Source organism: Brevibacterium sp. FME17 (assembly GCF_014897515.1).
Taxonomy (GTDB): domain Bacteria; phylum Actinomycetota; class Actinomycetes; order Actinomycetales; family Brevibacteriaceae; genus Brevibacterium.
Genome location: NZ_JABUYD010000016.1, coordinates 57,394 through 101,984, shown reverse-complemented (window position 1 = coordinate 101,984; position 44,591 = coordinate 57,394). Strand labels below are relative to the sequence as shown.

42 protein-coding genes, 3 tRNA genes and 1 pseudogene (1 of these 46 running past the window's edge) are annotated in these 44,591 nt (G+C 63.6%); 30 read left to right on the top strand and 16 right to left on the bottom strand.

All coding sequences use genetic code 11. The annotated features are described in order from the left end of the window. Positions 1 to 204: hypothetical protein (locus INT40_RS14540; RefSeq protein ID WP_193096375.1), on the top strand; the 204-nt coding region annotated here is incomplete at its 5' end. Positions 205 to 750: 546 nt separating this feature from the next. Here INT40_RS14540 and INT40_RS20680 read toward each other — a convergent pair. The 5 genes from INT40_RS20680 to INT40_RS14515 all read right to left on the bottom strand — a co-directional run bounded on the left by INT40_RS20680 (position 751) and on the right by INT40_RS14515 (position 5,017). Next, complete coding sequence (locus tag INT40_RS20680; protein WP_319020883.1) at positions 751 to 2,130, bottom strand: signal peptidase I; 1,380 nt, start codon at positions 2,128 to 2,130, stop codon at positions 751 to 753. Further along, positions 2,127 to 2,795, bottom strand: a complete 669-nt coding sequence (locus tag INT40_RS14530; RefSeq protein ID WP_193096374.1) for a SipW-dependent-type signal peptide-containing protein — start codon at positions 2,793 to 2,795, stop codon at positions 2,127 to 2,129. The genes INT40_RS20680 and INT40_RS14530 overlap by 4 nt, the downstream gene beginning before the upstream one ends. A 65-nt stretch (positions 2,796 to 2,860) precedes the next feature. After that, entirely contained in the window at positions 2,861 to 3,466 is a 606-nt protein-coding gene (locus tag INT40_RS14525) for a SipW-dependent-type signal peptide-containing protein (protein ID WP_101571940.1), read from the bottom strand. Positions 3,467 to 3,740: 274 nt separating this feature from the next. After that, positions 3,741 to 3,965 carry a sulfurtransferase TusA family protein gene (locus tag INT40_RS14520; protein ID WP_101598479.1) on the bottom strand — a complete coding sequence of 75 codons (225 nt, stop codon included), beginning with the start codon at positions 3,963 to 3,965 and terminating at the stop codon, positions 3,741 to 3,743. Beyond that, positions 3,962 to 5,017, bottom strand: coding sequence for a YeeE/YedE family protein (locus INT40_RS14515; protein WP_193071653.1), 1,056 nt, complete (start codon positions 5,015 to 5,017; stop codon positions 3,962 to 3,964). The genes INT40_RS14520 and INT40_RS14515 overlap by 4 nt, the downstream gene beginning before the upstream one ends. A 196-nt stretch (positions 5,018 to 5,213) precedes the next feature. Here INT40_RS14515 and INT40_RS14510 point away from each other — a divergent pair, with 196 nt between their 5' ends. The 14 genes and pseudogenes from INT40_RS14510 (at position 5,214) to INT40_RS14450 (ending at position 19,443) form a co-directional block, all read left to right on the top strand. Beyond that, complete coding sequence (locus INT40_RS14510) at positions 5,214 to 6,617, top strand: MmgE/PrpD family protein (RefSeq protein ID WP_193071654.1); 1,404 nt, start codon at positions 5,214 to 5,216, stop codon at positions 6,615 to 6,617. 45 nt (positions 6,618 to 6,662) lie between these two features. Next, positions 6,663 to 7,505 carry a phosphosulfolactate synthase gene (locus tag INT40_RS14505; protein WP_101598476.1) on the top strand — a complete coding sequence of 281 codons (843 nt, stop codon included), beginning with the start codon at positions 6,663 to 6,665 and terminating at the stop codon, positions 7,503 to 7,505. A 159-nt stretch (positions 7,506 to 7,664) separates the two neighbouring features. Beyond that, positions 7,665 to 8,849, top strand: a complete 1,185-nt coding sequence (locus tag INT40_RS14500) for a 4-hydroxybenzoate 3-monooxygenase (protein ID WP_193071655.1) — start codon at positions 7,665 to 7,667, stop codon at positions 8,847 to 8,849. 66 nt (positions 8,850 to 8,915) lie between these two features. Next, positions 8,916 to 9,716, top strand: coding sequence for a protocatechuate 3,4-dioxygenase subunit beta (pcaH, locus tag INT40_RS14495; protein ID WP_193071656.1), 801 nt, complete (start codon positions 8,916 to 8,918; stop codon positions 9,714 to 9,716). Further along, a complete protein-coding gene (pcaG, locus tag INT40_RS14490; RefSeq protein ID WP_193071657.1) occupies positions 9,709 to 10,281 on the top strand; it encodes a protocatechuate 3,4-dioxygenase subunit alpha in 573 nt (190 codons plus the stop codon). The genes pcaH and pcaG overlap by 8 nt, the downstream gene beginning before the upstream one ends. A 56-nt stretch (positions 10,282 to 10,337) precedes the next feature. Then, a complete protein-coding gene (locus INT40_RS14485) occupies positions 10,338 to 11,741 on the top strand; it encodes a lyase family protein (RefSeq protein WP_193096373.1) in 1,404 nt (467 codons plus the stop codon). Positions 11,742 to 11,747: 6 nt separating this feature from the next. Further along, a pseudogene (locus INT40_RS20675) lies at positions 11,748 to 12,539 on the top strand (alpha/beta fold hydrolase); the annotation flags it as partial. A 96-nt stretch (positions 12,540 to 12,635) separates the two neighbouring features. Next, positions 12,636 to 13,049, top strand: coding sequence for a 4-carboxymuconolactone decarboxylase (gene pcaC, locus INT40_RS20670; protein ID WP_226831392.1), 414 nt, complete (start codon positions 12,636 to 12,638; stop codon positions 13,047 to 13,049). 186 nt (positions 13,050 to 13,235) lie between these two features. Next, positions 13,236 to 14,438, top strand: a complete 1,203-nt coding sequence (locus tag INT40_RS14475) for an MFS transporter (protein ID WP_101571919.1) — start codon at positions 13,236 to 13,238, stop codon at positions 14,436 to 14,438. 235 nt (positions 14,439 to 14,673) lie between these two features. Continuing rightward, positions 14,674 to 16,113, top strand: coding sequence for an MFS transporter (locus INT40_RS14470; RefSeq protein WP_226831369.1), 1,440 nt, complete (start codon positions 14,674 to 14,676; stop codon positions 16,111 to 16,113). 94 nt (positions 16,114 to 16,207) lie between these two features. Next, positions 16,208 to 16,678 carry an FABP family protein gene (locus INT40_RS14465; protein WP_193096371.1) on the top strand — a complete coding sequence of 157 codons (471 nt, stop codon included), beginning with the start codon at positions 16,208 to 16,210 and terminating at the stop codon, positions 16,676 to 16,678. Positions 16,679 to 16,878: 200 nt separating this feature from the next. Then, positions 16,879 to 17,676: a transporter substrate-binding domain-containing protein gene (locus INT40_RS14460; protein ID WP_193071659.1), complete on the top strand. Its 798-nt coding sequence runs from the start codon at positions 16,879 to 16,881 to the stop codon at positions 17,674 to 17,676. Between the two features lie 187 nt (positions 17,677 to 17,863). Next, a complete protein-coding gene (locus INT40_RS14455; RefSeq protein ID WP_193071716.1) occupies positions 17,864 to 18,658 on the top strand; it encodes an amino acid ABC transporter permease in 795 nt (264 codons plus the stop codon). Then, complete coding sequence (locus tag INT40_RS14450; protein ID WP_226831367.1) at positions 18,658 to 19,443, top strand: amino acid ABC transporter ATP-binding protein; 786 nt, start codon at positions 18,658 to 18,660, stop codon at positions 19,441 to 19,443. Before INT40_RS14455 ends, INT40_RS14450 begins: the two co-directional genes overlap by 1 nt. Positions 19,444 to 19,532: 89 nt before the next feature. Here INT40_RS14450 and INT40_RS14445 read toward each other — a convergent pair whose 3' ends face one another. Further along, a complete protein-coding gene (locus INT40_RS14445; protein WP_193096370.1) occupies positions 19,533 to 19,679 on the bottom strand; it encodes a hypothetical protein in 147 nt (48 codons plus the stop codon). 238 nt (positions 19,680 to 19,917) lie between these two features. Between INT40_RS14445 and INT40_RS21015 the strand changes: the two genes are divergently transcribed. Further along, complete coding sequence (locus INT40_RS21015) at positions 19,918 to 20,040, top strand: hypothetical protein (protein ID WP_264298416.1); 123 nt, start codon at positions 19,918 to 19,920, stop codon at positions 20,038 to 20,040. A 298-nt stretch (positions 20,041 to 20,338) separates the two neighbouring features. On the opposite strand, the gene INT40_RS14440 is transcribed toward INT40_RS21015, so the two are convergent. Then, positions 20,339 to 20,956 (bottom strand): TetR/AcrR family transcriptional regulator, encoded by a 618-nt coding sequence (locus tag INT40_RS14440; protein WP_219618868.1) that lies wholly within the window; start codon positions 20,954 to 20,956, stop codon positions 20,339 to 20,341. A gap of 103 nt (positions 20,957 to 21,059) precedes the next feature. Here INT40_RS14440 and INT40_RS14435 point away from each other — a divergent pair, with 103 nt between their 5' ends. Beyond that, a complete protein-coding gene (locus tag INT40_RS14435; RefSeq protein WP_193096369.1) occupies positions 21,060 to 22,511 on the top strand; it encodes an MDR family MFS transporter in 1,452 nt (483 codons plus the stop codon). 28 nt (positions 22,512 to 22,539) lie between these two features. Here INT40_RS14435 and INT40_RS14430 read toward each other — a convergent pair whose 3' ends face one another. Next, positions 22,540 to 25,401 carry an aminotransferase class I/II-fold pyridoxal phosphate-dependent enzyme gene (locus INT40_RS14430; protein ID WP_193096368.1) on the bottom strand — a complete coding sequence of 954 codons (2,862 nt, stop codon included), beginning with the start codon at positions 25,399 to 25,401 and terminating at the stop codon, positions 22,540 to 22,542. Positions 25,402 to 25,511: 110 nt separating this feature from the next. Here INT40_RS14430 and INT40_RS14425 point away from each other — a divergent pair, with 110 nt between their 5' ends. Next, a complete protein-coding gene (locus INT40_RS14425) occupies positions 25,512 to 27,257 on the top strand; it encodes a thiamine pyrophosphate-dependent enzyme (protein ID WP_226831365.1) in 1,746 nt (581 codons plus the stop codon). Between the two features lie 108 nt (positions 27,258 to 27,365). After that, positions 27,366 to 28,997: an amidohydrolase gene (locus INT40_RS14420; protein WP_193096367.1), complete on the top strand. Its 1,632-nt coding sequence runs from the start codon at positions 27,366 to 27,368 to the stop codon at positions 28,995 to 28,997. Positions 28,998 to 29,057: 60 nt separating this feature from the next. Here the strand turns inward: INT40_RS14420 and INT40_RS14415 are convergent, their stop codons facing one another. Then, positions 29,058 to 30,419, bottom strand: a complete 1,362-nt coding sequence (locus INT40_RS14415) for an aspartate aminotransferase family protein (RefSeq protein ID WP_101571906.1) — start codon at positions 30,417 to 30,419, stop codon at positions 29,058 to 29,060. A 120-nt stretch (positions 30,420 to 30,539) separates the two neighbouring features. Here INT40_RS14415 and INT40_RS14410 point away from each other — a divergent pair, with 120 nt between their 5' ends. Continuing rightward, positions 30,540 to 31,151, top strand: coding sequence for a YigZ family protein (locus tag INT40_RS14410; RefSeq protein WP_193096366.1), 612 nt, complete (start codon positions 30,540 to 30,542; stop codon positions 31,149 to 31,151). Between the two features lie 15 nt (positions 31,152 to 31,166). Here INT40_RS14410 and ybaK read toward each other — a convergent pair whose 3' ends face one another. Further along, on the bottom strand, positions 31,167 to 31,667 hold the full coding sequence (ybaK, locus tag INT40_RS14405) for a Cys-tRNA(Pro) deacylase (protein WP_101571902.1): 501 nt from the start codon (positions 31,665 to 31,667) through the stop codon (positions 31,167 to 31,169). Between the two features lie 244 nt (positions 31,668 to 31,911). Then, on the bottom strand, positions 31,912 to 32,259 hold the full coding sequence (locus tag INT40_RS14400) for a metallopeptidase family protein (RefSeq protein ID WP_101572056.1): 348 nt from the start codon (positions 32,257 to 32,259) through the stop codon (positions 31,912 to 31,914). A 194-nt stretch (positions 32,260 to 32,453) separates the two neighbouring features. Between INT40_RS14400 and INT40_RS14395 the strand changes: the two genes are divergently transcribed. From INT40_RS14395 to INT40_RS14370, 6 genes are all read left to right on the top strand, one after another. Continuing rightward, positions 32,454 to 32,526: transfer RNA gene (locus INT40_RS14395), tRNA-Glu, on the top strand. Between the two features lie 48 nt (positions 32,527 to 32,574). Next, positions 32,575 to 32,648, top strand: a tRNA-Asp gene (locus INT40_RS14390). 69 nt (positions 32,649 to 32,717) lie between these two features. Beyond that, positions 32,718 to 32,793: transfer RNA gene (locus INT40_RS14385), tRNA-Phe, on the top strand. A 157-nt stretch (positions 32,794 to 32,950) separates the two neighbouring features. Next, complete coding sequence (locus INT40_RS14380; RefSeq protein ID WP_101571900.1) at positions 32,951 to 33,829, top strand: SDR family oxidoreductase; 879 nt, start codon at positions 32,951 to 32,953, stop codon at positions 33,827 to 33,829. A gap of 112 nt (positions 33,830 to 33,941) precedes the next feature. Beyond that, on the top strand, positions 33,942 to 34,925 hold the full coding sequence (locus tag INT40_RS14375) for a patatin-like phospholipase family protein (protein WP_101571898.1): 984 nt from the start codon (positions 33,942 to 33,944) through the stop codon (positions 34,923 to 34,925). Positions 34,926 to 35,012: 87 nt separating this feature from the next. Further along, positions 35,013 to 35,465: a hypothetical protein gene (locus tag INT40_RS14370; protein WP_101571896.1), complete on the top strand. Its 453-nt coding sequence runs from the start codon at positions 35,013 to 35,015 to the stop codon at positions 35,463 to 35,465. A gap of 22 nt (positions 35,466 to 35,487) precedes the next feature. Here INT40_RS14370 and INT40_RS14365 read toward each other — a convergent pair whose 3' ends face one another. Both INT40_RS14365 and INT40_RS14360 read right to left on the bottom strand, forming a co-directional pair. After that, complete coding sequence (locus tag INT40_RS14365) at positions 35,488 to 36,327, bottom strand: isocitrate lyase/PEP mutase family protein (protein ID WP_101571894.1); 840 nt, start codon at positions 36,325 to 36,327, stop codon at positions 35,488 to 35,490. Further along, entirely contained in the window at positions 36,324 to 37,034 is a 711-nt protein-coding gene (locus INT40_RS14360) for an ArsR/SmtB family transcription factor (RefSeq protein WP_101571892.1), read from the bottom strand. The genes INT40_RS14365 and INT40_RS14360 overlap by 4 nt, the downstream gene beginning before the upstream one ends. Before the next feature lie 124 nt (positions 37,035 to 37,158). Between INT40_RS14360 and INT40_RS14355 the strand changes: the two genes are divergently transcribed. Next, on the top strand, positions 37,159 to 38,586 hold the full coding sequence (locus INT40_RS14355; RefSeq protein WP_101571890.1) for a sugar porter family MFS transporter: 1,428 nt from the start codon (positions 37,159 to 37,161) through the stop codon (positions 38,584 to 38,586). A 16-nt stretch (positions 38,587 to 38,602) separates the two neighbouring features. Then, positions 38,603 to 38,980 (top strand): universal stress protein, encoded by a 378-nt coding sequence (locus tag INT40_RS14350; protein ID WP_101571888.1) that lies wholly within the window; start codon positions 38,603 to 38,605, stop codon positions 38,978 to 38,980. Positions 38,981 to 38,997: 17 nt separating this feature from the next. On the opposite strand, the gene INT40_RS14345 is transcribed toward INT40_RS14350, so the two are convergent. Beyond that, positions 38,998 to 39,480 carry a DUF1648 domain-containing protein gene (locus INT40_RS14345; RefSeq protein ID WP_101571886.1) on the bottom strand — a complete coding sequence of 161 codons (483 nt, stop codon included), beginning with the start codon at positions 39,478 to 39,480 and terminating at the stop codon, positions 38,998 to 39,000. A gap of 103 nt (positions 39,481 to 39,583) precedes the next feature. Here INT40_RS14345 and mgtE point away from each other — a divergent pair, with 103 nt between their 5' ends. Then, on the top strand, positions 39,584 to 40,951 hold the full coding sequence (gene mgtE / locus INT40_RS14340; RefSeq protein ID WP_101571884.1) for a magnesium transporter: 1,368 nt from the start codon (positions 39,584 to 39,586) through the stop codon (positions 40,949 to 40,951). Positions 40,952 to 40,988: 37 nt separating this feature from the next. Here the strand turns inward: mgtE and INT40_RS14335 are convergent, their stop codons facing one another. Next, positions 40,989 to 42,782 carry an ABC transporter ATP-binding protein gene (locus tag INT40_RS14335; protein ID WP_193096365.1) on the bottom strand — a complete coding sequence of 598 codons (1,794 nt, stop codon included), beginning with the start codon at positions 42,780 to 42,782 and terminating at the stop codon, positions 40,989 to 40,991. Next, complete coding sequence (locus tag INT40_RS14330) at positions 42,779 to 44,455, bottom strand: ABC transporter transmembrane domain-containing protein (protein WP_193096364.1); 1,677 nt, start codon at positions 44,453 to 44,455, stop codon at positions 42,779 to 42,781. The genes INT40_RS14335 and INT40_RS14330 overlap by 4 nt, the downstream gene beginning before the upstream one ends. A gap of 62 nt (positions 44,456 to 44,517) precedes the next feature. On the opposite strand from INT40_RS14330, the gene INT40_RS14325 reads away from it, so the two are divergent. Next, positions 44,518 to 44,591: the 5' end (the start) of an oxidoreductase gene (locus INT40_RS14325; RefSeq protein ID WP_193096363.1), read on the top strand. It continues 805 nt past the right edge of the window; 74 of the gene's 879 nt are visible here — the first part of the coding sequence; it begins with the start codon at positions 44,518 to 44,520; the stop codon falls past the right edge of the window.

Below are 44,591 nucleotides of genomic sequence, written 5' to 3'. Positions count from 1 at the left end.
CCTGGCGGCGTAAGAGAAATCATCAACGAACTGTCTCAAAAACTTGACGAGCGCAACTATCGGATGAGCTGGCGGCGCTTCGACGATGGAGCGATGATCGTGTCGTCATCAGGCATCGAGCACGAGGGCTGGAGCCTCGTTGAGCAGAACACTGCGATGCGGTTGACTGTGGCTGATGGGGCGGAGACTGTGGTGAGGGTTTGAGGGGTGCGTGGCCACGAAAGATGGGTCCTGCCCATCAAGAATTGCAGCGCAAGACCAACCCGAGAGTCGCGAGATTGATTCCATGCCCTTTCACCGTCGCTGCGCTTCCGATCCATTCACCGATCGGCTTTGCCTGAACAGTGAGCGTGTAAGTAGGAATGGACAACAGCGACAGCTTCGTGTCCCGATATGTCAGTGTCGTTTCCTCAGTGGTGTAGGTTGTCGTGCTGGGGGAGCTGAGCAGCGGAGTCCTGATAACCGTGACTGTGTATGCGAGTTGCACAGAGTCTGATATCTGCGGCCTCTTCCAATCCAGCTTTAACTGGTCGCCGCCTAGACCGAGCAATCCGCTGTTGTCCGTGCAAGTAAGATCCCTGATCTTCAGCGATCCAGCCGAGAACGATCCTGTTGCCTCAACCTTGTCGGTCCAAGCGGCCGTCGTCGAACGCACACCGGACAAGCCGAGGACGAGCATGACGAGCGCGAACCCTGCGATCAGAGCACGGACTCGACGACCCCGAATCAACTGATGCCAACGAGGCTGAGTCATGGCTTCCTCCGACTACGCGTTCTGGCCACGACGGCCGACCCAGTCGCGATGAGCACTGCGGCGGCCAGGAGGATCCACAGCAAACCTTCCACACCGGTTCGTGGCAGATCACCGGGGACGTCTGGATTGTCAGGACCTGGTGCGCCGGGTTCACCTGGAGCACCCGGGTCTCCGGGGCCGAGCGAGACTTCTTCTCCTTGGCCGATGGCGGTCAGGCGGACTCCACTGCGGTGACCTGCCACCGCCTCGGCGTCGGCGTTCTTGTTCATGGTGACTGTCACCTGAACTCGGCGCTTCTCATCACTGGGCATTTCGAGCAGCCGTCGGTCATTGTCGGGTGACGCACCGAGGTCGGTGAGCGCCACATCATTGACCGGCTCTGCCGCACCGCCAGGGCACTCATCCATCGGCACGATCTGGGAACATGTGCGAACGTCGACGAGTAGTTGTGACGCGAGGGCCTCCGACAACTGGCCGGAGCCGATCTCCAGTTCCACTTTTCCAGGGTCGGGAGCGTCGGCCCACACGTCGACCGTCCAGTCAGCCGAAGCACCGGGACTGAGGCTGAGCATTGTCGATTCGTCTCCGGTTGCCCGCATTCGCAGGTACTGTCCGTGCACCTCAGCGGGGGTAGTGGTCTCCGCACCGGAAGCAGCCGCTGCCGGCTCAGCTGCTGGGATTGCGGCGAGTTCCTGCGGTAAGGGCCCGAACATTCCTGTTCCGGCGGCGACGATGGCAGCGACGGCGGGAAGCGCCACGGCGTGCTTGGGTGATCGGGTTACGGCTGGCTGCGGTTCGGAGTGCGTGGCCGAGCTTGCGGGTGCCTCGACGACGTCATCGCGGTCGGCATCGTCGTCCTCGCGTCGAGGCCAGAACGCCCAGACGACGAGCAGCGAGGCCGCGATCGTGATGCCGCCGAGTGCGAACGGGTTTCGCAGCTGCTGGATGATCGGGGCGATACCGGGAATGGAGAACAGGACCTTGCGAACGGTCTCGGCGGAGTAGGGCTCGGGATCCTTCGCCTCGTTTGCGTCGCCCTTCATCTCGAAGGTGACCTCGCCGGATTGAGCATCCGCATCGAGGATCGAGGTCACGCGGTGCGTCACGGGCAGGACCTTCTCGCCACGGTCGGCGGTGACGATATCGCCGACCTTCATCTCCTGCGCAGGGATCTCGTGGACGAAGGCGATCGAACCGGCGGTGATCGTCGGGGTCATCGAGCCTGTTTTGAACATCATGATCGAGATGTTGAAGACGAAGCTGAGGATGACGAGGACGATGCACACGACGCCCAATGCAGCGAGGATGTTGAGCAGGGCCGCGCCGAGCCACGATGTGGGGCGCTTTCTAGGGGCGGCGTCGTGAGAACTTGTCACGACGGTGCCTTGTTCGTGGCAGTGAATGTCCAAGTGTTCGACGCGGAGGTGCCCTGTGCTGAGCTCGGGGTGGTCGTCGGAAGAGTGACTTCGAAGCAGTAGGCTCGAACCGACCTGCCGGCTTGGCCGACCAACCGCGAACCGGCGCCTGAGTGGTCCTTATCCGAGAGATTCGTCGTAGTTGAAGCACCGCCGTAGACGTAGTCCGCACCTGAGTTGAACGCCGAGGCATTACACGTGAAACCGCCGGACGAGTATGAGGCCGTCACCGCTTTGTAGACCAGTGACCCGGCGATGCCGCTTGTGCCGCCTGTCCCTCCGCTCGACACTGTCAGCTCACCATCAATCGAGGTGTCCGGCGTAGTCCGAATGAACACCGGAGCGTAGACCTTCGATCCCGGGTACAGCCCGGTGGCGTTGAAAGTCATCGTCGACGTGTTGTTCCAGTTGGTACCGTCGACTGAGAGATCAATGTTGAACGTACCCGCTTTGAACGAACCAGTGGCCTGTTCTGCGTCGGTCCACGCCGCCGACGTCGCCGCCGCACCGATGCCGAAGACCAATCCTCCGGCGAGGATCGCCTTGATTCGGCGATTGCGCAGGCGTCGCCGATTCTGCTCGCGCTGCCGTTTCCGGAGTCGACTGTATGAGCAGGTCTCGTTCAAGACCTGCTCAGACAGGGTCGGATCGCCAGAGGCATCCGTTGGAAACTGCACGGAGTCCGCTGGAATTATTCAGCGGAGGTTGCGGTGAACTGCCACTGAGCCTTCGCGGCATCACCCTCCGTCAGATCGTCACTGGCGGTGACCTGGAAGCACAGGGTGACAGGAGCACCTGCTGCGCTGCCCGCGCCTGCGGTCAGGTCAAACCCCTGAGCACCTGTGGTCGCATCCAAAGCCGTACCGGCCGGAACGACGGTTGTGCCCGTTGCACCTTCGCCGCACGACGCGGCATCGTCGACGGTGACGATTCCGTAGCTCAGGTTCGCTTCGTTGGCACCGCTGCCTGCGGCGGATTCGAGGACCACGCTTGCGTCGTATGTAGTCGCATCATCGAGACGGAGGACGAAGGGCGCTGCCACGGTGTCACCTGGAGACAGGTTTTTGCCGCCATCGAGGTCGAAACTCAACGACGCTGCGTCACCCGAACTCTCGTGATCGGTGAAGTCGGTTCCATTGGTGCTGCCCTGAACGTTGAACGAACCGGCACCGAAGGTTCCCTCGGCCCATTCGTTGTCTGTCCAGGCGGCCAGCGTCACTGCAGCTCCGACGCCGAGCACGATGCCACCTGCGAGGATAGCCTTGAACTTACGAGAGCGCGTCGGGGACTGCGTCATTCTGACTCCTTGGAAAAGCACGTATGTGCACAGATCACCATCGGTAGTGATTCGTTCATTATCGTACAATTACTTTTTGACTAACGCCATTTATCACACCTGTGCTTTTCGGCACAGAGGTGATTCTTCAAGCGATTCCAGAACAATGCACACCACTGGAACTACGCGGTAACAAAAGCGGCCCTGCCGATCTGCAGGGCCACTTCAGAGCCAGGGACGCTCGGGCGGTCGAGAAAACGGCCGAGATGCCAGCCGAGCGGCAGCCTGTTGCCGGTCAGGCTTTCTGAACCGTGATCGTCCAACTGGCGTCACCGGTGCGATCGAAGTGGGTCACGGGGTAGCCGTTCTCGGCCGCCCACTGGGGGATCGCCTCGGTGGCTTGGGTGCAGTCGAAGTTGATGACGAGCTCATCGCCGTTGTCCATTCCGCCGATTGCGTCTTTGGCCTCAACCAGAGGGAACGGGCAGACCAGTCCATTTGTCTCTAGTACCTGTTTCATACACTCCTGCTTTCTGCGGGCTGCGCGACACCTGTCCGCGCCCCCGACTTGATGGTGAACTTCGCGGCGACTCCTGCGCCGACGATCATGAAGAAGGTTGCGACCCAGCCCTGGTATTCGAACTGTGCGGTCGAGACCATCGCATTGCCGACCGTGCATCCGCCGGCGATCGCGGCACCGACACCCATGCCGATTCCACCGAGGATGGACTTGACCACTGTCCCTCGGTCGGGCACACGGATCCGGAACTCACCCGAGGCCTTCGCCGCGATGAACGAGCCCACAAGAATGCCGATGACGAGCATGACGCCCCAGTCGACAAGGGATGAGTCTCCCGTGCCCAGGAAGGTGGTGAGATTCGCCGAAGGCGTCGTGATGCCCAGACCGGAGTTGCGTCCGGTCGCGGCCGAGAGCGGCCAGGCGATCGTTGCGATGATGCCGATGACCACAGCAGTGGCGAAGGGGTTCCAGCGCTTCTCCGTGAGGATGTGCGCCAACCCCTTCTTCAGCGGCGGCAGGGTCGCGACGGGCGTGGCGGTCTTCTTGTTGTGGTGCACGGTGACCGCGATGGCGATGGCTGAGATGATCGCGACGAAGACCCACGGGCTCAGCCCCGTCGACGCCTGGAGCGTGCCGCTCTCGATCGTGATCGAGCGCAGCCCTTCCGTCACCGAGGCGGCCGGACCGTTCTTCATCACGGACGAGACCAGCGCGTAGAAGATCAGCGCGAACCAGCTGCCGACCAGACCTTCGCCCGCCCGATAGTAGGTGCCTGTGGCACAACCGCCGGCGAGGACCATGGCGAACCCGAAGATCAGCCCGCCGACGATGGAGGCCAACCACGGGAAGGGCGATGCTTCGAGTGTGATCACCCCCAGACTGTTGAGCAGGAACAGCCCGATCGAATGAACGGCGATGAGGAGGATGAGTGCTGAGAACCACCGAGTGTTTCCGGTCAGCGTGAGATCGCGAAAGGCTCCGGTCACACAGAATCGCCCTCGCTGGAGGACGAATCCGAGTACCAGGCCGACGATGAGTCCGGTGATGATCATGAATCTGCTTTCTCTGGCGGCAGTACGGCGGGGGTCACAACAACCGCCCATTCTGCTCAACAATCAATCTCACGTCAACGTCAGACCAATCACAACAATTGCCTCACTGTGATCCAGATTCACCAAAAGTACCTTGACATCAAGATACTTTTGGTGAAATAGTTAGGAATACCTAACCTAACTAGGAGAGGTCAAAATGACAAGCAGTCAGACAACAGCCACACAGACACTCACCGATGTGCAGGCACTCGCCGAATTCGTCGACAAGGCCTCGCTGGACATGCTCAGCGAGCAGGCCCTCGAGCAGCTCAAAATCCGCGTCCTCGACACGATCGGCGTCGCCATCGGCGCCCTCGATGCCGAGCCGCTGCAGGAGATCCGCGCACTGATCGAAGATCTCGATGCCGGGCAGGGAGCCACCCTCATCGGCGGCGGCCACACCAGCCCGGACCACGCCGCCTTCTTTAACTCGGCCCTGAGCAGGTATCTCGACTTCATGGATGCCTACCTCGCCAAGGATGAGACCAACCACCCGTCGGACAATATGGGCGCGGTCCTCGCCGCAGCCGAGCACGCAGACGCTTCGGGGGCGGACTTCCTCACGGCCTTCGCCGTGGCCTATCAGATCCACGCGCGCCTCTCGGACGTCGCTCCGGTCCGTGACCTTGGCTTCGACCACACGACACAGGGCGCGTTCGCTGCTGGCGCCGCCTCGGCGAAGGCACTGGGTCTGAACGCCGAGCAGATCGCCCACGCGGCCGCCATGGCCGGAACCGCGAACGTCGCCCTGCGGGTGACGCGCACCGGTGATCTCAGCCATTGGAAGGGCCTGGCCTACCCGCACGTGTCGAAGGAGGGAGTCTTCGACGCCCTTCTCGCCGCACACGGGATCACCGGACCCGCCCAAGTCTTCGAGGGCAACAAGGGCTTCAAGGCCCTGGCTGGGGACTTCGATCTCGACTGGTCGGCCGAGGATCTGGAGAAGGTCACCGGCACGATCATCAAGAAGCACAACGCCGAGATCCACTCCCAGTCCGCACTCGATGCAGCCCAGGACATCCGCAGCCAGGAGGGGTTCCGCACCGATGCCATCGCCAGCGTCGAGCTGACGACCTTCGACGTCGCGTATTCGATCATCGGCGGCGGCGAGGAGGGCGACAAGCGCTCGATCCGCACCAAGGAAGAGGCCGACCACTCACTGCCTTGGATGGTCGCCGTTGTCCTCCTCGACGGGGAGCTCAACCCAGCTCAGTACGAGTCCGAGCGCATCGTCGACGACGATGTGCAGGACCTCATGCGCAAGGTGACGATCACTCCCTCCAAGGAGTTCAGCGACCGCTTCCCCGAGCACATGTGCGCCGACCTCGTCGTCACGCTCGGCGATGGCACGCAGTTCCGGGCCAGCACGGATGATTACGAGGGCTTCACCACGCACCCGCTCGACTGGGCGGGCGCACGGAGGAAGTTCGACGCACTGACCTCCCCATTCGCCGAGGTGGGACTGCGAGACGAGATCGCCGACCTCGTCCACGACCTCGAGAATCACCGGATCAAGGAGCTCACCGCGGTCCTCGCGCAGGTTCCCCTCGCCCGCAGCTGACCACTCCCAGTCGGCACACCGCCGACACCGAAGAAAGGAAACACAATGTCGAATGCCATTGATTTCGATGTGTCCATGAACTTCGTCCCCCGCGCCTGGCGCCCGGCCAAGCCCCGCACCATCGGGATGACCGAGATCCGCGCCCCGTACTACTCGACCTTCGGCACCCGCCACCTGCAGGACGTCTTCGACGTCGCCGGTCAGTGGGTCGACGGCATCAAGTGGGCGGGAGGGTCTTTCTCCCTCGTCCCCGCCGAACAGGTCAAGGCGATGAGCGACATCGCCCACGACAACGGCTCCTATGTCTCCTCGGGAGGCTGGATCGAGACCGTGCTGCGCTACGGCGACGACGCGGTCGACCAGTACCTCAAGGAGGCCAAGGAGGTCGGCTTCGATGTCATCGAGATCTCGACCGGCTTCATCATGCTGCCGACCTCGGGTCTGGAACGACTCGTCGAGAAGGTCGTCAAAGCCGGACTCAAGGCCAAGCCCGAACTGGGCATCCAGATCGGCTCCGGAGGCGACTCCGGTGAGGCCGAGCTGGCCGCCGAATCCGCGAAGGACATCGGCGACCTCGTCGACCGCGGGAAGCGGGCACTGGACGCCGGTGCCTCGATCATCATGATCGAATCCGAAGGCATCACGGAGAACGTCGATGAGTGGAACACCGCTGCGGCGGCTTCCATCATCAACGGCCTCGGCCTGGAGAACGTCATGTTCGAAGCCGCCGACGGACCTGTCTTCGAGTGGTATATCAAGAACTATGGAAACGAATGCAACCTGTTCGTCGACCACTCCCAGATCCTCCAACTGGAGGGACTGCGCCAGAACATCTGGGGCAACAAGTCCACCTGGGGACGGGTGATCAACCCGGCTCCGGTCAAGTAAGGCAACGACTGGGCGACCGCACCCTGCGGTCCGCGCGGCGGGGGCACCGACGAATCGTCGGTGCCCCCGCCGCGCTTTTTCTCATTCATTGATAACAGCCTCGCCTTGTGTCAGTGACCGGGCGCACACTGAGAGGACGATTACGGCAAGGAGGCCCAGGTGCCAGAATTTCAAACCGACGTTGCGATCGTCGGAGCAGGTCCGGCCGGGCTCCTGCTCGCCCATACGCTGCACAATGCGGGGATCGACTCCGTCGTCATCGACAACCGCAGCCGCGACGACATCGCCCACACTCACCGTGCAGGAATCCTCGAAGCAGGATCGGTGCGCATGCTCGAGGCCGAAGGCATCGAATCCCGCGTGCACACCGCCGGCCACCGTCACGACGGCATCGACATCCGCGTCAACGGCGTCAGCCACTCCTTCGACTTCCCTGATCTCATCGGCGAATCCGTCTGGCTCTACCCGCAGAACGAGATCTTCGTCGACCTCTCCGCCGCCCGCGAACGCACCGGCCGCCCCACCTTCTACTCGGTCACCGACACCGCGATCGGCGATATCGAAACCGAACACCCCTGGGTAACTGCCACGACCGAGGACGGCGAGGAACTGCGCATCAATGCCCGCTACGTCGTCGGCTCCGACGGCTCCCGCGGCCCCTGCCGGGCCATGATCCCAGCGGACACGAAGCAGCGCTTCTTTCACGAATACCCCTTCGCCTGGTTCGGCATCCTCTGCGAAGCACCGGCCAGCCACGAGGTCCTCATCTACTCCCGCTCCGAACGCGGCTTCGCGCTGATCTCCCAGCGCAGCGAGAACGTGCAGCGCATGTACTTCCAAACGTCGGCCGACACCGAGGTGGGCGATTGGTCCGACGACCGCATCTGGTCAGAACTGCAGGCCCGGGTCGAGGGACCAGACGGCTTCCATCTGAAGACGGGTGCGATCATCGACAAGAACATCCTGCCCTTCCGCTCGGCGGTGACCGAACCGATGCAGCACGGTTCCCTGTTCCTCGCCGGCGACAGCGCCCACACCGTTCCCCCGACCGGAGCCAAGGGCCTCAACCTCGCGTTCGCCGACGTGTCCGTGCTCGCCCCGGCCCTGATCTCGGCGCTGAAGAACTCCGACGCCGAGGCGCTGGCCAGGTACTCGCAGACCGCGACGAAACGCGTGTGGAAGGCGCAGAACTTCTCCTACCAGATGACCCGGATGCTCCACTCCGACCCCAGCCAGGATGCCTTCGAAACGAAGCGCAGTCTCGGCGAGTTGAATTCGATCCTCGAATCCGAGCACGGCCGGCGCTACCTCGCCGAGTGCTACACGGGTTGGCCGAAGGGCTGAGCCTGCTCAGTCAACGAAACAGCAGAACCACCACGAATTTGCGACACCGAGAAGAAAGGTTCGACCATGGGTGCACAGAAGCTCTCCGGCCCAGATGATGCGGCCGAGTCACAGCAGACCCTGTCTGCCGAGATCGAGGCGATCGAGACCGAACACAAGAACGCAGTCGCCGCCGGCACACCGGCCGAGACACAGCCGCGCCTGGACTACCGGCCATACCGGTCCTCGATTCTGCGGCATCCGACGAAGGACCCCCGGCACACCGATCCGGAGACGATCGAACTCTTCTCCCCCGCCTTCGGTCACCGCGACTTGGCGAACCTCGAATCCGACCTCACTATCCAGGCCGGCGGGGAACCGATCGGCGAACGCATCAAGGTCACCGGCCGCGTCCTCGACGGCGACGGACGACCCGTGCGCAACCAGCTCGTCGAGATCTGGCAGGCCAACTCCGCCGGACGCTACATCCACAAACGCGATCAGCATCCGGCCCCGATCGACCCGAACTTCACCGGCGTCGGTCGCACCCTGACCGGAGACGACGGCTCATATTCGTTTACGACGATCAAACCGGGCCCCTATCCATGGAAGAACCACCACAATGCGTGGCGGCCGGCCCACATCCACTTCTCACTCTTCGGCTCCGAGTTCACGCAGCGCATGATCACTCAGATGTATTTCCCGAGTGACCCGCTGTTCGCTCTCGACCCGATCTACCAGTCGATCACGGATCAGAAGGCCCGCGATCGCCTCGTCGCCACCTACGATCACAACATCACCGAGCACGAATTCCTCATGGGCTACAACTGGGACATCGTGCTCACCGGAGGCAACCGCACCTGGATGGAAGAAGAGGACGATGACTGAGACGAAGCTCACCGCAACACCCGGCCAGACCGTCGGACCATTCTACGGGTACGCCATGCCCTGGCCCGGCGATAACGAACTCGTCCCCCCAGCCAAGGACGGGGCAGTCCAACTCCACGGCTACGTCTACGACGGGGCAGGTGACCCCATCCCCGATGCGATCCTCGAGATCTGGCAGCCCGATGAGAACGGCGAAGTCTCGAGCAATTCGGGATCGCTGCGCCGTGACGGATTCACGTTCACCGGATTCGGCCGCAACGAGGTCGACCCACAAGGCCGCTTCGTCTTCTCCACTCTCAACCCAGGTGCCACGGAGCCCGGCAAGGCGCCGTTCATCAGCGTCGTCATCTTCGCCCGTGGGCTGCTCAACAGACTCTTCACCAGGATCTATCTTCCCGAAGACACCGCAGCCCTGGCCGCTGATCCCCTGCTGTCCTCCCTGGAGTCAGACGAAAGAGATCGACTGATTGCCACCCGTGAGGCTGACGGATCGCTGCGTTTCGACATACGGTTGCAGGGTGAGAACGAGACACCGTTCCTGCGGTTCCCCAGTCACGAAGACTGAGCCAGAGTCGCATCAGGCTACTCAACCGCGACTGCAGCGGCTGGAGAGGACACACAATGACTGACAGCGTTGCCCATACGCGCCTCCTGTTCGCCCCAGGCGATCTGCGAGGCGCCGAAGCCATCGACGATGTCGCCCTCGTGTCTGCACTCGGCGACGTCGAATCGGCGTGGATCAATGCTCAGGCACATGCCGGACTGATCTCCGCTGACGCCCGCGCCGAGGCGGTGGCGGGCATCGAAGCCACCACCCGGTCCCTGCTCTCAGAAGCCTCTGCGCTCGAGGCCTTGGCCGCGGACTCCGAATCCGGTGGCAATCCGGTCATCCCATTCCTCAAGGCCGTCCGCTCACAGCTCGGCCAGGATGCGTCCCGGGCCTTGCACAAGGGCCTGACCAGTCAGGACGTCATGGACTCGGCGCTCGGGCTGCTCATGGCCCGCGTCGCCCGCCAGACTCATGCGCGCCTCGACGTCATCGCCGAGGCGCTCGTCGGCCTCTCCGACGCCCATGCCTCGACCGTGTGCCTGGCCCGCACCCTGACCCAACCGGCCCTGCCGACGACCTTCGGACTCAAGGCTGCGGCCTGGGCCTCGGAAGTCCAGGAGGTCCAGAGTCTCACCCCCCGCATCGACTATGTGCAGGTCGGAGGTGCGGCCGGCACCCGAGCCGCGATCCGCGAGTTCGCCGGGACCCAGACCGAGGCACTGCTGCGCGAATTCCATGTGCAGCTGCGCGGACCCGACGCCGCGCTCACCAGCATTCCCGTGCCTTGGCACACCGACCGCGTCCGGGTCCTCAACTGGGCCTCCCACCTCACACAGTGTGTGACCGTCGGAGCTTCGATCGCTCGTGACGTACTCATCGGCACCCGCCCGGAGGTCGGCGAACTGAGCCTGGCCTCGACCGGCGGATCCTCGGCGATGCCGCAGAAACTCAACCCCACCTCGGCGGTCTTGCTCCACCGCAACGGAATGCGCGCCCCCGGTGCCATGGCCACACTGACCTCGACCGCCGCCGAAGCGATCGAGGAACGCTCCGACGGAGCCTGGCACGCCGAATGGCCTGCCCTGTCCGAACTCATGAGCCTGGCGGTGTCTTCCCTCATCATGCTCCAGACGATGGTCGAGGGACTGAGCGTCAACCCCGACGCGATGCTGAAGAACGTGGACACCGCCAGCCCCGGCATCTATGCCGAACGCCTCAACATCGCCTTCGGCGACAGGCTGTCGAAGACCGAGATCCAGAACATCATCGCTCCCGACGGTGACCCGGTGGCCGCACTCTCAGCAGCACTGGCCCAGCACCCGGTCGCCGGTGACGACGCACTCGACCTCGCCGGCTTCTTCTCACCGGAGAACTACCTCGGCGATGCCGAAGACATCCGCCAGACCATCATCGCCACCATCAACGGACCCGAGCCCGTATCACCGGGCCTCCTCCCCTTCGCCTCGAGAAAGTGATCTGACGTGGAACTGACCGCAACTGTCCTTGCCGCACCGACCGCCCTCGCCACCGCGAACCCGCGCATCCTCATCGTCCTGCCCTCACTGGGCACCTCGGTGAGCGCACTGTGGCAATCCGCGTCCACCCACCTCGGCGGAGTGCACCCGGAGACGACTGTCATCGGCATCGATCTGCCCGGTCACGGTCGTTCGGCACCGGTCGACGTCCCCGCGGGGACATCCGAGGTTCCCAAGCTGACGATGAGCGACCTCGCCGAGGCGGTCCTGGCTACCCTCGATCGCATCCTTCCCGATGTCGCCGGGTCTGCTGCTGCCCGCATCAGCGTGGCCGGTGATTCGATCGGCGGAGCCATCGCCCTGCAGCTGGCCCTCGACCACGCCGATCGCTTCGACCGCGCCGCGGTGTTCTGCACCGGCGCGAAGATCGGCGAGGCCAGCGGTTGGGAAGAACGCGCCGAGGTCGTCGCCACTTCGGGCACTCCCACACAGGTCATCGGTTCAGCCCAGCGCTGGTTCGGTGAGGGCTTCATGGACCGCGAACCAGAGACTTCGGCCGCACTGCTGCATTCGCTGCAGGACGCGGACCGCTTCTCCTACGCCGCGCTCTGCCATGCGCTGGCCTCCTTCGACGTCCGCTCACGTCTGTCCAGCATCTCTCTGCCTGTTCTCGCCGTGGCCGGGGCCCAGGACCAACCGACCCCGCCGACCAAGCTCGCAGAGATCGCCAACGGCATCTCCGGTGCCCTCCTCGAGGTCATCGAGGGTGCGGCCCACCTCGTACCCGCCGAGGCGCCGGCAGTCGTCGCCGGTCTGCTCCACGATTTTCTGGACGGAAACACCACGGGCGGAAGCGCTGCGAGCGCAGAGAACTCAGGTGCAGCCTCGGCGGAACTGCCGACCGCCTCTGGTCCACGTGAAGCCAGCCGGGACGAGGTCCGCGAGGCCGGAATGACCGTGCGCCGTCAGGTTCTCTCCGACGCTCACGTCGACCGCGCGAATGCGAAGGTCGATGACTTCACCGCCGACTTCCAAGACCTCATCACCCGCTACGCCTGGGGCGAGATCTGGACCCGCCCTGGCCTGGAGAAGCGCATGCGCTCGGCGATCACGCTGACCGCAATGATCGCCGGCGGTCACGAGGCCGAGCTCGCGATGCACGTCAAGGCCGCTGTCCGCAATGGTCTGAGCCGTGATGAGATCAAGGAAGTCCTGCTCCAATCGGCCATCTACTGTTCCGTACCGAGTGCGAACACCGCGTTCTCAGTGGCTTCGCAGGCACTGGCGGAGATGGACGAATTGAGCTGAGGCGCTGGCTGGAGCTGAGCCGGTCCTGGTCCGCGAGGCTGTTCGAATCGTCACATTGCGTCGGAGGGGCTACCGATGACCGTCGCTGAGCAATAGGCTTGTTCGGTTGCGGTGAATCGTCCGGTCGGGTCTCCGACTCCGGGCATCGCGTCTGTTCGACCTACCCACTCCGTCCGAAGGGACTCCATGAGCGACGCTCCGGTGCCACGCCGAGTCTACAAATTCGCCGTCTTCGCCTTAGCGATCGGCGCCTTTGCCATCGGTGTGACCGAGTTCGCCACCATGGGCCTGCTGCCCCATATCGCCCGGGAGCTCGGCATCACCGTGCCGCAGGCCGGGCATGCCGTGTCGTTCTACGCGATCGGCGTCGTTGTGGGCGCACCGCTGATCACCACGATCGCCGCTCACATGGACCGCAAGAATCTGCTGCTGGGCCTCATGGGGCTCTTCGCCCTCGGCAACCTCGCCTCGATGCTCGCCCCCGACGCCGCCCTGTTCAATATTGCGCGCTTCGCCAGTGGACTCCCCCACGGGGCCTACCTGGGCATCGGCGCGATCGTCGCCTCCACGCTCGTGCCCCCGAATCGTCGCGGACGCGCAATGTCACGCGTCATGCTGGGCCTGACGATCGCGAACATCGTCGGTGTCCCCATCGCCACGGCACTGGGCAACATGTTCGGCTGGCGCAGCGCCTACGCCCTCGTCGCCGGACTCGGCATCCTCTGCGTCGTCATGGTCGCCATCGCGGTCCCCCGTGTGAAACTCGGCGCAGCCCCCTCAGCTCGCGGTGAGATGAAGGCACTAGCACGTCCGCAGATCGTCCTCACTCTCCTTGCCGGTTCCGTCGGCTTCGGCGGCATGTTCGCCGTCTACACCTACATCACCCCGACCATGACTGACGTCGCCGGCGTCCCTGAGGTTGCGATCCCCTGGGTCCTCGCCGTCTACGGCCTCGGAATGACCGCCGGCTCACTCATCGCAGGTCCGCTCGTCGACAAGTCCATCGAACGCTCCGGCATCGGCGGCATGATCCTCTCCGCCATCGTGCTCTCCGCATTCGGTGCCTTCACCCACATCGCCGCCGTTGCGATCGTCGCGCTCTTCCTCATCGGCATCGCCGGTTCGATGATCACGACCGCTCTGCAGATGCGTCTGCTGCGCGATTCCCACGACGCCCCGAGCCTGTCCGCGGCGATGAACCACGCCGCGTTCAACCTCGCCAACGCCCTCGGCGCCTGGCTCGGCGGCATCGTCATCACCGCCGGCATGGGCTACCGCGCCCCGGCCTGGGTGGGCGTCGGTCTGTGCCTGCTCGGACTCATCGTCCTCATAATCGCGATCGCTCTGCGCCGAGGCGGCTCCGAGAACCGCTCGACCGTCGAGCTCTGAGTCCTGCCGAGGCCTGTCACGTTCTGGCGAGCCTTGCCGTGTCTTGACGCCGGAGTCGGACAGATCACTCGGACGTACAAGTAATCTCAACGTCTGAGACTTGAAGGGCGCGTTTTCTGAGACAGGAGTAGTGTCTAGCAGTCGCCCTTCATCCCTGTGTCCGGCGGCTTCCATCTGACACGAGCACCATCCGCCCGTGCCTTCGTCTTTCGATTACAGCGGAGCACAAAAGAACATGTCCACCGATACACAGCCGGGCTCCCCGAACGCGCAGCCTGGATCAGAGCACGACGACGCCATTGCGGCGACTCGGAAGAACAACACCCGAGGCAAGGTTCTCACCGCCTCGATGGTCGGCACGACGATCGAATTCTTCGACTTCTACGCCTACGCGACCGCATCTTCGCTGGTGTTCCCTGCCCTCTTCTTCCCGAACCAGACCTCGACGACGCAGCTGCTGAGCTCCTTCGCAATCTTCGGCGTCGCCTTCGTCGCCCGCCCTCTGGGCTCCATCATCTTCGGCCACTTCGGTGACCGCGTCGGCCGCAAGAAGACGCTCATCGCATCGCTGCTCATCATGGGCATCGGCACCTTCCTCATCGGGCTTCTTCCCACCGCGAGCGCTCCGGGCTGGATCATTCTGGCACCACTCCTCCTCGTCCTCCTGCGCTTCTGCCAGGGTGTCGGCCTCGGCGGCGAATGGTCGGGTGCGGCACTGCTCGCAACTGAGAACGCACCAAAGGGCAAACGCGCCATCTGGGGCACGTTCCCGCAGCTCGGCGCTCCGATCGGCTTCATCATTGCCAACCTGCTCTTCATCGGACTCAACAGGTGGACCTCCCCCGAGGCGTTCCTCGCCTGGGGCTGGCGCATCCCATTCCTGCTCTCGGCTCTTCTCGTCGCGGTCGGCCTCTATGTCCGCATGTCGCTCATGGAGACCCCCGCATTCCAGCTGGTCGCCCAGAAGCAGCAGATCTCGAAGGCCCCTCTCGCCGCTGTCTTCAAGACAAGCTGGAAGCCACTGGTCCTCGGCACCTTCATCATGTTCGCGACCTACGTGATCTTCTACTTCATGACCGCGTTCACCCTCACCTACGGCACCTCACCAGCCACGACCGGTCAGGCGAAGGCCGCCGCCGAGGCTGCGGGCACGGTCTTTGATCCCGCAGGGTTCGTCGCGGGGCTGGGGTATACGAAGAGTGAGTTCCTCACTTACCTCATCATCGGCGTCGTGTTCTTCGGCATCTTCACTGTGGTCTCCGGTCCCCTGGCTGAGAAGCTGGGGCGGCGCAAGATGCTCATGGGAGTGACGATCCTCATCGCCGCCTACGGCCTCGTCGTCAACGTCCTGTTCAACGCGGGAACCGCCGGCGTCATCATCGCCCTGATCGTCGGCTTCATCCTGATGGGCCTGACTTTCGGCCCGATGGCCGCCTACCTGCCGGAGCTGTTCCCCGCCAACGTCCGCTACACCGGGTCGGCGATCTCCTACAACATGTCCAGCGTCATCGGCGCGGGGCCGGCGCCCTTCGCCATGGTCGCCCTGTGGCAGACCGAAGGCGGAACGATCTTCTACTGCGGCCTCTACATCATCGGGGCGGCGATTCTCACGCTCATCGCCCTGTTCCTGGCCAAGGACACCTCGGACCTCGACATGGAGGCTCAGCTGAGCTGAAGCGTCCGGCGTCTCGATCCTCGGGCCCGGCACCAATGCCGGAACATGCCCTAGGATCGAGACGAGGACAGCCGGCTCACCGAGGAGGACGACCATGGCACTTCCGCCACAACTGCAGCCTTTGATCGGCACTTGGCGGGGCACCGGATCGGGCCACTACCCCACGATCGACCCCTTCAGCTATACCGAGGAACTGGTTTTTCGCGACGTCGCCAAACCCTTCCTGGTCTATCAGCAGCGCACCTGGTCACCCGATGGGCAGCCCATGCACATGGAAACAGGGTTCCTGCGCAGCCCCACTCCCTCGAGCGTCGAATTCGTCCTGGCCCAACCAACCGGGCATGCCGAACTGGCCGAAGGCACACTGACTGCGACCGAAGACGGACTCGTCCTCGAACTGCAGTCACCGCAGATCCTCGTGGCTGCCTCGGCGAAGCCCGTTGAAGCAACCGCTCGAACCTACCGTCTGGTGAAGAATCAGCTGTCGGTCGACTTCTCCATGGCCGCCGTTGGAGCGGCCATGACTCACCACCTCCATTCGGACCTGGTCAGAGCCGAAGATTGAAGCCGACCAGGGGTTTCGATTCCTCTAGCTGCAACGGAATCTCAACACTACGATTTGGCAACGACCGCCGCAGCGGAACACCGTTCACCCCGAGCGTGACCTAGGACACGGTGCGATTCCTTTAGACATTGCTCAGACAACTCTCGTGCGAGCAACACCTTTTTCGTGACATCGATGTCACCGAATCCCCTGGAGGAACTATGAAACGACGCCTGACCCTGGCCACCGTGGCCGTCGGCGCCATGCTCGCCCTATCCGCATGCGGCGGAGGCGGCGATTCCAAACCCGAGGCGACCGGTGAGGGCGGCGTTCCTCTCGTCAAAGAGGGCCAGCTGACCACCTGCACCCACCTGTCCTACCAGCCGTTCCAGTTCGAGAAGGACGGCAAGGTCGTCGGCTTCGACGTCGACATCGTCGATGCCGTGGCAAAGAAGCTCGGCGTCAAACAGGAGATCATCAACACCTCCTTCGAGACGATCACCTCGGGAGCCGAGTTCAACCAGAAGAAGTGCGACGTAGCGGCAGCGGCAACGACGATCCAACCGAAGCGCGAGGAAGCAGCCGACTTCTCCGATCCCTACTTCGATGCAAACCAGGCGATCTTGACCAAGGGCGACAAGAAGGCCAAGGACGAGGCAGCGCTGAAGGGCTTCAAGGTCGGCGCACAGGCGGGCACCACGGGCCTCGAATACGCGACCGAGCACTTCAAAGACTCGGAGGTCGTCACCTATGAAGACCTGCCGCTGTCACTCGAAGCGCTCAAGACCGGGCAGGTCGACGCCGTCATCAATGACAACGGCGTGCTCTACAACTACAACACCGAGAACAAGGGCTTCGCCATCGGCTTCGATATCAAGACCGACGAGCACTACGGCATCAGCATGAAAAAGGGCAACACCAAGATGAAGACGGCCGTCGACGACACCCTCAAGGAGATCAAGGGCAACGGCGAGTACGACAAGATCTACAAGAAGTGGTTCGGCGACGCTCCCAAATAGAGATCGCTGATCGGGCGGTCGATCTGAGCCCTCGAGGCCGGGTCGGCCGCCCGTTGACCTGAGCAGATTCGGCACACCACGCCACCACCGTTGAAGGACGACACCCATGTCACCAACACCCGCGAACGGAGACAGCGGCCCCATCGGCCCCGCAGTCCCTCTCGCCACAGCCACCCCCAAGGCCAAGATGAGCAAACGCCAGAAGGCGAAGCTCTCCCGCGGAATCCAGTACGCAATCCTGATCCTCATCGCCGCCGTCATCGCCTTCGTCGCCGACTGGCCGACACTCATTGATACTTTCGGACGTGTCGACATCGCCGTCGGCATGTTCCCTGAGGTCATCACCGGTGCGCTGAAGAACACAGTCATCTTCACGGCTCTGGGCTTCGTCCTCGGGCTGGCCATCGCTCTGGTCGTTGCTCTCATGCGACTGTCCTCGGTCGGCGTCTACCGCTGGCTGGCGACTATTTACATCGAATTCTTCCGCGGGCTCCCAGCCCTCGTCGTCTTCCTCGTCATGGGCTTCGGGCTTCCTGTCGCGTTCCCCGGCTTCCTCCTGCCTCAGTTGGTCATCATCATGATCGCCCTGGGCCTCGTGTCCTCGGCGTACATGGCAGAGACCATCCGCGCCGGCATCCAAGCCGTGCCGAAGGGACAAGTCGAGGCGGCCCGCTCACTGGGCATGTCCTCCTCAAGAGCAATGGTCACGATCGTGCTGCCGCAGGCGATGCGCATCATCCTGCCGCCGCTGACCAATGAACTCATCCTGCTCACGAAGGACTCCTCGCTGGCCTACATCCTCGGATCCTCTGTCGACGGTCGCGAACTTGCAGCACTCGGTCGAGCTGAGATCGTCAACACCGCGAACCTCACCCCGTTCATCGTCATCGCAGTCTGCTATCTCATCATCACGATTCCGCTGTCCTATCTCTCACGCGTCCTCGAACGCAAATACGGTTCCGCCGAGCCAGGAGCGAAGTAATGTCCCCAACAGCCACCACCTCGGCGCGGGAGACCGCGACTCCGATCATCGCGATTCGGAACCTCAAGAAGAGCTTCGGGTCCAACCAGGTCCTCACGGACATCAACCTCGACGTCGACAAGGGCGAGGTCGTCTGCGTCATCGGCCCCTCGGGCTCAGGGAAGTCGACGATGCTGCGCTGCATCAACACGCTCGAGACCCCGACCGGCGGCTCGATCGTCGTCGACGGCATGGACATGATGGACCTCGATCTCGACATCGATGCCGCGCGCACCCGCATCGGCATGGTGTTCCAGTCCTTCAACCTCTTCGGCCACCTCACTGTGCGGGAGAACCTCACGGTGGCCCAGATCAAGGTCCTCAGACGGTCGAAGGCGGAGGCGAACGCCGTCGCCGAGGCGAACCTCGAGAAGGTCGGCCTGTCCGAGAAGATCGATGCCAAGCCCTCGTCGTTGTCCGGCGGTCAGCAGCAGCGAGTGGCAATTGCGAGAGCCCTGAGCATGGACCCCGACGTCATGCTCTTCGACGAGCCCACCTCGGCGCTCGACCCCGAGACCGTGGGCGATGTCCTCCAGGTCATGCGCAACCTCGCCGAGGCGGGGATGACGATGGTCGTCGTCACCCACGAGATGGAGTTCGCCCGACAGGTCGCCGACCGAGTGCTATTCATGGACGGCGGGTACGTCGTCGAGTCAGGCCCGGCCAGGGAAGTCATCGGCAACCCGCAGGAGCAGCGAACGAAGGACTTCCTCTCCCGCGTCCTCAATCCCGGGCAGCTGGGGTAGGACCGGCGGCCACCGTCGAGCGGACTATTTATCATCGAGGGCACCAGTTACAGCTGGTGCCCTCGATGATAAGTAGTCCGTTCGACGATTCAGGTGAGTTCATCGAGCACCGCTTTGATCCTCTTGAATCCCCGCACGCGGAACAGGTCGGCCCAGACAAGGTTGAATATCCGGAAACCAGCATTGAGCGCGATCCATTTGCCGAACTCGTCAAAGGTGTCCACCTGAGGAATCATCCCCCAGATGTTGAATCTGTGGAACTTGACCGCGCAGATCGCTTCACCTGAGAATTCATTGCCCCGGTGTGCAAGAGCTACTGCCTGAACTTCGCTTCTACACCCGCGTTTCCCCTGCTCGATTCCTTCTCGAAGCGCACGCTGGGAAACCTGCCCTCGGCTGAGAGCTTCAGAGATGAACGGGACCGATACTTCGAGAGGATAGTCGCTTACGAATTCTCATCGTCGACTTCGAGCGATGGAACCCAGACCTGATCACCTCGGCTGCTTCGACTGCCGGAAACGGCGGATCGAAGCCATGGATCAAGGCAGCGGAGATATGGGAAAAGACGGCGTCTCGGTGAAGCTCATCGGCATATGAGCGAATGAGAATCTTCAGCCATTCGGAATTGTCACGAATATCGCCGTATTGCCTGGGGTTAGGGAGTCGCCGATTCCTTGTGCAGAAGATGAAGTGGTGCGTGCTCGACAATTGCGCACGCGTGCTGAAGCACGAAATGACCGCCTCGAACTCTTCGCAGACAGCAGCTCAATGCTTTTCGGATACTCGATTCGTTGAGTCCGAGATCGTGTAGCTCCTGAGCAGGGAACACTGAACAGACAATAGTGAGCACGAGGGTGTGACAGCAGGCACCTTAGGAAGCGGGGCCATCCCCACTTCAACCACGCCCGGTCGGCAGGACGAGCGGCAGCAGGACTTCGTCGACGATCGCTTCGATGCGTGTCCTCTCCACTGGATTCGGATCCATGAGAATGTCGTGTCGCACCAGGTCGACGGGCATGTCCAGGACCGTGCCCGAAATCTTGTTCAGATCGATCTCTCCGCGGTCATGCGCACGCTGATAGATCATGATCAGGTTCTCGGTTCTCTGCGCGCCCAGGATCCTGTCCCGGAACTGCGTCAATGACAGTCCTGTCGAATTGAGCAGGCCGGAGAATGCACCACCGAAGGCGATCGAGAAGAAGCCGGCGCGCTGACGCCCCATTCTCTCCAACAGTCCGATCAGGTCACCGCGCAGACTGCCGCTGTCCGGCACCGTGATCGGGTGGGCCTCTCGGTAGTGCTCAAATGCGGCGAGAGCCAGGTCGTCCTTGTTCGACCAGCGTCGGTACAGCACGGCGATACCGGTACGGGCACGCGTCGCCACCGACTCCATGGTGAATCCCGCATAGCCGACGTCCGAGAGTTCGTCCCATGCTGCCTGCAGCAATGCGCTCTCAAGCTCCGCACCTCGTCGACGGGTGCGGGCGGGGCTGGGCATCGAGGATTCGCTCACCTCAGCATCGTACGACACAAACCCTCAAGGAAGGTTTGCATCTCTTATTAGATGGGTTTAACTTTAGAGAGGAAAACCTCTCTAACCTAAGGTCCTGCCCATCATGTCCACCTCCCAGACCGGATCACCCGCTGCCGAAGCGAGCGCCGCAGCGCCTCCGCTCCCCCGAGCAGCGAAACTCGCCATCACCACCTTGGTGATCGGCGCGATCGCCGCCATCCTCGACTCCACGATGGTCACTCTCGCCATCCACACCCTGACTGTCGACCTGCACTCCACCACTGCAACCATCCAATGGGTCACCACCGCCTACCTGCTCGCACTGGGCGTGGCCGTTCCCATGACCGGCTGGCTGGAACGGAGAATAGGAGGCAAACGCGCATGGATGCTGGCGCTGTTGATCTTCGGAGCCGCTTCAGTCCTCTGCGCACTGTCCTGGAATGATGCGAGCCTCATCGCCTTCCGCGCCATGCAGGGACTTGGCGGCGGCCTCATCATGCCACTCATGCAGACTCTGGCCATCAGAGCCGTCGGCCACCGGCCGAGCCCCAATCTCATCGCCACCATCAGCATGCCCGCAGCTCTGGGCCCCATTCTGGGACCGGTCGTCGGCGGCGTCATTCTCAACTGGCTCAGCTGGCGGTGGCTGTTCCTCGTCAATGCCCCGATCGTCATCGTCGCCCTGGTGATGGCGTGGAAATATCTTCAATCGGATCCACCCGCCGCAGACCAGAAACGACCACGACTCGACTGGGTGGGCTTGAGCCTGCTGTCCCCGGCCGTGGTCGGCATTCTGCTGGGCTTCTCGCAGACCGCACAGCACGGAGGTCTTGACCATCCCGGTGTTCTCATCCCGCTCAGTGCCGGAATTCTCCTGCTGGTCGGCTTCATCATCTGGGCGCTCCGCAGCGCAGACCCACTCGTGAACGTGCGGCTGATGCGGGTCCGGTCGATGTTCACAGCCTCGTCGACACTCTTCACCGCCGGAGCGGCCATGTACGCAGGCATGTTCCTGCTGCCCCTCTACTTCCAAGTGGTGCAGGGGCGGTCCGTGCTCGAGGCCGGCCTTCTGATGATCGCTCAAGGAATCGGCGCGCTTGTCATCCGCTTCGTGACAGGCAAACTCGTCGCCCGCTTCGGCGGTCGGACCGTGACGGTCGCCGCCTTCCTCGTATCAGTCATCGGCACGCTGCCGTTCGCGTTCGCAGATCACGACACGAGCCTCGTCTGGCTGACACTCGTGCTGTTCGTCCGGGGACTCGGAATCGGCGCGGTCCTCATCCCGCCGATGACCCTGGCCTACCAGGACCTCGGGCCGGAGGATGTCGCACATGCCAGCATGAATACGCGCATCATGCAGCAGTTCGGAGCCTCATTCGGCACCGCGATCGTCGCGGTCGTCCTGCAATTCGTCGCGCTCCACTCCACCTCCGGCGATGCCGCGCTGCAGGCATTCCACCTGTCCTTCTGGTGGGCGGTCGGCATCTCGCTTCTCGCGCTGCTGCCCGCACTCGCCCTCCCCGGACGGAAACCGGACGCCGAGGCTGCGCCGTAGCCCCAGAGTCCGGTTTCGTGGGTTCGTCCTACTTCTTGGCTTCGGCCTGTTCCTTCTTCAGGATCACCCTGTAGCCCAGTCGTGGGTCGTAACCGTGGATCTCTCTGGTGTCGAGGGCAGCCATGAAGTCGAGCACCTCGGCGGTGATGACCTGGCCCGGCACCAGCACAGGGAATCCTGGCGGGTAGGGGGTGACGAATCCGGCCGAGACCGGCTCGTCACCGGATTCAACCCGATGACTGAGTTCCTCCGGCAGCACATGTTCGATGTTCCACCGACGCAGACCCGCATAATAGGCCGTACGCAGGTCACCGTCGGGCAACTGCTTCGACGGATCCTCAGCAGGCACCTCGGCGGCATAGGCAGGAGCGAAGGCGGAGAAGTCGGGCAGCGGAGGCATGAGCGCGGCCGGCTCCGCCACGGTTTCGTGAGACTGGATTTCGTGCGGGTCGTTGAACTTCCCGGCCAACTTCACCAGGACCTCGATGAGGTAGGCGATGGATGAGCGGGAGGTGCCGATGTTCGTCATGAACAGCACCGTGTTGCGGCTCGTCTTGTTCACCTGGATTCCGTAGCGGTCCATCAGGTGTTCGTGTTTGAACGTGTCCCCATCGACGCCGGTGCCGCTGATCTCGACGGTGATGCGGCTCGGGTCGACGACGAATTCGTCCTTGTCCCACGCTTCCCAGAAGGTCGCCATACCGTCACGCAGCGGCATCGTCCGTTCGGTCTCCCGGTATTCCTCCGGGATCAGGTCTGCAGCGGTGAGCACGCGGAAGGTCTTCTTCAGCAGCGGGTGCCGTGAGACCGCCGATGCCAGACTCATCGCCAGGTCCAACTGCTTCTGGACGAGCGCGAATCCTTCCATCTCGACCTGCCGGCGGCCCAGATCCAGGGAGGCGAGGATCTGGTAGTTCGGCGAGGTGGAGGTGTGCGTCATGTACGCCTCGTGGAAGGACTCCTCGCCGCCGTAGGCGAATTCCTGATCGTAGACATGGATCATCGATCCCTGTCGCAGAGCGGTCAGAGTCTTGTGGGTCGATTGGGTCGCATACACGCGAATCCGCGAATCCGGTGGCGGCAGCAGCGTCTCGTTCAGCCACACCTCATCGGGTGCCGGTTGTCCGGTCTCGGAGTCGAAGAGTCGTTTCTGCTGATCGCGGTAGGCCGTGGAATGGGCGTTGGTGGCCAGGAGATCTTCCAGGTGCTCGGCCGCGACCATGGCCGTGCGCTTGCGAGTGACAGGGTGGAACCGGGCGAAGGCAAACCATGCCTCATCCCACAGGAACACGAGATCCTTCTTGATGGCCAGGCACTCGGCCATGACCTTCTCCGGGTCGTAGACAATGCCGTCGAAGGTGCAGTTCGTCAGGGTGATCATGCGCACCTCGTCGAGGCGACCGGCAGCCCGGTAGTCCAAAAGGAGCTGCTTGATCCGGTTCAGCGGCACCGCACCGTAGAAGGCGACGTCGTTGAGCGGGTAGGCCTCGAGGTAGGCGGTTCGGGCACCGGTGAGCATCAACGCGTGGTGGTGGGATTTGTGGCAGTTGCGGTCGACCATGACCACCTCGTCGGGTGAGACGACGGCCTGGTGGACGATCTTGTTCGCCGTCGACGTTCCGTTCGTGACGAAGTAGGTGCGCTTGGCACCGAATGCGCGGGCCGCCAGAGACTGGGCCTTCTTGATCGTGCCCACCGGAGCGAGCAGCGAGTCGAGCTCGCCCGAGGTGGCACTGGTCTCGGCGAGCAGCAGGTTGAGGCCGTAGAAGTCAACGAAGTCACTGATCCACTTCGACCCCACAACCGAGCCGCCGCGGGAGACTGGGAGCGCGTGGAAGACACCGGCAGGGCGGCGGGCATGCTCACGGATCGCGGTGAAGAACGGGGTGTCATAGAGGTGCTGAACGCGGCGCAGCAGGGACAAGTGCAGTTCGAACTGATCCTCGCGCCGGAAGACACGGCGGAAGCGATGAGTCAGCGCACCAGCCAAACTCTCGATATGGGCGCCGGCCATGAGGTAGAGGTCGAGCTCCGGGCGCAGACCCGCCAGGGTGTCGGCCAGACGCAGCACCCGACGGACCGAGTTGAGCGGGCTCATCGGCGCTGTAGGCGACATGGCTGTGCCCTCGTGGGCGAGCGCGACGGTGCTGCGCAGATCGCGGCTGAGCACCTCGCGGGTCCGGTCGGTGAATCCGGGGCGGATGACGCAGGCGAGCAGATTCGGGTTCGTCAGCGCCGCGACGACCGCGTCATCAGCAGTCGGGACGATGACGTAGTCGTAGATGAACTGGTCGGAGGCGTTGCGCAGCTTGAGCAGGTCGGTGTGCAGCTCATCGCGGCCTCCCTCGGTGGTCTCGTCGACGATGAGGACCTCGAAGCGAGGACGTGGGTCCTGCCGGTCCTTCTGCTCGGCGCGCTCTTCCTCATTGAGATGGTCATCGTCGGCCACATCGGGGACTGTGTTCCCGCGCAGGCGGTTGACGGCTCGCGTGATCATGTCGTGGGCCCGATCGAACTCACCGTCGGAGAGCAGCTCGGCAATGTCTTCGACATAGCGCTGACCGAATCCGCCCCAGTACAGTTCGATCGTCTTCAGCGAGCGCAGCGAACGCCAGACCTCACCGTCGGCGGCGATCATCGAGAAGTCGCCGCCGCTGATGGCCAGGCGTTTGATCGCGAACTTCAGGTACTCCCAGGCGTCCGAGCGCAGACGCCAGGTGCTCGCCGGCATTCCCGGGTCGCGTTCGAGCTTGGATTGTTTGGGCCGAGACCGGAATCCGTTCTCCGAAACATCCGCGTCCAACCGCTTTCGGGAGGTCCCTCCGGCAGCTGACGGTCCAGGCATGAATGATGCCTGTGCCGGGTGTTCGTCGGAGTCGATGCCGGTCATACTTGAGCCTCCTGGCGATGAAGTATCTCGATGTCGAGCGATTCCCTGCGGAATCCGTTGTGCCAAGATCATACGGCGTTGCGTGACCGAATGTTCAAGAGTCTGCCCACATGAGACAAAAGGATGATAAGCATGAAGCCATGGACAACTCAGCACCACTTTCCGCCGGCCATCTCCTCGTCAAGGAGCTCGAAGCCCACGGCGTCCAACGTTCCTATCTGGTCCCCGGCGAGTCCTATCTCGACGTTCTCGACGGGCTCCATGATTCGACTATCACCCCGATCGTCTGCCGCCAAGAGGGTGGCGCCGGCTACATGGCCGTAGCCGAGGGCCGCATGACCGGCATCCCCGGAATCGCCATGGTCACCCGCGGCCCCGGAGCCTCCAACGTCATGGTCTCCCTCCACACCGCCTACCAGGATGCGACACCGCTCGTCGTGTTCGTCGGCCTCATCCCCACAGCCCAGCGCGGCCGTGAGGCCTTCCAGGAATTCGATTTGGCAGGCTGGTTCTCCACCACCACGAAGAAGGTCCTGACCCTCGATGACCCGGACAAGGCCGCCGAGGTGGTCGCCGATGCCATGCACACCGCCGTGACCGGCCGGCCCGGTCCCGTCGTCGTGGGCCTGCCCGAAGAGGTGCTCGTCCAGTCCAGCGCCGGAACGGTAGTGCCGCCCCGTGTCCACGGTTCTGCGGCGCCCTATGCCGGCGACGTCACCGAGCTGCGGGCTCGCATCCTGCAGGCCGATCGTCCCGTCCTCATCATCGGCGGCGAAGATTGGTCCCAGGCCACCTCCCGCAGAGTCGCCCAATGGTCCCGTGATCGCGGCCTCGGCGTCATCGGCACCTTCCGCGCCTATGACGGCATCGACCACGACTCCCCCAATTTCCTCGGCATGCTCGGCTTCGGTGCCTCCGCAGTGGCCAAGAGGACCTTCGCCGAGGCTGACCTGCACATCTTCCTCGGCTGTGTCCGCACCGATGTGGCCACGGAATCCTTCACCATCGGCACCGATGCAAAGACAGTCGTCATCAACCCCGACCCGGACGCCCACGGACACTTCGGCAGCCTCGACCAGCACATCGTCACCTCGGTCAACCGATTCGCCCAGGCACTTTTCACCGCCGACGGGGCTCGCGCATATTCGGTGTCCTCCGATGGCTCCGTCGATGAGCCCGCCGTCGGTGATGAGCATCTGGCAGGCACCGACGAACCGGTGGAACTGCCCGACTGGATCCTCGATGCCCGCGCCGAACTCGACGAATGGCGGAAACCGGTCACCACCTCGGCGGGCACCGGCGATTCCACCTTCGTCGATATGGATGAGGCGTTCGTCCACGTCAAGGAGCTGCTGCCGGACAACGCGATCATCACCTACGGGGCCGGAAACTTCTCCGGCTGGGCCACCAGGTTCCTGCCCACGCACAGCTTCCCCTCGGCGCTGGGACCACGGAACGGGTCGATGGGCTTCGGCCTCCCGGCCGCCGTGGCCGCTGGGCTCGTCCATCCCGAGCGGGCCGTCTTCTGCATCGCCGGCGATGGAGATTTCCTGATGAACGGCCAGGAGTTCGCGACCGCGGCACAGTACGGGGTGAACCTCACCGTCATCGTCAACGACAACTCGGTCTACGGCACGATCCGGGGCCACCAGGATCGTGAGTACCCGGGCCGGGCGACAGGCACATCCCTGCGCAGCCCCGATTTCGCAGCGCTGGCCACAGCCTTCGGCGGCCTGGGTCTCACCGTCGAACGCACCGAGGACTTCAGAGACGCTTTCGAGAAGGCACTCGCCCATGAGGGTCCTGCCCTCGTCCGCTGCCTCACCGACCCCGCGATCCGCGGAGCCCGGGCGTGAGCACGCCGCCGGCGGTGTTTCGGCCGCGGCTGCTGCGAAATCCCACACTCTCACGCTGTAATTGCCCCTCAAGCTGTAACTGACTCTGACGCTGCAAAGGTGACTGACATGAACATCGACGCGATCTTCACCGATCTCGACGCCCACACGCTCGACCCGGCACGTCCGCGGGCGCAGAAGATCGGCGTCTTCGCCGGACGCATCATCGGCTTCGACGAGAAGCTCGACGGGATCACCGCGGACCGGGTCGAATCCTTGGGCGGGGCCACCGTGCTGCCGGGCTTCAACGACGTCCACTGCCACACCGCTTGGTTCGGACTCACCCTGGCATCGGTCGATGTCACCGCCCTGCCCGGCGGCCTGCCCGATGTCTACGCCGCGCTCGAGCAGGCCGCTGCGACGACGCCAGCAGGTGAATGGATCAACGCCACCGGCTACGCTCACCGCGACTACGACGGACAGTACCCGGAGCTGCCCCGCCTCGACGAGATCACCGGCGACCGTCCACTGTTCATGCGTCAGACCTCAGGGCATGCCGCGATCGTCAACACCGAAGCGATGAGGCGAGCGGGAATTCTCGAGCCCGGTTTCAGCGACCCCGTCGGCGGCAAGGTCGTCACCGATGCGGCCGGGCACCCCACCGGGCTGGTCGAAGAGACCGCGCAGGGACTCGTCCAGGACCTCATCCGCCCCTATTCGCTCGACACGATCGTCGAAGCCATCGATCTTGCGACTGCCTACTACGCGCAGGAAGGCATCACCTCCTTCGGCGACTGCGGCATCGCCTACGGGTGGATCGGTCACTCCCCCATCGAGGTCACCGCCTACCTGCGCGCCTGCGAAGAGGGCAAGCTGCGCGCCCGCGCCCAGCTTCTGCCGCAGGCTGATGGACTCCACGAGATCGCGGCGAACTCCGCCGACGGCTTCGGAATCGGCCTCGATGCGGGAGTCCGCACCGGCCTCGGCGATGACCTCGTGTCCTTGGGCCCGGTCAAGTTCTTCATGGACGGCGCGCTCAGCGGGGAGACCGCGGCCCTGCGAGAGAACTATGAGGGCAAGGACCATCCCGGCTACCTGCAGGCCGACGCCGAGGCGCTGCGCAAGCAGATCCTCGACACCTACGCCTCTGGATGGTCCGTCGCGGTCCATGCGATCGGCGATGCCGCCATCGACGAGGCGGTGAAGAACATCGTCGATGCCCAGGCCAGATACGGGCGCCGAGCGGTTCCCAACCGGATCGAACACGCTGCCCTCGTCCACGACGAGCACCTGACCACCCTGGCCGACAACGGCATCGTCGTGACCCCGCAGTCCGCGTTCGCCGAAGGGATCGGCGATGGCATGAACGCCTCACTGGGCCCGGCACGCCGGTCACTGATCTACCGTGCGAAGTCCTTCATCGACGCCGGTGTGCTGCTGGCCGGAAGCTCTGATCGTCCCTGCGCCGACGGCAACGTGCTGCGCGGCATCGAGGCCTTTGTGACCCGCGGGACCCGCGATGGCGACATCATGGGTTCGGCCGAAGAGTGTCTGACTCCCGATGAGGCGATCGCCGCCTACACCTCGGTTGCGGCCGAGGCTTCCGGGCATGGCGCTGACAAGGGAACACTCTCGCGCGGGAAGCTCGCGGACTTCGTGGCCCTCGATGCTCACCCCGCCGAGGTGGCCCCGGACAAGATCTCACAGATCCAGGTCCGCGCCACCATCCTCGGCGGAAAGTTCACCCACGACGCCCGCTAAACCTCCCCGACGTCACTAATAGCGCCCGGCGCCGGGGGTATTTAGTGACGTCGGGGAGGTTTAGCGGGAGAAGTCGAGGTCGGTGAGGACCTTCTCGAAGACGCCCAGGCCTGTTTCGAGGTCCTCTTCGCTGATGTTGATCGGCGGGACCACGTGGAGGCGGTGGTAGTTGTTGAAGGGCACCACGCCGTGTTCCTTCAGCGAAGACACCACCGAGGCGACCTCGGGTGAGCCTCCGCCGTAGGGCGCCAACGGTTCGCGTGATTCCTTGTCCCAGACGAGTTCGATCGCCCAGAAGGCACCGACCCCGCGGACCTCACCGACGTGCTTCGAATTCTCAGCGATCTGGCGCAGCCGAGGTCCGATGATCTCCTGGCCGATGCGCTCGGCGTGCTCGATCATGCCTTCCTCATCCATAGCCTTGAGCGTCGCCACGGCTGCTGCACAGGCCAGAGGGTGACCGGAGTAGGTGAGCCCACCGGGATAGGGCTTCTTGGCGAATGAACCATAGATCGCGTCATCCATGATCACCCCACCTAACGGCACGTACCCGGAGTTCACGCCCTTGGCGAAGGTGATGATGTCAGGCACGACGTCGAAGTGTTCGAAGGCGAACCATTTACCGGAACGGCCGAACCCGGCCATCACCTCGTCGGCGATGAAGATGATGTCGTACTGATCGCAGAGCGCGCGCACCCCCTGCATATAGTCACTGCCGGGCAACATGATGCCGGCGGTGCCGGGGATGGATTCGAGGATGATCGCGGCGATCGTCGACGGGCCTTCGAGTTCGATGGTGCGCTCGAGGTGACGCAGAGCCCGCTCGGTCTCCTCCGCCTCGGTGGTGGCCGAGAATTCGGTCCGGTAGAGGAAGGGTCCGAAGAAGTGGACGACGCCGGAATCACCGCGGTCATTGGACCAGCGGCGCGGGTCACCGGTGACGTTGACGGCGGTCTCGGTACCGCCGTGATACGAACGGTACCGGGAGAGGATCTTGTGTTTGCCGGTGTGCAGCCGGGCCATGCGGATCGCATGCTCGTTGGCGTCGGCACCGCCATTGGTGAAGAACACGTGGTCAAGACCGGCCGGGGTGCGGTCGGTGATGAGGCGGGCGGCCTCGGACCGGGCGGCGTTGACGTGGGCGGGGCTGATCGTGCACAGCAGGTCGGCCTGATCTTTGATGGCCTGGACGACCTTCGGATGCTGGTGGCCGATGTTGGTGTTGACCAGCTGGGAGGAGAAGTCGAGGAATGACTGTCCCTGACCGTCCACGATATGTGAGCCCTGCGCCCGCGAGACGGTCATCGGGTCCAGCAGCTCCTGCGCCGACCATGAGTGGAAGACGTGCGCCCGATCGAGTTCGTAGGCTCGGGCGGATTCGTCCTTGACCGCTGAGATTTCAGCGTCGCTGAGCTGCTGCACTTTCCATCACCCTTTCACCATTGTTCAGGTTGTCCGCTCATCGTAGATCAGATTCCGGCGAAACGGTCCGTGACAGTGGCCCCCGACCCCGTGTCCATGGTCTTCGGTAGAGTGATTCGCATGCCCTACCGCACGATCGTCGCCCCCGCCGAAACCGAGATCGAGATCAAGAAGTCACGCTTCATCGGCTTCGTGGCACCGGTCGCCGATGAGGCAGAGGCCAGGGAGGTCATCGCAGAGCGCAGAAACGCCCACCCGAAGGCGCGTCATCATTGCACGGCGTTCGTCCTTGACCCGGATTCGCGCACACAGCGCTTCAGCGATGATGGGGAACCGGCGGGCACGGCAGGCGCGCCGATCCTCGACGTCGTCTCCGGTCACCAGCTGACCTTCGTCGTTGCGGTCGTGACCAGATACTTCGGGGGAACTCTGCTGGGCGCGGGAGGACTCGTCCGCGCCTATGGACAGGCCACCTCGGCGGCATTGGAGACCGCACGCATCGTCACCAAGCATGAGCTGGTTCCGGTGCGCGCCGACGTGGACTATGCCCAGGCCAACGCCTTGGATCGGGCGGCCGGGAACAGGGGGTGGACGACACGGTCGAGCTACGGTGCCACCGTGGAGATCGACATGATGGTTCCCGTCGCCGAGGTGGACGCGGCCTTGGCCATATACGCAGACGTCACCGCCGGGCAGGCAGAGCCCGCCGTCGGTGACATCGAATGGGTGTGAGCAGTGCCGGACTGATCAGTCCAGGGCTGCGATCTTCCCGAGCTGCGCATTGGTGAGCATGACGAGGTCTTCGGGACGGATCTCGATCTCGAGGCCACGCCGGCCTGCCGAGACGAAGACCGAGGAATGCTCGAGTGCGGTGCGGTCGATGACGACCGGCACAGCATGGCGCTGCCCGAACGGGGAGACGCCGCCGACTGGGTAGCCGGTGCGTCGCTCGGTCTCGGCCACGCCTGCCAACTGAGCCTTCTTCGCTCCGCGTGCAGACGCGAGGCCCTTGAGGTCGAGCTGTCCGGACACGGGAACCAGGGCGGTGACGGGTGCGCCGTCGACCTGGATCATGAGGGTCTTGAACACCTGGTCAGAGCCGACGCCGAGCTTGTCGGCGGCTTCGGACCCGTAACGGCGGGTGCTTGGATCGTGATCGAAGCTGTGCAGGGTGTAATCGATGCCTGCCAGGTTGAGTACACGGACGGCCGGGGTAGCCGCGCTTGTCGGTTTGGATGCCACTGTCATAAAGGGGTCGTGCCTCCTGCCCGTAAATCTGCGGGGACACGCAAGGCACTTCTGCCCGGGGCTTCGCCCCTGTGGTCCCGCGTCGATACGGACGGAATGTTGTATCGAATGCTGATGGGTACCCGCCCACAATAAGCGAAGTCCAGGCTCCAGCGCCAATCAATGACGGCCGATGAAGCACCAGATTCCACCTACGACCTGGGGCGACGCTGGACTTCACGGTCAACTTCGGCAGTTGTAATGCTCAGCCCCAACCGATCTCGTGGAGTCGTTCGTCGTCGATTCCATAGAAGTGTGCGATCTCGTGAACGATGGTGATGACGATTTCGCTCCGCAGGTGATCGCGGTCCTCAGCGTATGCAATGAGGTTGTCGCGGTAGAGGAAGATGTTGTCCGGCAGTTCGAGACCGGAGATGCCTCGCTCCCCCATAGGTGTTCCGTCATAGAGCCCCAGTAGATGGGTGTTGCCATCCTCGGGTCGGTCCTCGACGAAGAGAGCGACATTGTCGAGCTCATCGGTCACACCCGAAGGAAGCTGGTCGATCGCCTCATCAAGGATCGACTCGAACTCTTCTTCACTGAGGTACTCCATGTCTGCCAGCCTAGCGGGATGGTCTCCGAAGGGGCTGAGGGCGGCGCCCCTGGCACGCTCCTGCTGCCCCTCTCGGAGGCTCTCAGGGTCTCTCGAATCGGTGTGACCGAGGACACGGGGCATCGGTTTGCACTCTGCGAAATGGTTGGGCTAGGATTAACGACGTTGCCCCGGGGAATCCGAGGACAACCTGGGCCCCCATCGTCTAGAGGCCTAGGACACCGCCCTTTCACGGCGGCGACACGGGTTCGAATCCCGTTGGGGGTACGGTGTAGGATTGAGAAATCCGACATCGGATCAGATGCAACACAGTAAGGCCCTGTAGCGCAGTTGGTTAGCGCGCCGCCCTGTCACGGCGGAGGTCGCCGGTTCGAGTCCGGTCAGGGTCGCGGAGCACAAGGCTCTTCTTCGGAAGGGCCTTTGTTTCTCTCAACATACTTGACGTATGTTGGCGACCTGGCTCTGTAGCTCAGTTGGTAGAGCGTTCGACTGAAAATCGAAAGGTCACCGGATCGACGCCGGTCGGAGCCACCACATAACGAAAACCCCTGCCACGGCGGGGTTTTTCGTGTATCCGAAGCCAGCCTCCTCTGCACAGGGCACCCTTTGTGATTGCAAACACATGTACTGTACAGTAACTTTGATTCGACACAATCTTAGTTGAGAGCACATGATGCAAAGGAGCAACCACATGACGCGTGGAACAAAGATCGCCGGCTCACGAGTACTGATCACCGGTGCGGGCAGCGGTATCGGACGTCTGATGGCACTCGACGCTGCCTCGCGTGGAGCTGCGGAAGTTCTGATCTGGGATCTCTCAACAGAGGCCGGACAGCGTGTTGCCGATGAGATTTCGGCGACCGGATCGCAGGCCCGTTCGTTCACAGTCAATGTGGCCGACGCCAAACAGGTCGCAGTCATCGCCGAAGACACCGGACCCGTGGACGTCCTCATCAACTGCGCCGGAATCGTCACCGGTACGAAACTGCTCGAAGCCGATGAAGCCGCGATCCGACGCGTCTACGATGTCAACACCCTCGCCCTCTACTGGGTGACGCGTGCCTTCCTCCCCGGGATGATCGAACGCGATCGGGGCTCAGTGGTCACCATCTCCAGCGCTGCCGGATTTGTCGGCGTCGCCCGTCAGACCGACTACTCGGCGAGCAAATTCGCCGCGGTGGGCTTCACCGAGTCTCTGCGCGCCGAACTGCGCGCCGATGGCCACAACGTCAATACGCTCGTCGTCTGCCCCTTCTACATCAATACCGGGATGTTCGAAGGCGTCACGACCAAGTTCCCTCGTCTGCTGCCCATCCTCGAGGAAACCAACGTTGCCACCAACGTTCTCGACTCCATTGAGTCGGGACGAGAGCAGCTTGCCATGCCTTCACTGGTGCGCATTCTGCCCGGAGCCCGGATGCTGCCCACCCGGGCCTTCGACAAGCTGATGGACTTCCTCGGAGTCAACAAGACCATGGACCATTTCACCGGCCGACGGCCCGTGGTCGCAGAGCGCAACACTGCGTCGCCGGCCGCCGAGATCACCGATCCCGCCCCGACGGCGCGCTGACAGGCGAGACGGCTTTCTCCTCTCGTTGTCCCTCCTGCGGGTAGACAATGAGAGGAGTCCCCTCGGCACGAGCGTCGTCGGGACACCGAGATTGCCCAAGGAGGAGCGCGTCATGGCCATGACCGATCTGGTCCTCGAAGGCGGGGGCGCCAAACTTCCCGGGCTCGTCGGCGCGGTCGATGCGATGAGCTCGGCTGACTACTCCATCCACCGCATCGCTGGAACCTCGGCCGGTGCAGTCGTGGGAGCGCTGACAACTGCAGGAATCCCTCCGGAGAACCTCATCGAAACGATTCTTCGCAAGGACTTCACCGACTTCGAAGACCTCAGCCCGACCTTCTCTCTTCTGCCGTGGCTCGGGAAGATCCAAGGTCTTCTGTTTCACAAGGGCATGTACCTCGGCACAGCCCTCCACGACTTCCTGGCCGACGCCCTCGCCTCGCAGGGCATCCGCACCTGGGGCGATCTTCGCCTGCACGACCCGCACAGTGCGCTGCCACCGGAGCGTCAGTACCGCCTCGTCGTCATCGTCTCCGATGTCTCCCGCGGTCGCATGCTGCGCCTGCCCTGGGACTACCAGTCTGCTCTCGGCGTCGATCCGGATTCGCAGTCGGTCGCCGAGGCGGTCTGTGCCTCGGCCGCGACACCCTTCTTCTTCCGGCCCCGATCGCTGCGCGCAGATCCGCGCGTGGCCGGCGGTGTCTCGGTGCTCGGTGCAGACGGCGGTCTGCTCTCGAACTTCCCCGTCGACATCTTCGATCGGAAAGATGCGCGTCCTGCCCGCTGGCCCACATTGGGCGTGATGCTCTCGGCCAGGACAACGGCTGAAACCCAATGGCGGCCCAATGCGAACACCTACCAATATGGGATCTCGCTCCTGTCGACCATGATCAACGCCCACGACCGGCGTCATATCGACGAGCCCTCGGTCACCGATCGAACGATCTTCGTCGACACCGCTTCGCAGAGCAGCACCGACTTCGCCCTGAGTCGAGCCGATAAGCTCGAACTCATCGACTCGGGCCAGACCGCAACCACAGATTTCCTCAGCACCTGGGACTGGCAGGCGTGGAAGGAACGCTACGAGCGACGCTGAACCAAGACACCTGCGAGCGGCCCACTGCTCGTGCAACAATGTGGGCGTCGACAGACACAAGCATCGACCACCACCGAAGGAGCGACCATGAGCGACAACCCCACCGATCCGACACAGTGGCAGGACGAACCCGAGATGGGTGCACCGCTGATGGATGACCCCACCCTCGACGAGCCCACGGCCGATGAGCTTGATGACCCGGAGCTCAATGCCGCCGAGGCCGAAGCCGATGATCTCGACACGGACCTTGATGCCGATGTCGCCTCCGCTGCAGCCGTCGAGCCTGGTGCCGAAGGCCCGGAGGGAACCGGCATCGAAGGCGCCGACGATGAGCTCTTGGATGCACAGGGCTTGGAGTCTGGGAACGATACCCCCGACATTCCGGAAGAGTTCTCCACAGATGCCTCGCCAGCTGCCGAACAGGGCAACCGTCGCAGCGATCACATGATCTCCGAATACCAGGACGATGCAGAAGTCGCCCAACTCGCCGGTGATGACCTCGATGTCGACGCACTCGCCGACGACGGGGTCGAAGACTGAAACCCGTCTGCCCCGCGGCAGGCTAATCGCCCAGCGTCGAGACCGCCCGGTAGGACAGCACATTCGCCGTCTGCGCCGGGCGGTCTTCGTTCAGCCCACTCAATGAGTGCACTGCCGCAGAAATCGCGGCCCGGTAGAGCAATGAGCCGGTGCTGATCCTGGCCACACCCGCCTCGGCGAACTGGTCACGTGAGAAGCGCGGACTGGCGAGCACATTGACCGGAAGTGGGCAGGCCCGAACGATCTGTGCGATGGTCTCCAGATCCAGGTCCCCGGGTACGAAGATCCCATCGGCCCCGGAACCGGCGTAGCGGCGCATCCGCTCAAGGGTCTCCCCGAGCTTGTCCTGACCAGTCCAGTATGTGTCGATTCGTGCGTTGACGAACAGAGACGGGAATGCCTCCTTGATCGCGCTGACCTTGGCGGCGAGTTCCCGCGGTTCGACGAGATGTCCGCGAGCGGAATCCTCGATGTTGAGTCCGTCGACGGCAAGTCCGGCGAGGCCGGGACCCTCACCTGTTGCAGCGTCTCGCCGCACTGCGAAGGCGTCCCGGAGGATGTCGACGACTTCTGCCGGGTCGCCACTGTACCCATCTTCGAAGTCGCAGGTAAGCAGCGATTCGGGCAGGGCCCGTCGGAGGTTTTTCAGCAGATCGACCATGGCGGTCATCGTTTCCCGCTCCTCATCGGCGGCTCCGATGCCGGCGGCCACCCCCAGACTGCTCGTACCCACGGCAGGGTGACCCGCCTCGGCGAAGAGTCGGGCACTTGCCACATCCCAGGCACACGGCAGGATGAACGGGTCCCCCGGTCGGTGCAACCGGTGGAAGGGTGGGTCCTGGTCGGTTGTTGTGCTGTTCATAGCTGTGTCACCTCTGTGTCGAGTATCCAGTCGAGTTCGTCCCGACCAGTCGATGTGAGTGTGAGTGCGCGACTGCTACGACGGCGGGTGATCCACGTCCGGTCGAGGAATTCCTCGCACACGGCATCTCCAAGCCATCCGCCGAGGTGGGTGCGGCGTTCCGTCCAATCGAGGCAGCGGCGAGTCAGCGGGCGCGAGCCTGAGGCCATGGAGGCGACATCGATCCCCCACACCTTTGCGAAGCCCGCAACTCCTGCCTCGGTCACGGTCGCGGTGTCATCGACCCACCCTCGCGCCGTGACGGCCGCCCATATCTGCACGCCCAGACGTCCAGCGATGTGCCTGTAGCAGGTCCGTGCCTCGAGGAGGTGTCGGTCACGAGTCTTCGCCGCCAGGGTCGGAGCCGATTCGACTCTCTCCCCCGCGAGCGCACCGGTGTATTCGAGCCAGCAGGCGATGTCTGCCGAGGCGAGTTGCACGTAGCGGTGCCTGCCCTGCCGACGTTCGGCCAGTACGCCGCGCTCGATGAGGATGCTGGCATGTTCAGAGGCCGATGACATCGGTACCGCGAGAGCTCGTGACAGCTCCGTCAGCGTCCAGGCTCTGCCGTCGAGGAGACTCGTGCAGATCATGACGCGGGTAGGGTCGGCGAGCGCCGAGGCCAGCGCGGCGATATTCGGTGCCGATTCCGGGTGGCTCCTGGTCATAGCTTCGATGGTATGCCTCCTACTGTTCGGGACGGGCCGAAGTGTGATCTTCACTTCTCAGTGCGGGCAAACCGCCCTCAGCAACAACGAACCGTGTTAGAACGAGAGAGGAAAGGAGTCATCCATGTCTGCTTTGCCTGATCGCGCCGAGAAACAGTTCGACCTGCCACATGCGGGTTCGGGTAAGCCTGTTCACCGCCTCGGCATCATCGCCACAGTGGCCACCTTCGGCGGTCTCCTGTTCGGCTATGACACAGGCGTCGTCAACGGCGCACTCGAACCGATGAGTCAAGATTTCGGCCTCACTCCGCTGTCCGAAGGACTCGTCGTCGCCAGCCTCATGATCGGTGCCGCATTCGGTGCTGTGTTCGGCGGTCGCGTCGCCGACGCCCACGGTAGGCGGCACACGATCATCCTCGTCGCCGGCGTCTTCATCCTCGGCACGCTGGGCTGCGTGTTGGCCCCGGGTGCGGAGTTCCTCATCGGCGCCCGCTTCGTCCTCGGCATCGCGGTCGGCGCCGCTTCTGCCATCGTCCCCGTCTATCTGGGCGAGATCGCCCCCTCAGAGAAGCGCGGCTCCTTCGTCACTCGCAATGAGCTGATGATAGTTGCGGGGCAGCTCGCAGCGTTCATCATCAACGCCGTCATCTTCAACGTCTGGGGCCATGTCGACTCCATCTGGCGTTGGATGCTCCTCGTCGCACTCGCACCGGCCATCGCGCTGCTCGTGGGCATGATCTTCCAACCAGAGAGCCCCCGCTGGCTGATCTCGAAGGGCCGCACGGAGGAGGCTCTCGAGGTGCTCAAACAGGTCCGCTCCCCCGAACGCGCCGAGGCGGAGGTCGCCGAGGTCACCCACCTCGCATCCCAAGACGCCAAGCAGTCCACCGGTGGACTCTCCGATCTCGGAACCCGTTGGGTGCTGCGATTGGTCATCATCGGCGTGGGCCTCGGCTTCTTCCAGCAGCTGACCGGCATCAACTCGGTCATGTACTACGGCACGCAGCTGCTCACCAATGCCGGTTTGGACTCCGGTGTCGCGATCATCGGCAACATCGCCAACGGGGTCTTCTCGCTGCTGGGCATCTCGCTGGGCATGTTCCTGCTCAACAAGCTGCCGCGTCGGGTCATGTTCCTCACCGGTTACGCCCTCATCGCGTTCTTCCACATCCTCATCGCACTCACCGCCGTCGTGATTCCGCCGGGACCGGGACAGGCGTGGACGGTCCTCGTCTTCCTCGTCCTCTTCGTGTTCTCGATGCAGGGCACGGTCGGACCGCTGACCTGGCTGATGCTCTCCGAGATCTTCCCGATGAAGATCCGCAGCTTCGCCATGGGCATCTGTGTGTTCGTGCTGTGGATCATGAACGCCATCGTCGCGCAGTTCTTCCCGCCGCTCATCGAGGCGATGGGGATGACGGCGACATTCAGTATGTTCGCCGGCTGCGCCGTGATCGCCTTCATCTTCCTCTACACACTTCTTCCTGAGACCAAGGACAAGGACCTGGCGCAGTTCGAACGCAAGTTCAAAGCGAAATACGGCCGGAAATGACAGAACAGGAGCCACCATGTCAATCGCAGTCGCCGTCACCGACAGCCCCGAAGGACGCACAGCGCTGGAGAACGCCGTCGCCGAGGCGCGAGCCCTGGACACGGGCCTGCTCCTCATCAATCTCACCCTCCATGACTTCACCGATGATGAGATTCCTCGTAACCTCGAGGTGAAGCTGATCAACCGGTCCGGGCGCGGAGATCGTGATCCCGTCACCGCAGTCCTCGATGAGCTGCGCGATCACGTTGCCGAGGTGGATCGCCTTGTCCTCGGGGTGCGCAGTCGCTCCCGGGTGGGCAAGGTCCTGCTCGGCTCCGTGGCCCAACGCCTCATCCTCCGCTCCCCTGTCCCGGTGCTCACCGTGCGGGTGCCGGAGGCCGCGAAGAAACGCTGATCGGCGACGGGCTGAGCTCAGCCGGCTGTCAGGGTTTTCTTGACGCCGATGATCGTCGCGAGTGCCAGCCCGAGAATGCCCACGATGAAGGCGGGGACGCCGTAGCCACCCCAGGTCGAGATCGCCGTGCCGACGTAGATGATGAGCAACGACGCTGACACCCACACCATCATCCGTTCCGACTCACGGAAGATCCGCTGCGCGTTCGTCTCAGTCACGACGATCGGGAAGTTGAGGACCTGCGGCCTCGTGGACAGCCAGGACGTTGCGCCGATGAGGACACAGAGCAGTCCGACGATGACGAAGACCGTCGACCTCGGACCGTAGCTGTCGGCCTTGCCGACGAAGTTGAAATGGGTGGGAATCAGCTCAGGCAGCTTCGGGTAGCTGGCAAGCAGAATTGCTGACAACAGAACAGTCGCAATCAGCGTCACGCGTCGGATCCATGTGGTGAGTATTCCGGTTTCGAATGTCGTCGCATAATTCTGTTGCCCAACCATAGGACGATCGTACCTGTGATGAACGGGCCGCTTTCGGCTCTGCCTCCTGCCGTGGCATAGGGTGGATAGCGATCATACGGGCAGCGGACGCGAAGGAGCAGTCATGACAGACATGACGGTGGACAACTCGGCGGTGGACCGCCTCGAATCCGCACTGACGGGACGAATCGACCGATCCGCGATGGACACGATCTCCGAGCTGGCACATGAGGTCCCGTTGCCCGAGCTGACCCGGCTCGTCCACACGAGCACACCCGTGGAGTCAGCGGTCCTCTTCCGCATCCTGGACAAGGATGATGCGCTCGCTGTGTTCGAGAACCTTCCGCCGGGTTACCAGGCCGAACTCATCCAGAACCTCCGCGAACCAGATGTCGCCCACATCGTCGAAGGCTTGGACCCCGACGACCGCGCCGAACTCTTCGGCGAACTGCCGGCCAATGTCGCCCGCAGGCTGATGAGCGGCCTCAATGCCAAGGAACGCGAGATGACCACCGCGGTCCTCGGATACCCGAAGTCTGCGATCGGACGGTACATGTCCCCGGAGGTCCTCAGCCTCCACGACGACTGGACCGCCGGCGAGGCGATGGAAGTCGTCCGGGCCCGCATCGACGGTCCCGAGACCGTCTATCTCCTCCCCGTGGTCGGCATCGGACGCGTCCTCTCCGGCGTTGTGTCCCTGCGTAACCTCATCGCGGCAGACGCCAAGGACCTGGTCAGTGACTTGGTCCGAGATTCGATCAGCACACAGGCGCTGACGGACCGTGAGGTCGCCGCTCGTCAGTTCCTCTCCCACCGGCTCATCGCGATGCCCGTCGTCGATCAGGAGGACCGCCTTGTCGGCATCCTGACCATGGACGACGTCCTCGACATCGTCGATGAGGAGGACGCCGAGGACATCGCCCGCGGCAGCGGTTCCGAACCCCTTGACCGTTCATACCTCTCGAGCACCATCTTTCGCCTGGTCAGGAGCCGCATCGTCTGGCTGCTGGTCCTCGCCGTCTCCGCGATCCTCACGGTGCAGGTCCTCGAGGTCTATGAGGACCGCCTCGATCAGGTCGTTATCCTCGCCTTGTTCATTCCATTGCTCACCGGCACCGGAGGCAACACCGGCAACCAGGCCGCGACCACCGTGACCCGGGCGTTGGCCGTGGGCGAGGTGAGAATCCGCGACCTCTGGAAAGTCATCTGGCGCGAACTGCGTGTCGGAGCGATGCTGGGAGCCGTGCTCGGGCTATTGGGATTCATCGTCGCCGGCCTCGTCTATGGGTGGCCGATCGGTCTGGTCATCGGACTCACCCTGCTCTCGGTGTGCATGATGGCCGCGACCGTGGGTGGGCTGATGCCGATCATCGCGAAGAGGGTCGGAGCGGATCCAGCAGTATTCTCCAACCCGTTCATCTCCACCTTCTGCGACGCCACGGGCTTGATCCTCTACTTCTCGATTGCGACGACGGTTCTGGGACTGAGCTGAGAACTGCGCCCTTGGGCTGCGCTCAGGCTGACTGCGCTCAAGCCGACCAGGCTGCCCACAGCTGCGAGTAGTGGCCACCGGCTGCGACCAGCTCTTCGTGTGTGCCCTCTTCAACGATTCGACCGTGCTCCATGACGAGGACACGGTCCGCAGTCTCAGCCTGGCTCAATCGGTGGGCAACGACGAGTGCTCCGCGCCCGTTCAGCGCGGCCTTGGCCGATTGTTCGAGGACTTGGGCCCCGGCCGACCCGGCCTCGGCCGTCGCTTCATCGAGGATCGCGAAGTCCGGGTCGGCGAGCACCAGGCGGGCCAGTGCGATCGACTGTTCTTGGACCGCGGTGAGTCTGGCACCGCCATCGCCGACCTCGGTCTCCAGGCCTCGAGGAAGTTCGGTGGCCCAACCTGCTCCCACTGTGTCCAGTGCAGCCGCGATCTGTTCGGCCGTGGCATCCGGGACCGGCAGAGCCACGTTTTCACGCAGCGTGCCGTTGAAGGTGTGCACCTCCTGAGCAACCATCGAGATGTGGCCGCGCAGTATGTCTTCCGGCAGGTCGGTCAGCGACGTTGACTGTCCCGCTTGCCTCGCCGAGGTGGTTGTGAGTCCGGCCCGACCGCGGGTGGGTGAGGACAGGCCAGCAGCGATCCGAGCCAGCGTGGATTTCCCGGCCCCCGTGGTGCCGACGACGGCGACGACCTCGCCGGGACTCAGGCGCAGACTCACACCTTTGAGGACGTGCTTGCTCGAGTCCGGGTCCTCATCATAGGTGAACCACAGGTCCTCAAGAACCATTGCGGGTCGGTCGATGCTGATGTCGGTCGTCCGCCTCGGCGAGGTCGATGCTTCGTCGATGACGCCGACCATGCGAGTCAGCGAGGCTCCGGCTGATTGGATCTGGTCGAAGAGCCCGACGAGGGCTCCGATGGGGTTGAACAGGCGGTGGAAGACAAGAGCCGCAGTGGTCACGGCACCAGCCGTCGTCTCACCGGCGAAGACGAGAACGAATCCGGCGATGAGGAGCAGGGAGAGGACGACAGCCTCGGCGCGGTTGTTGCGTCCGAAGGCTCGGGTAAGGAAGCTGAAGACGCCGATCGAGAGGTCTCGGGCCTGCCCGGAGGCGGAATCGATGCGCGTCAGCTCCCCAGATTCGGCGCGGTAGGCACGCAGTGTGCTGGCACCGGTGAGGCCGCCGAGGAGACGTCCCGCGCGACGGCCGAAAGCTGCGCGCTCTTCCTTGTAGATCGGCTCCGAGCGGGGCAGATACCAGCGCAGGGTGAGCCAGTACATCGGCAGCGCAACGAGGCCGACGATGCCCAGGCGCCAGTCGATGGCAGCCAGACCGGCGGCGGAGACGATGACGAAGAGAAGCGATTCGACCACGAGCGGCAGCACCTGCGCCGCCGCCTCGCTGATCTTGCGGGAGTCGTCGGCGACCCTCGAGACCAGATCACCTGTTCCTGTGGATTCGATGCGCTGGGATTCGAGGCTGAGTGCGGATTCGACGACCTGTGTACGCAGGTCAGCGACGATGGGCATCGCGATATGGGCCAGTGCCCAGGCTCCGATCCAGGTGCCCAAGGCCATGATGACACCTGCGATGGCCACGGCGATAGCACAGGTGATGACGAGGTCTGAACCGGCTCCGGCGGGCAGCTCGTCGACGAGGCGGCCGATCGCCCACGGTCCGACGAGTCCGGCACCGGCATTGGCGACCCCGGCGAGAACGAGGACGAGCAGCCACCCCCACCGGGCCCGAAGCAGAGGCGCCAGATGCGCAAATGAACGGCGCCTGGAGGCGATGGACAGGGTGGTCTGGGTGGTCTGCTCGCTCATCGGGTCACCGCGTTTCGGTAGGCCTCGGCGGACTTGTTGTCGGCGGCGAGGAGATCGGCATGTCTGCCGACGACGCTCGAGCCTGTGGCGGGTACGAACACAACGGTCTGTGCCGCGGCGAGGAATGCCGGTGAGCTGGTGAAGATGAGGGTTGCGGCGGTGCCGCGTGAGCTGCGCAGGTCTTCGAGTCCGGCCGCGATCCGTGCTTCGGTGACGGCGTCGACCGCGGTGGTCGGTTCGTGGAGGACGAGAACCCGGGGGGCGGCGTTCAGGGCCCGGGCCAGGGCCACACGTTGGCGCTGGCCGCCGGAGAGGTTGCCGCCGAGTTCCTGGATGCGGTGGTCGAGTCCGGTGTCGACGAGGTCGAGGAGTTCATCTGCGCCCGAGGCCGCCAGCACCTCGGCGGCCACAGGGGCATCGTCGGTGCCGAGAATCATGGTGATGTTGGAACGGATTGTGCCCTCGAACAGGTCGACGGTGTGTGGGGACACGATCATCTGGTCCAGTTCTGTGCCGCGAGCGTGGGTGCTCAAGGCTGCGATCAGTGCGGCCTCAGACTCGGATCTCTCCACGACGATGCAGGTCAGGGAGCCTGTTGGAGTGTCGAAATCGACGTGTCGGCCCTCCCCCACCTCCCAATCGCGGACGCTCAGATTGTCCTCGCCGAGGTGGATCTGAGGCAAGTTGGTCACGTCCGACTCGAGCTCCGACTCGTCGATGTCCAGCAGGAGCCGGGAGATCCGCTGGGCGGCTCCGTGTGATTGGGCGAAGAGGCCGACGATCTCGGCCAGGGCCCGCATCGGTTCGGTGAGGAATGCGGTCATGCCGAGGATGCCGATGAGTGCGCCCACGCTCATCTGTCCCTCGATGAGGCGCAGCCCGGCGACGATGAGGACGATCGCGAGCACGACCGACATGACCAGTGCCCCAAGCCCAGCGAGCCGTCCGGTTCTCTCACCGGTGGCGATGCCGGCGGTGGCGGCCTCGTCCGAGGTGGTCCGGTAGCGGCGCACGGCCCAGGGCTCTCCGCCCATAGCCTTGATCACGCGCAGTCCGTGCATGAGGTCGGAAGCTGACCTGCCCGCTCGTGCCACGGCTTCGAGCTGTGCGCGGGCCTTGGTGGACACCGATCGTCCGGGCAGGGCCACGATGACAAGTCCGATGGGGACGGCGATGAGGACGACGAGTCCGGTCACGGGGTCGGCGATGAGGAGGAAGACGGCGACCGTGATCATGCCCAGCACCGAGGCGATTCCACGCCCTAACTGGGCGAAGGACTGTGCTGCCGTGTCCGCGTCCGCCGAGGCGATCGAGAGGACTTCGCCGGAGGCACGGTCGGATGGCAGGTTCGCCGAGGTCAGAGCCGCGTGGGTGATCTCGACACGTAGTGCGTGCGCTTCATGTTCGCGGGCGGAATTGCAGAATCGGGCGCCGAAACGGTAGCCGAGGCTGAGCACGGTGAAGAGCAGACCGACGCCGATGATCGAGACGATGAGCATCGGAAGGGACAGGGGCATGATCGCGCGGTCGACGATGATTCCGATGGCGACGGGCACGAGGGCTTCGCAGACCTGCCACAGCGACATGGTGATGACGCCGGGGAGGAGGAGACCGAGGCGCCGACCAGCGGCTCTGCGGAGGAGGAGCGAACCTGATGTGGGAGTCTGCGACACGAAAGCTACCCTAACATTTCGCAGCGAGACATGACGGTCCCGCTGAGGTTTAACATGGCTTCATGGGCAAGAGACTTGATGGCAACATCGCATCAGCGGCTGACCGCACCATCGTCATCACAGGTGGCAACAGCGG

Excerpts from the sequence above, each read along its gene's own strand:
- INT40_RS14485 (WP_193096373.1), top strand. The coding sequence starts at position 10,338 with ATGACTGACAGCGTTGCCCATACGCGCCTCCTGTTCGCCCCAGGCGAT.
- INT40_RS14355 (WP_101571890.1), top strand. The coding sequence starts at position 37,159 with ATGTCTGCTTTGCCTGATCGCGCCGAGAAACAGTTCGACCTGCCACAT.
- INT40_RS14470 (WP_226831369.1), top strand. The coding sequence starts at position 14,674 with ATGTCCACCGATACACAGCCGGGCTCCCCGAACGCGCAGCCTGGATCA.
- INT40_RS14360 (WP_101571892.1), bottom strand. The coding sequence starts at position 37,034 with ATGACCAGGAGCCACCCGGAATCGGCACCGAATATCGCCGCGCTGGCC.
- INT40_RS14410 (WP_193096366.1), top strand. The coding sequence starts at position 30,540 with ATGCCCTACCGCACGATCGTCGCCCCCGCCGAAACCGAGATCGAGATC.
- INT40_RS14445 (WP_193096370.1), bottom strand. The coding sequence starts at position 19,679 with ATGATTCCTCAGGTGGACACCTTTGACGAGTTCGGCAAATGGATCGCG.
- INT40_RS14375 (WP_101571898.1), top strand. The coding sequence starts at position 33,942 with ATGGCCATGACCGATCTGGTCCTCGAAGGCGGGGGCGCCAAACTTCCC.
- INT40_RS14335 (WP_193096365.1), bottom strand. The coding sequence starts at position 42,782 with ATGAGCGAGCAGACCACCCAGACCACCCTGTCCATCGCCTCCAGGCGC.
- ybaK (WP_101571902.1), bottom strand. The coding sequence starts at position 31,667 with ATGACAGTGGCATCCAAACCGACAAGCGCGGCTACCCCGGCCGTCCGT.
- INT40_RS14510 (WP_193071654.1), top strand. The coding sequence starts at position 5,214 with ATGACAAGCAGTCAGACAACAGCCACACAGACACTCACCGATGTGCAG.
- INT40_RS21015 (WP_264298416.1), top strand. The coding sequence starts at position 19,918 with ATGGAACCCAGACCTGATCACCTCGGCTGCTTCGACTGCCGGAAACGG.
- INT40_RS14505 (WP_101598476.1), top strand. The coding sequence starts at position 6,663 with ATGTCGAATGCCATTGATTTCGATGTGTCCATGAACTTCGTCCCCCGC.
- INT40_RS14435 (WP_193096369.1), top strand. The coding sequence starts at position 21,060 with ATGTCCACCTCCCAGACCGGATCACCCGCTGCCGAAGCGAGCGCCGCA.
- INT40_RS14460 (WP_193071659.1), top strand. The coding sequence starts at position 16,879 with ATGAAACGACGCCTGACCCTGGCCACCGTGGCCGTCGGCGCCATGCTC.
- INT40_RS14370 (WP_101571896.1), top strand. The coding sequence starts at position 35,013 with ATGAGCGACAACCCCACCGATCCGACACAGTGGCAGGACGAACCCGAG.
- INT40_RS14450 (WP_226831367.1), top strand. The coding sequence starts at position 18,658 with ATGTCCCCAACAGCCACCACCTCGGCGCGGGAGACCGCGACTCCGATC.
- pcaG (WP_193071657.1), top strand. The coding sequence starts at position 9,709 with ATGACTGAGACGAAGCTCACCGCAACACCCGGCCAGACCGTCGGACCA.
- INT40_RS14350 (WP_101571888.1), top strand. The coding sequence starts at position 38,603 with ATGTCAATCGCAGTCGCCGTCACCGACAGCCCCGAAGGACGCACAGCG.
- INT40_RS14400 (WP_101572056.1), bottom strand. The coding sequence starts at position 32,259 with ATGGAGTACCTCAGTGAAGAAGAGTTCGAGTCGATCCTTGATGAGGCG.
- INT40_RS14365 (WP_101571894.1), bottom strand. The coding sequence starts at position 36,327 with ATGAACAGCACAACAACCGACCAGGACCCACCCTTCCACCGGTTGCAC.
- INT40_RS14525 (WP_101571940.1), bottom strand. The coding sequence starts at position 3,466 with ATGACGCAGTCCCCGACGCGCTCTCGTAAGTTCAAGGCTATCCTCGCA.
- pcaH (WP_193071656.1), top strand. The coding sequence starts at position 8,916 with ATGGGTGCACAGAAGCTCTCCGGCCCAGATGATGCGGCCGAGTCACAG.
- INT40_RS14420 (WP_193096367.1), top strand. The coding sequence starts at position 27,366 with ATGAACATCGACGCGATCTTCACCGATCTCGACGCCCACACGCTCGAC.
- INT40_RS14520 (WP_101598479.1), bottom strand. The coding sequence starts at position 3,965 with ATGAAACAGGTACTAGAGACAAATGGACTGGTCTGCCCGTTCCCTCTG.
- INT40_RS14380 (WP_101571900.1), top strand. The coding sequence starts at position 32,951 with ATGACGCGTGGAACAAAGATCGCCGGCTCACGAGTACTGATCACCGGT.
- INT40_RS14430 (WP_193096368.1), bottom strand. The coding sequence starts at position 25,401 with ATGACCGGCATCGACTCCGACGAACACCCGGCACAGGCATCATTCATG.
- INT40_RS14455 (WP_193071716.1), top strand. The coding sequence starts at position 17,864 with ATGAGCAAACGCCAGAAGGCGAAGCTCTCCCGCGGAATCCAGTACGCA.
- INT40_RS14345 (WP_101571886.1), bottom strand. The coding sequence starts at position 39,480 with ATGGTTGGGCAACAGAATTATGCGACGACATTCGAAACCGGAATACTC.
- INT40_RS14475 (WP_101571919.1), top strand. The coding sequence starts at position 13,236 with ATGAGCGACGCTCCGGTGCCACGCCGAGTCTACAAATTCGCCGTCTTC.
- mgtE (WP_101571884.1), top strand. The coding sequence starts at position 39,584 with ATGACAGACATGACGGTGGACAACTCGGCGGTGGACCGCCTCGAATCC.
- INT40_RS14425 (WP_226831365.1), top strand. The coding sequence starts at position 25,512 with ATGAGACAAAAGGATGATAAGCATGAAGCCATGGACAACTCAGCACCA.
- INT40_RS14515 (WP_193071653.1), bottom strand. The coding sequence starts at position 5,017 with ATGATCATCACCGGACTCATCGTCGGCCTGGTACTCGGATTCGTCCTC.
- INT40_RS14465 (WP_193096371.1), top strand. The coding sequence starts at position 16,208 with ATGGCACTTCCGCCACAACTGCAGCCTTTGATCGGCACTTGGCGGGGC.